General features: G+C 71.3%; 52 protein-coding genes, 1 tRNA gene and 2 pseudogenes (1 of these 55 only partly in view). 31 read left to right on the forward strand and 24 right to left on the reverse strand.

Going from position 1 to position 56081, the window contains the following annotated elements; translation table 11 throughout:
* Positions 1-230: 230 nt before the first annotated feature.
* Positions 231-455: a hypothetical protein gene (locus tag ACWD12_RS24100; protein ID WP_450101265.1), complete on the reverse strand. Its 225-nt coding sequence runs from the start codon at positions 453-455 to the stop codon at positions 231-233.
* An 89-nt stretch (positions 456-544) separates the two neighbouring features.
* On the opposite strand from ACWD12_RS24100, the gene ACWD12_RS24105 reads away from it, so the two are divergent.
* Positions 545-1180, forward strand: coding sequence for a hypothetical protein (locus ACWD12_RS24105; RefSeq protein WP_450101266.1), 636 nt, complete (start codon positions 545-547; stop codon positions 1178-1180).
* Positions 1181-1267: 87 nt separating this feature from the next.
* On the opposite strand, the gene ACWD12_RS24110 is transcribed toward ACWD12_RS24105, so the two are convergent.
* Both ACWD12_RS24110 and ACWD12_RS24115 read right to left on the reverse strand, forming a co-directional pair.
* Positions 1268-1783: a GlcG/HbpS family heme-binding protein gene (locus tag ACWD12_RS24110; RefSeq protein WP_450101326.1), complete on the reverse strand. Its 516-nt coding sequence runs from the start codon at positions 1781-1783 to the stop codon at positions 1268-1270.
* A 416-nt stretch (positions 1784-2199) separates the two neighbouring features.
* The gene (locus ACWD12_RS24115; RefSeq protein WP_450101267.1) at positions 2200-3675 is read right to left on the reverse strand and encodes an MFS transporter; all 1476 of its coding nucleotides are present in this window, start codon (positions 3673-3675) and stop codon (positions 2200-2202) included.
* Positions 3676-3804: 129 nt separating this feature from the next.
* Here ACWD12_RS24115 and ACWD12_RS24120 point away from each other — a divergent pair, with 129 nt between their 5' ends.
* From ACWD12_RS24120 to ACWD12_RS24140, 5 genes are all read left to right on the forward strand, one after another.
* Complete coding sequence (locus ACWD12_RS24120) at positions 3805-4800, forward strand: helix-turn-helix transcriptional regulator (protein WP_450101268.1); 996 nt, start codon at positions 3805-3807, stop codon at positions 4798-4800.
* A 96-nt stretch (positions 4801-4896) separates the two neighbouring features.
* Positions 4897-5808, forward strand: a complete 912-nt coding sequence (locus ACWD12_RS24125; RefSeq protein ID WP_450101269.1) for an SDR family NAD(P)-dependent oxidoreductase — start codon at positions 4897-4899, stop codon at positions 5806-5808.
* A 31-nt stretch (positions 5809-5839) separates the two neighbouring features.
* A complete protein-coding gene (locus ACWD12_RS24130) occupies positions 5840-6487 on the forward strand; it encodes an alpha-ketoglutarate-dependent dioxygenase AlkB family protein (RefSeq protein WP_450101270.1) in 648 nt (215 codons plus the stop codon).
* A gap of 81 nt (positions 6488-6568) precedes the next feature.
* The gene (locus tag ACWD12_RS24135; protein WP_358352235.1) at positions 6569-6859 is read left to right on the forward strand and encodes a YiaA/YiaB family inner membrane protein; all 291 of its coding nucleotides are present in this window, start codon (positions 6569-6571) and stop codon (positions 6857-6859) included.
* Between the two features lie 76 nt (positions 6860-6935).
* Entirely contained in the window at positions 6936-7403 is a 468-nt protein-coding gene (locus ACWD12_RS24140; RefSeq protein ID WP_450101271.1) for a YbaK/EbsC family protein, read from the forward strand.
* An 83-nt stretch (positions 7404-7486) separates the two neighbouring features.
* Here ACWD12_RS24140 and ACWD12_RS24145 read toward each other — a convergent pair whose 3' ends face one another.
* Complete coding sequence (locus tag ACWD12_RS24145; RefSeq protein ID WP_450101272.1) at positions 7487-9025, reverse strand: acyl-CoA synthetase; 1539 nt, start codon at positions 9023-9025, stop codon at positions 7487-7489.
* Between the two features lie 182 nt (positions 9026-9207).
* Between ACWD12_RS24145 and ACWD12_RS24150 the strand changes: the two genes are divergently transcribed.
* A complete protein-coding gene (locus ACWD12_RS24150) occupies positions 9208-9579 on the forward strand; it encodes a hypothetical protein (RefSeq protein WP_450101273.1) in 372 nt (123 codons plus the stop codon).
* Between the two features lie 35 nt (positions 9580-9614).
* Here the strand turns inward: ACWD12_RS24150 and ACWD12_RS24155 are convergent, their stop codons facing one another.
* Both ACWD12_RS24155 and ACWD12_RS24160 read right to left on the reverse strand, forming a co-directional pair.
* On the reverse strand, positions 9615-10343 hold the full coding sequence (locus ACWD12_RS24155) for a nucleoside/nucleotide kinase family protein (protein ID WP_450101274.1): 729 nt from the start codon (positions 10341-10343) through the stop codon (positions 9615-9617).
* Positions 10344-10459: 116 nt separating this feature from the next.
* A complete protein-coding gene (locus ACWD12_RS24160) occupies positions 10460-11092 on the reverse strand; it encodes a hypothetical protein (protein WP_450101275.1) in 633 nt (210 codons plus the stop codon).
* Between the two features lie 543 nt (positions 11093-11635).
* Here ACWD12_RS24160 and ACWD12_RS24165 point away from each other — a divergent pair.
* The 3 genes from ACWD12_RS24165 (at position 11636) to ACWD12_RS24175 (ending at position 14421) form a co-directional block, all read left to right on the forward strand.
* On the forward strand, positions 11636-12235 hold the full coding sequence (locus ACWD12_RS24165; protein ID WP_450101276.1) for an HD domain-containing protein: 600 nt from the start codon (positions 11636-11638) through the stop codon (positions 12233-12235).
* 219 nt (positions 12236-12454) lie between these two features.
* A complete protein-coding gene (locus tag ACWD12_RS24170; protein ID WP_450101277.1) occupies positions 12455-14017 on the forward strand; it encodes a hypothetical protein in 1563 nt (520 codons plus the stop codon).
* A gap of 20 nt (positions 14018-14037) precedes the next feature.
* Positions 14038-14421, forward strand: a complete 384-nt coding sequence (locus ACWD12_RS24175; RefSeq protein ID WP_450101278.1) for a VOC family protein — start codon at positions 14038-14040, stop codon at positions 14419-14421.
* A gap of 297 nt (positions 14422-14718) precedes the next feature.
* Here ACWD12_RS24175 and ACWD12_RS24180 read toward each other — a convergent pair whose 3' ends face one another.
* Together ACWD12_RS24180 and ACWD12_RS24185 are read right to left on the reverse strand one after the other, a co-directional pair.
* On the reverse strand, positions 14719-15747 hold the full coding sequence (locus tag ACWD12_RS24180; protein WP_450101279.1) for an LLM class F420-dependent oxidoreductase: 1029 nt from the start codon (positions 15745-15747) through the stop codon (positions 14719-14721).
* 106 nt (positions 15748-15853) lie between these two features.
* Complete coding sequence (locus ACWD12_RS24185; protein ID WP_358352253.1) at positions 15854-17278, reverse strand: aldehyde dehydrogenase family protein; 1425 nt, start codon at positions 17276-17278, stop codon at positions 15854-15856.
* A 348-nt stretch (positions 17279-17626) separates the two neighbouring features.
* Between ACWD12_RS24185 and ACWD12_RS24190 the strand changes: the two genes are divergently transcribed.
* Positions 17627-18817, forward strand: a complete 1191-nt coding sequence (locus ACWD12_RS24190) for a thiolase family protein (protein ID WP_450101280.1) — start codon at positions 17627-17629, stop codon at positions 18815-18817.
* Between the two features lie 299 nt (positions 18818-19116).
* Positions 19117-20265 carry an NAD(P)H-dependent flavin oxidoreductase gene (locus ACWD12_RS24195; RefSeq protein ID WP_450101281.1) on the forward strand — a complete coding sequence of 383 codons (1149 nt, stop codon included), beginning with the start codon at positions 19117-19119 and terminating at the stop codon, positions 20263-20265.
* Between the two features lie 104 nt (positions 20266-20369).
* Here the strand turns inward: ACWD12_RS24195 and ACWD12_RS24200 are convergent, their stop codons facing one another.
* Positions 20370-21005, reverse strand: coding sequence for a TetR/AcrR family transcriptional regulator (locus ACWD12_RS24200; protein WP_450101282.1), 636 nt, complete (start codon positions 21003-21005; stop codon positions 20370-20372).
* 184 nt (positions 21006-21189) lie between these two features.
* Entirely contained in the window at positions 21190-23994 is a 2805-nt protein-coding gene (locus ACWD12_RS24205) for an AAA family ATPase (protein ID WP_450101283.1), read from the reverse strand.
* 171 nt (positions 23995-24165) lie between these two features.
* Here ACWD12_RS24205 and ACWD12_RS24210 point away from each other — a divergent pair, with 171 nt between their 5' ends.
* From ACWD12_RS24210 to ACWD12_RS24220, 3 genes are all read left to right on the forward strand, one after another.
* Positions 24166-24555: a nuclear transport factor 2 family protein gene (locus ACWD12_RS24210; protein ID WP_450101284.1), complete on the forward strand. Its 390-nt coding sequence runs from the start codon at positions 24166-24168 to the stop codon at positions 24553-24555.
* A 418-nt stretch (positions 24556-24973) separates the two neighbouring features.
* The gene (locus tag ACWD12_RS24215) at positions 24974-26473 is read left to right on the forward strand and encodes an MFS transporter (RefSeq protein WP_450101285.1); all 1500 of its coding nucleotides are present in this window, start codon (positions 24974-24976) and stop codon (positions 26471-26473) included.
* Between the two features lie 289 nt (positions 26474-26762).
* Positions 26763-27719 (forward strand): hypothetical protein, encoded by a 957-nt coding sequence (locus tag ACWD12_RS24220; protein ID WP_450101286.1) that lies wholly within the window; start codon positions 26763-26765, stop codon positions 27717-27719.
* A gap of 94 nt (positions 27720-27813) precedes the next feature.
* Here the strand turns inward: ACWD12_RS24220 and ACWD12_RS24225 are convergent, their stop codons facing one another.
* The 3 genes from ACWD12_RS24225 to ACWD12_RS24235 form a co-directional block, all read right to left on the reverse strand.
* Positions 27814-28992, reverse strand: a complete 1179-nt coding sequence (locus tag ACWD12_RS24225) for a hypothetical protein (protein WP_450101287.1) — start codon at positions 28990-28992, stop codon at positions 27814-27816.
* Between the two features lie 9 nt (positions 28993-29001).
* Entirely contained in the window at positions 29002-29220 is a 219-nt protein-coding gene (locus ACWD12_RS24230; protein WP_450101288.1) for a hypothetical protein, read from the reverse strand.
* A gap of 227 nt (positions 29221-29447) precedes the next feature.
* Entirely contained in the window at positions 29448-30110 is a 663-nt protein-coding gene (locus tag ACWD12_RS24235; protein WP_450101289.1) for a TetR/AcrR family transcriptional regulator, read from the reverse strand.
* Between the two features lie 421 nt (positions 30111-30531).
* On the opposite strand from ACWD12_RS24235, the gene ACWD12_RS24240 reads away from it, so the two are divergent.
* The 3 genes from ACWD12_RS24240 (at position 30532) to ACWD12_RS24250 (ending at position 33700) form a co-directional block, all read left to right on the forward strand.
* The gene (locus ACWD12_RS24240) at positions 30532-31188 is read left to right on the forward strand and encodes a DUF6230 family protein (protein WP_450101290.1); all 657 of its coding nucleotides are present in this window, start codon (positions 30532-30534) and stop codon (positions 31186-31188) included.
* Positions 31189-31249: 61 nt separating this feature from the next.
* On the forward strand, positions 31250-32506 hold the full coding sequence (locus ACWD12_RS24245) for a DUF6114 domain-containing protein (protein WP_450101291.1): 1257 nt from the start codon (positions 31250-31252) through the stop codon (positions 32504-32506).
* A gap of 273 nt (positions 32507-32779) precedes the next feature.
* Positions 32780-33700, forward strand: a complete 921-nt coding sequence (locus tag ACWD12_RS24250; RefSeq protein ID WP_450101292.1) for a hypothetical protein — start codon at positions 32780-32782, stop codon at positions 33698-33700.
* On the opposite strand, the gene lepB is transcribed toward ACWD12_RS24250, so the two are convergent.
* Positions 33581-34336, reverse strand: a complete 756-nt coding sequence (gene lepB / locus ACWD12_RS24255; protein WP_450101293.1) for a signal peptidase I — start codon at positions 34334-34336, stop codon at positions 33581-33583. The genes ACWD12_RS24250 and lepB overlap by 120 nt on opposite strands.
* A gap of 268 nt (positions 34337-34604) precedes the next feature.
* Here lepB and ACWD12_RS24260 point away from each other — a divergent pair, with 268 nt between their 5' ends.
* Entirely contained in the window at positions 34605-35780 is a 1176-nt protein-coding gene (locus ACWD12_RS24260; RefSeq protein WP_450101294.1) for a CAP domain-containing protein, read from the forward strand.
* Positions 35781-35888: 108 nt separating this feature from the next.
* A tRNA-Leu gene (locus ACWD12_RS24265) sits at positions 35889-35972 on the forward strand.
* A gap of 183 nt (positions 35973-36155) precedes the next feature.
* Here the strand turns inward: ACWD12_RS24265 and ACWD12_RS24270 are convergent.
* The 7 genes from ACWD12_RS24270 to ACWD12_RS24300 form a co-directional block, all read right to left on the reverse strand.
* On the reverse strand, positions 36156-36956 hold the full coding sequence (locus ACWD12_RS24270) for a recombinase family protein (protein ID WP_450101327.1): 801 nt from the start codon (positions 36954-36956) through the stop codon (positions 36156-36158).
* Positions 36953-37615: a recombinase family protein gene (locus ACWD12_RS24275; RefSeq protein WP_450101295.1), complete on the reverse strand. Its 663-nt coding sequence runs from the start codon at positions 37613-37615 to the stop codon at positions 36953-36955. Before ACWD12_RS24275 ends, ACWD12_RS24270 begins: the two co-directional genes overlap by 4 nt.
* Complete coding sequence (locus ACWD12_RS24280; RefSeq protein WP_450101296.1) at positions 37612-37848, reverse strand: hypothetical protein; 237 nt, start codon at positions 37846-37848, stop codon at positions 37612-37614. The genes ACWD12_RS24275 and ACWD12_RS24280 overlap by 4 nt, the downstream gene beginning before the upstream one ends.
* Positions 37849-38077: 229 nt before the next feature.
* Positions 38078-38599 carry an XF1762 family protein gene (locus ACWD12_RS24285; RefSeq protein WP_450101297.1) on the reverse strand — a complete coding sequence of 174 codons (522 nt, stop codon included), beginning with the start codon at positions 38597-38599 and terminating at the stop codon, positions 38078-38080.
* Complete coding sequence (locus tag ACWD12_RS24290) at positions 38596-39519, reverse strand: DNA methyltransferase (RefSeq protein WP_450101298.1); 924 nt, start codon at positions 39517-39519, stop codon at positions 38596-38598. The genes ACWD12_RS24285 and ACWD12_RS24290 overlap by 4 nt, the downstream gene beginning before the upstream one ends.
* Positions 39519-39842 carry a hypothetical protein gene (locus ACWD12_RS24295; protein ID WP_450101299.1) on the reverse strand — a complete coding sequence of 108 codons (324 nt, stop codon included), beginning with the start codon at positions 39840-39842 and terminating at the stop codon, positions 39519-39521. Before ACWD12_RS24295 ends, ACWD12_RS24290 begins: the two co-directional genes overlap by 1 nt.
* A 938-nt stretch (positions 39843-40780) precedes the next feature.
* A protein-coding gene (locus tag ACWD12_RS24300) for an IS5 family transposase (RefSeq protein ID WP_450101300.1) occupies positions 40781-41598 on the reverse strand; the annotation gives its coding sequence in 2 pieces (ribosomal slippage) (positions 40781-41256 and positions 41256-41598; 819 coding nt in all).
* A 276-nt stretch (positions 41599-41874) separates the two neighbouring features.
* Between ACWD12_RS24300 and ACWD12_RS24305 the strand changes: the two genes are divergently transcribed.
* The 9 genes and pseudogenes from ACWD12_RS24305 (at position 41875) to ACWD12_RS24345 (ending at position 53202) form a co-directional block, all read left to right on the forward strand.
* A complete protein-coding gene (locus ACWD12_RS24305) occupies positions 41875-42870 on the forward strand; it encodes a hypothetical protein (protein WP_450101301.1) in 996 nt (331 codons plus the stop codon).
* A 131-nt stretch (positions 42871-43001) separates the two neighbouring features.
* A complete protein-coding gene (locus tag ACWD12_RS24310) occupies positions 43002-43322 on the forward strand; it encodes a pilin (RefSeq protein ID WP_450101328.1) in 321 nt (106 codons plus the stop codon).
* Positions 43323-43564: 242 nt separating this feature from the next.
* Entirely contained in the window at positions 43565-45694 is a 2130-nt protein-coding gene (locus ACWD12_RS24315) for a hypothetical protein (protein ID WP_450101302.1), read from the forward strand.
* A gap of 22 nt (positions 45695-45716) precedes the next feature.
* Entirely contained in the window at positions 45717-46922 is a 1206-nt protein-coding gene (locus tag ACWD12_RS24320; protein WP_450101303.1) for a PrgI family protein, read from the forward strand.
* Positions 46919-48808 carry a VirB4 family type IV secretion system protein gene (locus ACWD12_RS24325; protein ID WP_450101304.1) on the forward strand — a complete coding sequence of 630 codons (1890 nt, stop codon included), beginning with the start codon at positions 46919-46921 and terminating at the stop codon, positions 48806-48808. Before ACWD12_RS24320 ends, ACWD12_RS24325 begins: the two co-directional genes overlap by 4 nt.
* Positions 48809-48848: 40 nt before the next feature.
* Positions 48849-49379: pseudogene (locus ACWD12_RS24330) on the forward strand (GP88 family protein); the annotation flags it as partial.
* Positions 49380-49553: 174 nt separating this feature from the next.
* On the forward strand, positions 49554-50582 hold the full coding sequence (locus ACWD12_RS24335; RefSeq protein WP_450101329.1) for a tyrosine-type recombinase/integrase: 1029 nt from the start codon (positions 49554-49556) through the stop codon (positions 50580-50582).
* Complete coding sequence (locus ACWD12_RS24340; protein ID WP_450101305.1) at positions 50579-50911, forward strand: helix-turn-helix domain-containing protein; 333 nt, start codon at positions 50579-50581, stop codon at positions 50909-50911. Before ACWD12_RS24335 ends, ACWD12_RS24340 begins: the two co-directional genes overlap by 4 nt.
* Positions 50908-53202 carry an XRE family transcriptional regulator gene (locus ACWD12_RS24345; RefSeq protein ID WP_450101306.1) on the forward strand — a complete coding sequence of 765 codons (2295 nt, stop codon included), beginning with the start codon at positions 50908-50910 and terminating at the stop codon, positions 53200-53202. The genes ACWD12_RS24340 and ACWD12_RS24345 overlap by 4 nt, the downstream gene beginning before the upstream one ends.
* 9 nt (positions 53203-53211) lie before the next feature.
* Here the strand turns inward: ACWD12_RS24345 and ACWD12_RS24350 are convergent, their stop codons facing one another.
* Positions 53212-53355 (reverse strand): hypothetical protein, encoded by a 144-nt coding sequence (locus ACWD12_RS24350; RefSeq protein WP_450101307.1) that lies wholly within the window; start codon positions 53353-53355, stop codon positions 53212-53214.
* Positions 53352-53921 carry a TetR/AcrR family transcriptional regulator gene (locus tag ACWD12_RS24355; protein WP_450101308.1) on the reverse strand — a complete coding sequence of 190 codons (570 nt, stop codon included), beginning with the start codon at positions 53919-53921 and terminating at the stop codon, positions 53352-53354. The genes ACWD12_RS24350 and ACWD12_RS24355 overlap by 4 nt, the downstream gene beginning before the upstream one ends.
* A gap of 81 nt (positions 53922-54002) precedes the next feature.
* Here ACWD12_RS24355 and ACWD12_RS24360 point away from each other — a divergent pair, with 81 nt between their 5' ends.
* On the forward strand, positions 54003-54881 hold the full coding sequence (locus tag ACWD12_RS24360; protein WP_450101309.1) for an NmrA family NAD(P)-binding protein: 879 nt from the start codon (positions 54003-54005) through the stop codon (positions 54879-54881).
* A 256-nt stretch (positions 54882-55137) separates the two neighbouring features.
* Positions 55138-55212 (forward strand): annotated as a pseudogene (locus ACWD12_RS24365) (GP88 family protein); the annotation flags it as partial.
* 111 nt (positions 55213-55323) lie between these two features.
* On the opposite strand, the gene ACWD12_RS24370 reads toward ACWD12_RS24365, so the two are convergent.
* Positions 55324-56081, reverse strand: partial view of a site-specific integrase gene (locus ACWD12_RS24370; protein ID WP_450101310.1) — the end only. The gene runs 1183 nt beyond the window's last position; 758 of the gene's 1941 nt are visible here — the last part of the coding sequence; its start codon lies off the right edge, out of view; its stop codon occupies positions 55324-55326.

Here is a 56081-nt window from a genome sequence, read left to right on the forward strand (position 1 = left end):
AGCCACGCGGGCGAACAGGGGGACTGTGCGCGGAACGTCGGGCAGCCCGGAGAGCCGTACCACGTGGTGCCTCGTGAACCCCCGTGGTGCGCTCTGCGTCGAGACGTGCCGATAGCCCAACATCCCGGCAACGCGGCACTTCGTGCACGGGCATGGCGGCGCGCGTGCGTACGGTCACCTCCGCGAGGCCGCCGAGCCGCTCTCCCCGCTGCCGTACGATCCCCCGTCACTCACCCGGCCTCCCCAGGGCCGAACCTGACACTGTGCAGAACACCCGCGAACACGTGTGCATAGTCCGGCCCTTCCTCCGCCGACGTGGCCTTGTTCATGATGGCGAGGCCGTCGTCCACGCGCTCGTGGAACTTCCCGCAGGCGTCGCCGAGTTCGTCGAAGCCGGTGCGGATCGGCCCGGTCTCCTCGAGAGCGCCGGGCTGTGGCGGCAATGGGGACGTCACCGGGGCCGTGTAGGTTCTCGCGGTCGGGGGCGGTCGGGGGCGGTCGGGGGCGGTCGGGGAGGGTTGGGGGCAGGGTGTCGGACAGTTTCATGCTGGCTGCGCGCGTACCGATGACGCGTGAGGGGTTCGAGGCGTGGTTGGACGCCCCGGTTCCGGGGGTCGAGGTGGTCGCCAACCCCGGTGAGATGTTCACCGGCTGGTTCTGGGACGGCTCCTCGTCGGCAGACCGGTGGGACCGGCTTGACGCGGACACCACGGCACGGGAGTTCTTTGCCGAGTGTGTCGAGGAGTCGTGCGCGGGGCGGTCGACGACGGTGGTGCTCCTGCACCGCGAAGGTGCCTTGGAGGCGTACCTGTTCGAGGTCGGCTACGACGAATACACCATGCACACGGCGATGTTGCTGTTGGCCGGGGCCGGTCGGTTCAGGTCGGAGCCCGGGGACGACTACGTGCTGTTCTGGGCCGAGACCAGCGGGGCGTTGCTGAAGCCGTCGTCGGACGCCTGGCTGGCGGTGCTCTCGGTGGGGCAGGAAGGTGCGCGATTCGTCGGGCGCGTCGATCTGGCCGAGACGGTCGCGGCGCTGAAGCCGGCCGAGGAGCGGTTCTACGCGTTGATCGAGCGCATGGCGGAGGACGAGGAGGAGTGGGACGCGGACGCCGGGGAGCCGTTCGCCGCCGAGACTCCCCGCGACACGTTGTTCGTGGATGCCGAGGTGTTGCGGTAGCGGGGGGAACTCGGCGGGACCGGGCGGGGTTCGCCGTCCGTGCCCGAAGGCGGCCGCGCGGCGCGGGCACGGACGACGACCGGGACGTCAGTGGCTGATCGCGGCGAGGCCGGCCTGGGCGTACTGCTCGTCGGAGAGTCCGCTCGGGGCACCGGCGACGCCGATACCGGCGATGGGGGCGCCCTGGAACTGGACGGGCACGCCGCCGGCGAGGAACAGCGTGCCGGGGATGTCGGCCAGGGTCGGGTTCTGTTCGAGGCGCCCGACCAGGACCGAGGTGGGGGCGTTGAAGGACGCGGCGGTGTACGCCTTGAGGCGTGCCGACTCGTACGTGTGGGGCCCGGCGCCGTCGCCGCGCAGCTGCACGATGGCGTTGCCGTTGCGGTCCACGACGGCGACGCTGACGCGTTGGCCGTCGGCCTCGGCCGCGTCGAGGGCGGCCTGGGCGGCCCGTACGGCCGCTGCCTCGGTGAGGTGGTGGGTGGTGATGACGTTGTCGCCCCGGACGCCGTCGCCACCCCGGGCCTGGCAACCGGCGTGGCAGTACTCGCCGGAGGCGATGGCGGCGGTGGCGGCGGCGGGTACGGCGGTCGCCACGCCCATGCCCAGCACCACAATGGAGGCGCCGACGGCGAGACGGGTCCGCAGGACGGGGAATCGGTTCACAGTCACTCCTGAGGGAGGTGGCCGCCACGAGCGGGCGTGCCTTCCCGACAGTGCAGCAACCCCCTCCCGCAACCGACCCGGCGCCGCGCGGCGATCCACCGGACCGGGCTACCCGGCCTGCGCCGAATGGTCGAGGACCCGCACGCAACGTCGCGGCGACGCCGGGGGCACGAAGCGCCGGTGGCCCGGTTGCCCCGGCCGGCCCCCGGACGGGACCTTCGCCGAACCCAACCGGGGCGACTTGCCGCCCGCCGCGCCGCCACGCGAACTCGTTTGCCCCGTCCGGAGTTTCATCGTGCGATCCCCGCGGCCGATGCGGGGCACCGGCCCCGGCCGGGGCGTGCCAGGAGCGACTAGGGCTTCCTGGTGACCAGGTGGAGGCGGAGGCACAGGGCGGCGGTGAGCAGGGCGAGGGCGGTGAGGACGGCCGCCACGGCGTAGGTGGCGTTGCGCCAGGCGTCCGGGTCGGGATGGTCGCCTGCCACCGCGAAGAGGGTCGAGCCGAGGATGGAGGCTCCGCTCGCCAGGCCGATTTGCAGCGCGGTGGACAGGACGCCGCCGGCGAGGCCGGCGCGGTCCACGGGGAGCGCGCCGAGGGTCAGGCCGAGCAGGGGAACGAGCACCATGCCCCATCCGACGCCCGCGAGGAAGAGCGGGAGGAGCAGTTCGGGGAGGGTGAGGCTCTCCTCGGTGACGCCTGCCACGGTGGCGAACGCGTCGGTGCCGAGCGCGAATACGAACGCGCCGACCACCAGGACCAGCGCGCCGTGACGCGCCACGAAGCGCTGGGCGAGAAGGGCGACCAGCAGGAAACCGGTGGCGGCGACGGCCATGGCGAGGCCGGAGCGGATCGGCGTGAAGCCGTGGCCGACCTGGAGGATCATCGCGAGGCTGAACATGAAGCCGCCGACGCACGTCCCGAAGACCAGGAGGGCCGAGAGCCCGAGCCGGGCGGCGGGGAGCCGCAGCAGGGACGGCGGGACCAAGGGCGTACGGCCGGAGCGTTCGGCGCGGGACTGCGTCGCGATGAAGAGCGCGGCCAAGGGGATCACGGCCGCGAGCGCGATCCAGGTCCAGACGGGCCAGTTCTCCGCGCGGCCGAGGGTGAGGGGGATCAGGAGCAGGGCGATCGTCGCGGCCAGGAACGTCGCGCCGCGTACGTCGATCGGCGCGGCGACCGGGGCCTTGGTCTCCGGGACCACGCGGCGGGCCAGGGCGAGGGCGAGGACGCCGACGGGGACGTTCACCAGGAAGAGCGGACGCCAGCCCGAGCCGAACAGGTCGGCGTGCAGCAGCAGTCCTCCGACGACCTGTCCGATGGCTCCGGCGGAGCCGACGACCAGGCCGAACACGCCGAGCGCCTTCTGCCGGTCGGCGCCCTCGAAGCCCGCCTGGATGGCGGCGAGGACCTGCGGGAACATCAGGGCCGCGGTCAGGCCTTGGAGTACCCGGAAGACGATGAGCGTTGTCACGTTCGGCGCAAGTCCGCACGCGGCCGACATCACCGTGAAGGAGGCCATGCCGAGAAGGAACAGCCGACGCCGTCCGTAGCGGTCGCCGAGGCGGCCGCCGGCGACCAGGGTGCAGGCGTACGCGACGCCGTACCCGGACACCGTCAGTTCGAGCTGCGCCTCGCTCGCGCCCAGGTCGCGGCCCATGTCGGCGAGCGCGACGTTGACGATGAAGGCGTCCAGGACGGGGAGGAAGGCGCCGAGGAGCAGGATGGGGAGGGCCCGCCACCAGCGGGCCGCGTCGGGTCCGCCGGTCGCCGGCGCGACGGAGGGGGTGGCCGCCGCACCGGCGGCCGAGGTCAGGGTGCTTTGTGGCATGACCCCACCCTGCGGGTGCCGCCACACGGGTACCGAGAGCCTGCTGATGCTGGTACTGACCGCACCTGGATAGCCGGGGCGGCCCGGGTGAGGATGGTGCACATGGACGGGGAGAACGGAGACAGGAGTATGGCGGACGTCGGTTTCGGGCTGGGGGCGCTGGTCGGGGCGCGTGTGCCGTCCTCTTCCGCGCAGGTGGGCCGCGTACGCCTGTCGCGCGAGCAGAACGAGAAGCGTCGGCGCGAGCTCGGCGAGTTCGTCCGCTCGCGGCGCGAACGCACGTCGCCCGAGGCGGTCGGCCTGCCGCCCGGTCCGCGCCGCCGTACGCCCGGGCTGCGCCGCGAGGAGGTCGCGCTGCTCGCCGGTATCGGGGTGACCTGGTACACGTGGCTGGAGCAGGGCCGGCAGATCAACGTCTCGTCGCAGGTGCTGCTGTCGGTCGTGCGCGTGCTCGGCCTCGACGACGTCGAACGCGCGCATGTCTTCCACCTCGCCGACGTCCCGGACCCCGAGCACATGGTCAGCGAGGCGCAGGTGTCCCCGGCGGTGCAGCTCGTGCTCGACCAGCTCAACCCGTACCCGGCCTCGGTGATCGGCCCGCGCTGGACCATCCTGGCGGGCAACCGGGCGTACCGGGCGCTGGTCGGCGACTACCGCGACCTGCCGCCCTGCGCGCGCAACACGTTGTGGATGTTCTTCACCGACCCCGAGTGGCGCACCCTGGCCGCGGACTGGGCCGGTACGAGCAGGCAGCTGGTCGCCAAGCTGCGCGCCGCGGTGGCGGCGGACCCGGGCGATCCGGGGTGGGGGCCGATGGTCGACGCGCTCATCGCCGCGTCCCCGGAGTTCCACGAGCTGTGGCGGCGGCAGGAGGTCGCCGGCATGGACAGCGCGGTCAAGTGCTACTACCACAGCGCCGTCGGGTCGCTCGACTTCGCCGTCACGCACATGGTGACCAGTGACGGCAGGGGCGCGCGCATGTCCGTCTACACGCCGCGCGACGACGAGACCCGCGAGCGGCTGGAGCGGCTGTCGGGGGTCACCCCGAGGCGGCTGACCTACGACGAGGACCACTTCGTCCACGAGGCGGGGAGGACGGGCACGCCGCTCGGTGTGCCGGCCTGAGCCTGCCCTTGACCATGTGAACGAAAACCGGTTTCCTCTCCCGGGAGGGTACGCGGCGACGGGGCGGCGCGCCCCGCGACGTGTGTGGAGGCGACCGTGACGCAGATCCGCTTCGACGGCCAGGCGGTCCTGGTGACCGGCGCGGGACGCGGTCTCGGCCGCGAACACGCGCTCGCGTTCGCCGCGCGCGGTGCGAAGGTCGTGGTCAACGACGTCGCCGACGCCGAGGGCGGCGGCCCGGCGGACGCCGTCGTCGCGGAGATCACCGCCGCGGGCGGCGTGGCGGTGGCCGACACGCACAGCGTCGCCGACGAGCCGGACGGCGTCGTGGGCGCCGCGCTCGACGCGTACGGGCGCCTCGACGTGGTGGTGAACAACGCGGGCATCTCGCACGGCGGCATGTTCGACCAGATCCCGGCCGAGATGTTCGACAAGATGCTCGCGGTCCACCTGACCGGCACCGTCAACGTGACACGTGCCGCATGGCCCCACCTGAAGGCCGCGCGCGGGCGGGTCGTCAACACCACCTCGAACTCGATCTTCGGCATCACCGGGACGAGCCACTACATCACGGCCAAGGGCGGCGTCCTCAGCCTGACGAAGTCACTGGCGATGGACGGCCGCGGCGACGGGATCCGGGTCAACGCGATCATGCCCGTCGCCTACACGCGGATGACCGCCGGCATCCCCGACCCGGTATTCCGCGGGTTCCTGGAGAAGAACTTCACCCCGGACAAGGTCGCCCCGTTCGTCGTCTGGCTGGGCAGCGAAGACGTGCCGGTCAGCGGCGAGATCTTCAGCGTGGGCGGCGGCCGGGCGGCGCGCATCGTGCTGGGCGTCGCGCCGGGCGCGCTCGCGGACACCCCCGAGGCGTACGCCGCACAGGCCGGGCAGCTCCTCGACCTCGACGGCGTGGTCTTCCCCGCGGACGCCACCCGCGAGGTGCTGTTCGCCGCCGCATCACTCGGCCTCGCGCAGGACGAATTGGAAGGCGCCTGGAAGCAGTAACACGTCGGAGCGCCCGTCTAGGCTGGCCCGCATGTCCGCATTGTTCCCCCGGCAACGCCGCGAGGTCGCGCCGGGGGCGGTGCACGTGCCCGGCTGGCTCGACGCGGAGGAGCAAGCCGCGCTGCTCGCCGCCTGCCGCGCGTGGGCCCGGCCGCCTGCCGGACTGGAGACCGTCGTGCTGCCGTCGGGCGGCGTCATGTCCGTGCGGTCGGTGTCGCTGGGCTGGACCTGGCAGCCGTACCGCTACGTGCGCGTGACGCGCGACGGAACACCGGTCAAGCCGTTCCCGGACTGGCTGGGCACGATCGGGCGCCGCGCGGTCGCCGAGGCGTACGGCGCGGGCCCAGGGCCGGACTTCGCTCCCGACCTGGCCCTCGTCAACTTCTACGACGACCGGGCCCGCATGGGCCTGCACCAGGACCGGTACGAGGCGGGCGACGAGCCCGTGGTGTCCCTCAGCCTCGGCGACACCTGCGTCTTCAGACTCGGGAACACCGAGACGCGGACCCGTCCGTGGACCGACGTCGAACTGGAGTCCGGCGACCTGTTCGTGTTCGGCGGCCCGTCGCGCTTCGCCTTCCACGGTGTGCCGAAGACGTACCCGGGGACCGGGCCCGCCGAACTCGGCCTGCGGGGACGCCTCAACGTCACCATCCGAGTATCCGGCCTCGCCGTATAGGGGAGTTGCACAGCGCACGCGGCGGCCAATCTGAGTAGGCGTACTCAGGAATTCCGCTTCGCCCGGCGCCACCATGCCTCTATGACAACGCCCTTGCAGCCCCGCAACACCGCGATGTTCTACTTCCAGGCCTGGATCTCGTTCGCCACGGCGATGACCGCCATGGGGATCGGGATCGCCTACCTGCCCGTCTCCGCGTGGGTGCGCGGATTCATCGGCCTCGGCGCGCTCTTCCTGGTGACGTCGTCCTTCACGCTCGCCAAGGTCATCCGCGACCGGCAGGAGACCGAGACCATGGTCAACCGCGTCGACCAGGCCCGCCTGGAGAAGCTGCTGTCCGACCACGACGTGTTCCGGCCCGAGACGGTGTGACCCGGTGGGCCGCGCGGCTCGGTGGCGGCACCAAATGCGGGAGCGCTCTCCCGGACCACCCAGTAGGGTCCTCGGCATGACCAACGCGCTCGACCGCGTCGTCGCGGACCTCGCCCGGCACGGCGTCACCGGCGCCGTACGCGAACTGCCCGACGACGTGCCCACCGCCGCCGCGGCCGCCGCGCACCTGGGGTGCGACGTCGGCGCGATCGCCAACAGCCTGATCTTCGACGCGGACGGCGCCCCGCTCCTCGTCCTGACCAGCGGCGCCCACCGCGTCGACACCAAGCGCGTCGCGGCCCTGGTCGGAGCGGCCGAAGTGCGGCGCGCCGACGCCGACTTCGTGTACGCAGCCACCGGTCAGCGCATCGGCGGCGTCGCCCCGGTCGGCCACCCCGCGCCGGTACGCACCGTCGTCGACACCTGGCTCGGCAAGCACGACCAGGTCTGGGCGGCCGGCGGCCTCGCGCACACGGTCTTCCCCACGACGATGGAGGAACTCGCCCGTATCACGGGCGGGACGGTCGCCGACGTCGGCGACTGAACGCCGGTCCGGCGACCGTCCGCCGCGCGTCCCCGGGTGTCTCCTCGTGTCCGAGCGCACCCGGGCGGGGTCCGGTGCGGCGCTCAGCCGGCCGTCTCGTACCTCGCCTTCACCACGCGCTTGAGCAGTTTGCCGGTCGGCGTACGCGGCAGCTCCGCCACGAAGTCCACGCTGCGCGGCGCCTTGTAGTGCGCGATGCGCCCGCGTACGAAGTCGATGAGCTCGCGCTCGAGTCCGGGCCCCGTCTCGACCCCGGAGGCGGCCTGCACGACCGCCTTGACCTGCTCGCCGAGGTCCTCGTCCGGCAGACCGATCACCGCGACGTCGTCGACCTTGGGATGCAGCGCGAGCGCGTCCTCGACCTCCTGCGGGTAGATGTTCACCCCACCGGAGATGATCATGTACGCCTTGCGGTCGGTGAGGAACAGGAAGCCGTCCTCGTCGACGTAGCCGACATCGCCGGTCGTGGACCACGTCTCGTGCACGGGGTGCTGCGCCTCGCGCGTCTTGTTCTCGTCGCCGTGGTACCGGAACGGCACCTCCTCGCGCTCGAAGTACACGGTGCCCACCGAGCGCGCCGGCAGTTCGGTGCCCTCGTCGTCGCAGATCCGGATGACCCCGAGGGCCGCCCGCCCGACCGACCCCGGCTTCTCGAGCCACTGTGCCGAGTCGATGAGGGTCACGCCGTTGGCCTCGGTGGCGGCGTAGTACTCGTACAGGATGGGCCCCCACCACTCGATCATCGCGCGCTTCACCTCCACCGGGCACGGCGCCGCCGCGTGGATGGCCACCTTGAGGGAGGTCAGGTCGTAGCGCCCGCGGACCTCCTCCGGGAGCTTGAGAGCACGGACGAACATCGTCGGCACCCACTGGCTGTGCGTGATGCCGTGCTCCTCGACGACCCGGAGCGCCGCCTCCGGGTCGAAGCGCTCCATGATGACCGCGGTGCCTCCGGTGCGGTGCACGAGGCTGATGAACCGCAGCGGCGCCGCGTGGTAGACGGGCGCGGGCGACAGGTAGACCGTGTCCTCGTCGAAACCGTAGATCGCGGCGAATACCGCGACGAGCGTGTCGCCCTCCTCGTTGATCCGGCGGTCCGGCAGCGGTGCGCGAACTCCCTTAGGACGACCGGTCGTTCCCGACGAGTACAGCATGTCCGCACCGGCGGGCTCGTCGTCGAGCGGGTCCGCCGAGACGCCCTTCAGGGCCTCCTCGTAGTCGCCGTGCCCGACCACCGGGCCGTCGAACGCGAGCCGGACCTCGACGCCCGGCGTCGGTGCGACGACCGCCTCCGCGAGGCGGCCTACCGCGGCGGACACGATCAGCGCGCGGGCCCCGCAGTCGTTGACGATGTACGCGATCTCGTCGGCCGACAGGTGGTGGTTGACCGCCGTCACATACAGCCCGGAGCGCAGTGCCGCCCAGTACACCTCCAAGGCGTGCAGGTTGTTGTCGGACAGCAGGGCGATGCCGTCGCCCCGGCGCAGCCCGGCCTCGTGCAGCAGGCGGGCCAGGCGCGTGGAGTTCTCGTCGAGTTCACGGTACGTGAGCGTGCGGCCGGAACCGCTCATGATCACGGCGGGCTTGTCGGGCGTCGTGCGGGCGTACGTTCCGGGGTACATCGGACTCCTCGCCGTCGCAGGGGCAGACGAGGAGACCGTACTAGCGCTCGCTCATGACAAACAGAGGTCGGACGGCGATCGTTTGCGGTCGTACGACCGGGTCGGAAACTGAGGCGGCGTACCCACACTTTGCGGGTACGGGTACTCATGTCCCGCAGCCACCCGCGGAGTTCACTGGCAGCATGCCTCTACCAGCCGCACCTCCCGTGGCCACGCAGATGCAGCGCCGGCCCAGGCGCCTGTGGGCGCTGGCCCCGATCCTGACCACCGTCTTGGCCGTGCCCGCCTCAGTCCTCCTGCTCATCATGTTCGGACTCTCGGCCATGGCCTTTGACTCCTGCGAACCTCCCACAGAGACGACGTGCCCGGCGGCGACCGCCGCCATCGAACGGGCGGTCGAGTTCGCGCTGCTGACGCTCCTGCCGCTGATCCTGGTGTGGGTATGGCCGCGAAGCGCGCGCTTCAACACCGTCCGCTGGATCATGGCGGCGGCCTACGTCGCCGTGGTCATGACCGCCGTGACGATGTTCCTCAACATCCCCGCGGGCCGCTGAGCCGATCGCTCAATTCCCTCGTGCCGCCGAGCTCTTCAGATCGCGGGAAGCTCCGGCGGCACGATGACACGGTCACACGCGTCCCGCGACGGCTTGACCCACTCGCCGTTCGCGCGGTCGCTGCACTCCACCCAGTCCCGGGCCGCCGGTTCGTCCCGGCCGCCGGCGAGCTGGCGGTCGACGAGACGGGCCTCGCGTACGTCGTCCGGCGCCTCGACGTACCAGAGCACGTCGATGTGTTCGCGGGCGGCACGCCACCCCGGGGCGTCCGCGGCAAGGTAGTTGCCCTCGGTGACGACGAGCCGGGCGGCGGGCGTCACGCGGTGCCGGGCGGCCACCGGCTCGTGCAGCGTGCGGTCGTAGTCGGGGACGTACACGTCGTGGTCGCGCTCGGCGGCCAGGCGCGCGAGCAGCGCCGCATAGCCCCACGCGTCGAAGGTGTCCGGTGCGCCCTTGCGGTCGAGGCGCCCGACGCGTTCCAACTGCGCGTTGGAGAGGTGGAAACCGTCGAGCGGAACGTACGCCGCCACGCCCGCGCCCAGCCGCCGCCCGACCTCCCGCACCAGGTGTACGGCGAGCGTCGACTTGCCGGCCCCGGGCGGCCCGGCGAGCCCGAGCACCGTCCGGCGGCCGTCCGCGGCATCCGGGACCAGCACCAGGACGTCCGCCACGAGGGCGGCGAGCGTAGGCACGGGCGCGTGGCGGCCGTCGGGAGCGTCGCGGTGGGACGCCGGCGCCCGGCGCGGGGCGGGGTCGGTGCTCATAGGTCGGCAGGATGCCATCCGCCCGGGCGGTGATGCGGCACCGCCCCGGACGCCCGCGCACGGCGCGGCATCCGGGGAGGCGCGGGTCGCACGCGACCGGCGGTCCGGCAAGCGGATCAGGCCGGCGGGGCGATCTTCGTGACGGCCGCGGTCAGCACGTTCACGATGTCCGTGGCCAGCGCGGTCAGGGCGGTCTTCACCCCGTCGAGGTTCGGCGGGACCTTGGTCGCCGCGGCGACCAGCGCCTCGGCGTTCTTCTTGAGGCTCGCGAGCGCGTCCTCCAGGCTCACGGCCGGCACCGGAAGGGCCTTGCCGGTGCCCGCCTGCACGGCACCGGGCAGCACGCCGCCGGTGTTCGGGACGACGGTGCCGGTGTCGGGCGCCACTGTGCCGCTGTTCGGGACGACGCTTCCGGTATCCGGCACGACCGGCGGCACGGCTCCGCCGCCGAGCGACTTGAGGAGCTTGTCGACCTGGGTGGTGAGCAGTTCGAGGCGGTCACCCAGGACGTCGGCGTCCGGCTTCTCGGCCGACGCCGCCGAGGTCAGCCCGGACACGGTCTTGAGCACCGCACCCAGGTCGCCGACCTGGCCGATCAGCTGCGTGGGATCCGGCGCCGCGGGGACCGCCGGGGCGACACGGGTCTGCGGGCGGTCGTCGACGAATGCCGTTGCGGCACCCGCGCCGACGCCCACCGCGGACACGCTGAGGGCGGTGGCCAGGGCGACGGAAGTCCACGTGCTGCGCATGACGAAGGCGTCCTTCGGAGGGGGTGGGGGGGTTCGGAATGGGGCCGATCGGCCTCAACCCACCCTTGACCGCGATTCACCCGGGCTGCCACCGCGAATAGCCCGATCGAGTCTCCGACTGGCGCGGATGGCCCAACGACACTCGGCCGTCGAACGATTGTGATCGAGAGTGGCGTGCTCCGATGGGATGATGCGTGGTCTTTGCGAGGTTGACTGATCGAATGTGATCGATATCAGGCCCTTGCTGTTCTCTCTCGCAACGCGCGCGTGCATCGCCGCGGCCGCTGTGGAGCAAGATGCCACCGACGATCGCCTGCGGCCACTTCGGTCCGTCGTGCGCCGGGCAGTGGACGCCAACTGGTCGCGTACGCGCGCCTGGTGGCCTCTCTGCTCGGTTGGCGGGACCGCAGGCGGCAAGGTGGCAGGGCGGCAACGTAGCGCATGTCCGGGAGGCTTCGTCCGATACGCGCAGGTGCGGACGAGTTCACCGCGCGGCGAGGAAGTCGTCACGGTGCCGATGCCGACGTGACGTACCGTTAGCTGATGGCTTCCGAAGCGTTGCGCCGGGTCTTGTCCGACACCGGTGACCCGGACCCTCGCCCTCTTCCCGACCGGGTGGTGGAACTGCTCTGCAAGGTCGGGGCTCCACCGCGCCTCGCGGCGCACCTGCGACTTGTGCACGACGTCGCCTGGCGAATCGTCAGATGGGTCGAACGGGAGTTTCCTGACCTGGAGTTCGATGCGGAGTCGGTGCTTTTCGGGGCGGCCGTCCACGACATCGGGAAGGCCGTGCACCGGGAGGAACTGTCCGGTCCCGGCCACGCACACGAGCTCGGCGGCTATGAACTCCTGTGCGATCACGGGGTGGAGGCCGAACTCGCGCGCTTCGCGTGTACGCACGGAACCTGGTCGGAACCTGGCCTGCCGCTCGAGGACCTGGTGGTGTGCCTCGCCGACAAGATCTGGAAGGGCACCCGCATTCCGCTGCTGGAGGACCTGGTCGTCGACCGCCTGGTGTTGTCCGCCGGGGGCCGCGAGCGCTGGGCCGTGTTCGCCGCTCTCGACGACCTGCTCGACGACATCGCGGCGGACGCGGACCTGCGGCTCGCGTTCCAGGCACGGCACCCGGTGACCGTCCGCTGAGGGCCCGTCGGGTGCAACTGACGAGGTGAGTGACGGGGGTGGCTGACGGGGGTGGCGGATCTGGCATAGGGTCGCCGCGCACGGCGCAAGGCGCACGGTCTGGTACGGGTCCGAGCACGTGGGCGACGGCGGGGAGTCGGAATGCGGCGGTTGCGTCGCGGGGCGGAGCGGGCTTCGCAGGAGGCGGTTCCCTCCGGTAGCGCAGATGGCGCAGAGGTCGTGCCCTATGACGCGGGGCCCGGCGGTGACGCGTCCATCGCCAGGTCCCCGGCGACCGGCAGCGTGTTCGGAGCCGGGGTGGTGCTGCCCTCCATAGGTGACCCTGCCGCGGACGCTTCCGGCGACGCGTCCGGCGAGTCCGACGCGGCCCCCGGAGGCGCCTCCGGCGGTGCGGCACGCGGCGCAGCCGGCAGCGGACGGCACGCACGCCCCCGCGGGAACCGCCCGCCGCGATCGTTCCGCACGAGGCTGCGCCGCCGCCGGATGAGGGTGTTCGGCGGCGTCGGCCTCGTCGCTGTCCTACTCGGCGGGCTCCTGGCCGCGAGCGTGGCGCTGGCCCCGGTGTTCGGGGGCGGGGACGACGGGCGCAGGCCGTTCGGTGCCGGGAGCGGCGTACCGGCGGCGGCACCTCCGGACACGGCAGGGTCGGGCTACTTCCGGGTGGAGCAGGGGCAGGACGGCCGTTGGTTGTTCCGCACGCCCGACGGCCGTCCGTTCTACTCGATCGGCGTCAACGCGGTGCGCACCCGGGAGGACCTCGAACGCGGCACCGGACGCTGCCCCTACTGCGAGGCCGTCGCGAACCGGTTTTCCGACCCGGTGGAGTGGGTCGAGACCACCACGCGGCGCCTGGACGAGTGGGGGTTCAACACGTTGGGCGCGTGGTCGGAGAGCGACCTGTTCAGCGCGCGGTTCGCGTACACGCCGGTGCTCGACCTGAGTTCGTCGATTCCCGCCGGATCCGCCGCTCGGGACTGGTTCGACCCGGCGTTCGCCGCGCACGTGGCGGACGTCGTCCGGGTGAAGGCCATGCCGCGCTCGACCGATCCGAACCTGCTCGGCTGGTTCCTGGACGACGAACTGCACTGGGGGCCCGACGGCGTGGCCCCGACGACCCTCCTGGACGAGTACCTGGCACGGCCGGAGGGCACGCCGGGCCGGGCCGCGGCCGAGGCCCGGCGCGGAGATCCCCAGGGCTTCCTGCAGGACGCGGCGAAGCGGTACTTCGAGGTGACGACGGGCGCGTTGCGGGCGGGGGACCCGAACCACCTGATCCTCGGCGTCCGCGCGACGTCGCACACCACACCGCCCGAAGTGGTTCGGACGGCCGGGGCGTTCGTGGACGTGTTCTCGGTCAACGCGTACCGTCCGACCCCCGAAGCCGAGGCGGTGTTCGCGCAGGCGGGCGGCTCGGTGGTGCCGGTGACGCCGGATCTGCGCGACTTCCACACCCTGAGCGGACGCCCGGTGCTGGTCACCGAGTTCTCCTCGCGCGCGGCGGACGCGGGCACGCCCAACACGGTGCCCGACGGGCTGCCGGTGGAGGCGACGCAGGACGCCCGGGCCGAGCGCTACGGCGAGTACGTGGGCCCGTTGTTCGCCGCGCCGTGGGTGGTGGGCCACCACTGGTACCGGTACGCCGACTCGCCGGCGGGCGGCCGGGTGCTGCCCGACGACGGGCAGAACAGCAACTTCGGGCTCGTGTCGGTCGACGACGTGCCCTGGGAGCCGCTGGTCTCGCGCATCGCCGCGACGAACGCCGGGGCCCCGGGCCGCGGGTGACTCGCGGTTAGGATCCCGGTATGACTTCCTTGGTGCGCCATGTGACGTTCGACTGCCGCGATCCTTACGCCCTCGCGGGATTCTGGGCCGAAGCGGTCGGCGGCAAGCGGTCCGACGAGGACGCGCCGGGCGACGACGAGGTCCTGGTCGAGGGCACGTCGGTCGGCCTGCTGTTCATCCGCGTCCCGGAGGGCAAGGAGATCAAGAACCGCCTGCACCTGGACCTCCAGCCGCAGGACCGCAGCCGCGACGAGGAGGTCGACCGGCTGGTCGCGCTCGGAGCGAAGCCGGCCGACGACCGCCGCCGCCCCGACGGGACCGGGTGGGCGGTCCTGGCCGACCCCGAGGGCAACGAGTTCTGTGTCGAGCGCAGCGTGGCCGAGCGGTCCGCGACGGGCGGCTGACCGGCGTCTTCACGCTCCGTCCTGCCCCCGCCACGCCCACGCCCGTGCCCGCTCCGTGCCCCCTCCGTGCCCGCTCCCCGCTCCCCGCTCCCCGCGCCGCGGAGCGTGAAGTCCCGACCTCACGGGTCAGAAGACCTAGTGCTGTGGCCGGGAAGGTTTGCCGGTTCCTGGTGTTCGGTGCCGTGCATCGCAAGGCGCAGGCCCGAAGCTCGTACTCGGTCGTACTCGCGAGGGTCTGCAACGCGGCGAGGTGGGGTGCCGGGCGCCGGGAACCGGTGAACCTTTCCGGTCACAGCACTAGGCCACGATCTCCTTCAACTTCCGTACATCGCCCAGCGGATCGTTGCCGACCGGCGAGATGTTGAGCACCGTCACCCCCGCCTCGCGGTACGCCGCCACCCGGTCCCGTACCCACCCCTCGGGGCCGATCAGGTTGGTCAGCTCGATGAGTTCGTCGGGCAGCGCCGCCATCGCCTCCTGCTTGTGTCCGGCGAGGTACAGCTCCTGCACCCGCTCGGCTTCCGCCTCGAAGCCGTACTTGCGCACCACGTCGTTGTAGAAGTTGCGGCCCTTCGCGCCCATTCCGCCCACGTACAGGGCGGTGTTCGGGCGCGCGAGGTCGCGCAACGCCGCGACGTCGTCGCCGATGGCCAGCAGGCCGCCCGCGACCGTTTCCAGCGGCCCCAGTTCGGGGTCGCGCCGGGCGGTGCCGTCCGCCAGCGCCTTGCCCCAGACCCGGTCCGCGCGGTCCGGCAGGAACAGGAACGGCAGCCAGCCCTCGGCGATTTCGGCGGTCATGCGGACGTTCTTCTCGCCAAGTGCCGCCAGGTACACCGGGATCCGGTCACGTACCGGGCGGGTCAGCATCTTCAGCGGCTTGCCGAGCCCGGTGCCCTGCCCGGCGGGCAGCGGCAGCGGGTACAGGCCCTCGTTCGTGACGACCTCGCGCCGCCAGATGCGGCGGCACAGGTCGACGATCTCGCGGGTGCGTTCGAGCGGCCGGTCGTACGGCACGCCGTGCCACCCCTCGACGACCTGCGGCCCCGACGCGCCGAGGCCGAGCACCGCCCGGCCGCCGGACACCGCGTCGAGCCCGGCGGCGGTCTGCGCGATCAGCGCGGGTGTGCGCGAGTAGATGGGCAGGATTCCGGGCCCGATCGACACGTGTCGGGTGCGGGCCGCGAGGAAGCCGAGGACCGTGGGCGCGTCAAAGCCGTACACCTCGGCCACGAACACCATGTCGATCCCCGCGTCCTCCAGGGCCACCGCCTGATCGACGGTGGCCTGGACGTCGCCCGCGTACTGAAGGAAGGTTGCCAGCCGCACGGATCACTCCTCCTCGGGCCTGCGCCCGTTTTCGTACCGATGGACGGCCGCCCGCGGAGCGCCGGGGTCGGCGTCCAAGGTCGGCGTACCGCGGTCGGCGTGCCGGTCAGCGCGCCCGGTGGATCACGCGCGTCTCGGTGAAGCCGTACAGACCCCACGGTCCGTTCTCCACGCCGATGCCGCTCCACTTTGCCCCGCCGAACGGCTGCGCGGGAGACAGCGACAGGTGCGTGTTGACCCACGCGGTGCCGACGTCGAGGCGGGCGGCGACGTCGGCGGCGCGGTCGCCGTCGCCGGACCACACCGATCCGCCGAGGCCGAAACGCCCGGCGTTGACGCGCTCGACCGTCGCCTCCAGGTCGCGGTACGCCACGACCGGCAGCGCCGGGCCGAACTGCTCCTCGTCGACGATGCGCGCGCCGTCCGACAGGCCCGCGAGGACCGTCGGCTCGAAGAAGTACCCGCCGCCTTCGCCGACGGTGAGCGCGCTGCCGCCCGCCGCGGCCTTGGCGCCGCCCGCGAGCGCGTCGGCGACCAGGCCGCTGACCCGCTCGTACTGCGGCCGGTTGTTGACCGGGCCGAGCTGCACGCCTTCGGTGGTGCCCTCGCCGACCTTGACGGCGCGGGCCTGCGCGGCCAGCGCCTCGACGAGGTCGTCGTGCAGCGCCTCGGGGACGTACACGCGCTTGACCGCGGCGCAGACCTGCCCGTTGTTGGCGAACGCGCTCCAGAAGATCTTCCCGGCGATCGCCGAGACGTCGGCGTCGTCGAGCACGATCGCGGCGTCGTTGCCGCCCAGTTCGAGGGTCACGCGCTTGAGGTCGGGCGCGGCCGACGCGGCCACGTGCTTGCCGGTCTCGACGGACCCGGTGAAGCTGATCTTGCGGGCCAGCGGGTGCGAGGTCATCCAGCGGCCGAGCTCGTCGCCGCCGCTCACCGCGTTGACGACGCCGGCGGGCAGGACGTCGCGCAGGATCTCGCCGATCAGGAGGGTCGACAGCGGCGTGTACGGGGACGGCTTGATCACCACGGTGTTGCCGGCCCGCAGCGCCGGGGCGATCTTCCAGAACGCCATCGTCAGCGGGAAGTTCCACGGGGTGATGGCGGCGACCGGGCCGAGCGGGCGGCGGACCACCTCGACGAGGCTGTTCTCGTCGTCCTTGATGATCTCGCGCGGCAGCTCCAGGTCGGCGTAGTAGTTCAGCCAGGCGGCGCCGGTGTGCACCTCGCGTACCGCGTCGCCGAGGGGCTTGCCCTGCTCGGCGGTGAGGATCGGCGCGATGTCGTTCGCGCGCTCGACTATCGCCTTCGCGCACGCGCGCAGCGCCTCGCGGCGGGCGTCCTCGTCGCGCCGCCAGGTGGTGAAGGCGTTCGCGGCGGCGTCGAACGCGGCGTCGAGCTGCTCGCGCGTGCAGTCCGGGGCCTCGGCGAAGACGGCTCCGGTGGCGGGGTTGACGACACCGATCGTGGCGGAAGCGGTCGCGGCGGCTCCGCCGATGGTCATGCCGGGGGCGGTGAGGGCCTGCGTCATGGGTGTCTCCGTTCGCTGGGTGGTGGTGCGTTCGGCGTGGTCTCCGGGGAGGCCGTGCCGGGTGAGGCAATCGCTGGAGGCGACGATTGCCGCACAGCCGTACGAAGTCCAGAGCGTGCGGTGTGAAGTCCGCCGGGGCCGACGATTCCCCGGTCGGTGGCCGTCGGTGCAGATCCGTGCCGGTCGGCGCTTCCGAACGGCCTTCGTTCGGCCGGGGTTTTGCTCCCGACCGAATGGTCGAATTTCCGTCCTGTCAGTCGGTTCACATCTTGACAGCCCGGACCCCGGGCGGGCTAGGGTGGGTTGAACGATCGTTCAATAACTCTGCGTCGAGGGAGACTCCGCCCCATGGCCACCGCAGTGATCGTCGATGCCGTACGCACCGCCTCCGGCAAAGGCAAGCCCGGGGGAGCACTGTCCGGCACGCACCCCGTCGCCCTCCTCGCGGACGTGCTCCGGCAGCTGGTCGACCGCAACGACCTCGACCCCGCGCTGATCGACGACGTCATCACCGGATGCGTCTCGCAGGGCGGCGACCAGGCACTCAACATCGCCCGCAACGCGGTGCTCGCGGCCGGTTTCCCCGAATCCGTGCCGGGCACCACCGTCGACCGGCAGTGCGGGTCCAGCCAGCAGGCCGCGCACTTCGCCGCGCAGGGCGTGATCGCCGGGGCGTACGACATCGCCATCGCGGCCGGCGTCGAGTCGATGAGCCGGGTGCCCATGGGCTTCACCGCACAGGGCCGCAACCCGTTCGAACCGCTCGCCGCGCGCTACCCGGACGGGCTCGTCCCGCAGGGCTACTCGGCCGAACTGATCGCCGCCCGCTGGAACTTCGACCGGGAGACCCTGGACGCGTTCTCCGCGCGATCGCACCGGCTCGCCGCCGAGGCCGCCGCGTCCGGGGCTTTCGACCGCGAGATCGTGCCGATCCACGTGGTGGGCACGGACGGCACCGACATCGCGTTCACGCGGGACGAGACGGTACGGGCGTCCACCACCACCGAGGGCCTCGCGGGGCTGAAGCCCGCGTTCTACAACGAGGCGATGAGCGCCCGCTTCCCCGAGATCAACTGGCACATCACGCCCGGCAATTCGTCGCCGCTCACGGACGGCGCCTCCGCGGTGCTCATCATGAGCGAGGACATGGCGAACCGGCTCGGCCTGACGCCGCGCGCCCGCTTCCACACCTTCGCGGTGACGGGCGACGACCCGCTACTCATGCTGACCGGCGTCATCCCGGCCACGCGCAAGGTCCTGGAGCGGTCCGGGCTCTCGATCGACGACATCGACGTCTTCGAGGTCAACGAGGCGTTCGCGCCCGTCCCGCTGGCCTGGGCCAAGGACACCGGGGCCGACCTGGAGAAGACCAACATCCGGGGCGGCGCGATCGCGATCGGCCACCCGCTCGGCGCGTCCGGCGGCCGGATCCTGGCCACGATGCTCGGAGTTCTGGAGTCGACCGGCGGTCGCTACGGCCTCCAGACGATGTGCGAAGGCGGCGGCATGGCCAACGCCACCATCATCGAACGCCTCTGATTGGCTTCGGAGTCGCGCCGACCTGTTCCCGAGCGGCTCCGCACCTGGCCGGTTCGCCGGGTCGGGCGGCACGAGCGGCAATGGGAACGTGGCGCCGCCGCCGCCCGCCGGACGGGCATCGCGTGAGGGGACAGGAACGCGGGGGTGCGTGAGGCCGGGGCTCGCGTACCCCCGCTCCCCGTCGGGCCGTTCGGGTACGTGGTGTGGTCGGCCCGGCGATGCTGTCATCGGTGTCGTCACTTGTTGTGTCGCCTTGGTGTTGTCGTCTGTAGGGTCCGGCTCCGGTCGAGGAGGCGCTCGTGCGTACACCGGTCACCGAACTGCTGCGCATCGAACTGCCGTTGCTGGCGTTTAGCCACTGCCGCGATGTCGTCGCCGCGGTCACGAACGCCGGCGGGTTCGGCGTGCTCGGGGCCGCGTCGCACACACCGGAACAACTGGAGCACGAACTCGACTGGATCGACGCCCACGTCGCCGGGCGCCCGTACGGCGTCGACCTCATCGCGCCCGCCACCTACGCAGGCAAGGGCGAGGGCGGCGATCCGGTGGGACTGTGGGAGCGCATCCCGGCCGCACACCGCGAGTTCGTCGACGACCTGCTCACCGCACACGGCGTCGAACCGCCCGAACCACCGCCCGTCGGACGCCGACGCCGCCCGGGACTGACCGAGGAACACGCCCGCGACTGCCTCGACATCGCGTTCGCGCACCCGATCCGGCTGATCGCGAACGCGCTCGGCGTCCCGCCGGACTACATGGTCGCGCGCGGCAAGGCCGAAGGGGTGGCCGTCGCCGCCCTCGTCGGCACCCGCCACCACGCGGTCCGCCAGGTCGAGGCCGGCGTCGACCTCATCGTCGCGCAGGGGACCGAGGCGGGCGGTCATGTCGGCGAAGTGGCGACCATGGTGCTGGTGCCCGAAGTCGTCGACGCCGTGGCCGAGGCCGCGGCGGCGCACGGCGAAGAACCGGTTCCCGTGCTGGCGGCCGGGGGCATCGTCAACGGCGCCCAGATGGCGGCGGCACTGGCTCTCGGTGCGGCAGGTGTGTGGACCGGATCGGTGTGGCTCACCTGCGAGGAGGCCGAGACCGCACCCGCCACCAAGGCCAAGTTCGTCGCCGCGACTTCCGGCGACACCGTGCGCTCGCGCTCGCGTACCGGCAAGCCGTGCCGGCAACTTCGTTCGGCGTGGACCGAGGCGTGGGACGGGCCGGACGCGCCGCCCGCGCTGCCGATGCCGATCCAGTCCCTGATCAGCGAACCCGCGCTGCGCCGCGTGGACCGGCTCGCGGAGGGCGGGCACGAGGGGGCGCGGGAGTTGGCGACGTACTTCGTCGGGCAGGGGGTCGGGATGATGAACCGGGTGCGGCCCGCGCGCGAGGTCGTCTACTCGATGGCCGAGGAGTTCGCCGAGGCCGTCGAGCGCGCGGGGGCGTTCCTGGAGGAGTGAGCGTTCCGGGGGCCACCTGTTGCCGAGGACGGCGATGCCGGTCCGGCGAGGCGGGTGCGGTGCAGGTGCGGGGATGTCGGGAGCGGGTGTCGGCTGCGGCGGAGTCAGCCCTTGGGACGGTGGCCGACGCTCGCGAGTGCGATCTCGACGTACCGGTCCGCGATCTGCTGGGGCGTCAGCGGGCCGTCGAGCCGATACCAGTTGGCCACCGCCTGCGCCATCGTGAGCACGGCGCGCCCCGCATCTATCGGGTACGGCGTGGTGAACTCGCCCATCTCCACCGCGTCGCGGACGCTGGACTGCACCAGCGCTTCCAACTCGTCGCGCAAGCCGATGTAGTGCGCCCGGTTCCCCGGCTCCAGGCTGCGTGTCTCGGTGTCGAGGAACGCCATCGGCGCGCGGTTCGCCATATAGAGCACGATGCACTCGACGAGTGACGAGAAGCGGTCGACCGGGTGGTCGCCGGCCTCGGCCACGGCGGTACGGCAGCGTCCCAGCACCGCGTTCATCGAACCCAGCAGCAATTCGACGAGCAGCGCCTGCTTGTTCTGGTAGTGGTAGTAGAGCGCCGGCACCGTGACGCCGACGCGGCGCGCGATGTCGCGGACCGTCGTGCCGTGGTAGCCGTGTTCGTCGAAGGCGTCCAGGGATGCGGCCAGGATCGGCGGCAGCCTGATCGGCTCGTACGTACGCCAGTCGGTGTGGCCGTCGGCCCGCAGATCCGTCACCAGCTCGGCCATCGCACGTCCTCCGATTCACCGCTGCCCGCCCGCGACGCGGGGGTTCGGTCGAGAGTCTAGCGAGCGTTCGCTACGGGTAGCCGGGGGAGACGGTGTGATCAAGGTGATCTTTGACGCACCGTCAGACCACGCTACGCGCACCGGGGAGGAGGGCCCAGAGGCGGAGGGACCCGCCGTGAACCCGCTACGAGCGCGCCGCGAGGTCCGGGATCCCCGCGAGTTCGGTGCGCGACAGGATGCCCAGCTTCGGATAGGCCTTGTAGAGGTGGTGCCCGACCGTACGCGGGCTGAGGAACAACTGCGCGGCGATGTCGCGGTTCGACATGCCCTGTGCGGCCAGGCGCGTGATCTGCAGTTCCTGCGGTGTCAGCACGGCGGCCGCTCCGTTGGGCGACGCCTGGGCGGCGGCGCTGCCGCGGGCCGCTCCGCCCGCCCCGGTGGCGTCGAGTTCGGTACGTGCCCGGTCCGCCCAGGGGCGGGCGCCGAGGCGTTCGAAGCCCTCCAAGGCGGCGCGCAGGTGCTCGCGCGCATCGGTCTTGCGGCGTACGCGTCGCAGCCACTCGCCGAACAGCAGTGCCGTGCGGGCGCGTTCCATCGCGCGGCGCTCGGGGTCGTGCAGCGCGAGGGCGGCCGTCCACAGTTCCTCGGCGTCGGAGTCGTCGGCGAGGAGGGCTCGGCAGCGCAGCACGAGCGCGTCCGCCCACGGGCGCCGAACGCGTCCGGCCCAGTCCTCGAAGCGTGCGAACTGCTCGGCGGCCCGGCCCGGTTCGCCGATCCGGATGGCGGCCTCGACGAGGTCCGGTGTGCTGCGGGTCGAGCAGATGTGGTGGCGCAGGGGTTCCCGGCTCAGCTGCTCAAGGCGCGTGACGGCGGTGGCGGCCCGGCCGAGTCCGAGGTCCAGGATGCCAAGTGCCCAGTAGGACCAAGGGGTTCCCGGAGCCATGGCCCCACCTGCGCCGGAGGCCAGCGACTCGTCCGCGGCACGGCGGCAGGCGTCTTCGTCGCCTTCGAAGGCGCGTACGACCGCCAGGACGCTGTGGAACTGGCTGACCCACTGCTGCTGTCCGGTGTCCCGGGCGAAGCCGAGTGCCTCGCTGGCGGTGGCCAGCGCGTCGGCGTGCCGGCTGTCGAAGATCTCGGCCTCGACCTGGAAGAAGAGCAGCGTGGGCAGGCGTCCGATGCCGCCCTGACGACGGCTTTCGGTGACGAGTTCGGCGGCGAGGTCGTACGCGTCGGTGTCGTGGCCCTGGGTGAGCGCGACGCCGCAGAGCATCTGGAGGACGCGGGCGTCCACGGTGCCGGCGGCTCGTGCGGTACGTGCGGCGGTGACGGCGTCGGCGAGCGCGGGAGCGGGGGTGGGGGCGGGGTTGGTGGGTTGCTTCTTGTCGGGGTGGTCGTCGTCCGGGTCGAGGTAGAGGCAGTCGATGAGGTAGCGCGCCACCGGGGTGATCGGGTCGTCCTCGGGCAGCGTGAGCGCGTTCAAACGGGCCATTGTGGACTGGAGTTCGTCCTCGTTGATGTACCAGGCCGTGTGCAGGGCCTGGACCAGCAGCCGGGCGGCGGCGCCGGGCTCGACGGCCGCGACGTCCTCGGCTGCGCCGACCAGCGTCTTGTGCGCGCTGGGGAATGCGCCGTGCCAGAAGTCCGCGAGGCCGTGCACGAGGGCCAGCGTCGCGCGTACCTTCGGGTCCTTGGCCTGGGCCGCGCTGCGGGCCGCGAAGTCCCGTGCCCGGTCCAGGTCCCCGGCCTCGGACGCCCACTGGGCGGCGAGTGCGAGCCGGTGCGTACGCCGGTGCTGATCCACCGTCAGGCGGGCGGCGAACTCGTACGCGCGTGCCGCAGCCGCGTACCCGCCGCGCTCTCGCGCCCGGTCGGCGGTCGCGTCCAGGGCGTCGGCGACCGCCTCGTCAGGCCCGGTCGACGCGGCGGCGAGTTGCCAGGCGCGGCGGTCCGCCTGGTCCGGTGCGTCCAACGCGTCGGCGAGTGCCCGGTGCGCCGCCATCCGTCGGTCAAGCGGCGCGCGTTGGTGCACGGCGGCGCGGATCAGCGGGTGGCGGAACCGCGGCGTGCCGTCGACGACGCTGAACAGCCCTGCGGCGTCCGCCGGTTCGAGGTCACCGGGGGAGGCCCCCAGGGGTTCGGCGGCGCGCAGCACCACGCCCACGTCGCCGGAGTCGTCGAGCGCGGCGAGCAGCAGAAGCGTCTGCGTTGCGACCGGCAGCCTGCTCACCTGGCCGTGGAACGCCAGCTGCAGGCGGCTCGTGAGCGGAAGCGCGCCGGGCCGGAAAACCGCTGACGGGTTGTCACCGGCGAGCGCGACAGGCAGCTCGCGCAGAGCGAGAGGATTGCCGCCCGCTTCGGCGAGGACGCGGTAGCGCGCGGTCGGCGACAGGTCGGCCGCGTGTGCGTCGAGCAGTGCCCCGGCGTCGGCGGGCGGCAGGCCGGTGAGCCGCAGCTCGGGCAGTCCGGGCGCGGGGAACGCGCCTTCGCCGTCGCGGGCCCCGAACACCATCACGACGCCCTCGGCGTGCAGACGGCGTGCGGCGAAGACCAAGGCGTCGGACGACACGCGATCCAGCCACTGGGCGTCGTCGACGAGACAGAGGAGCGGGCCGTCGCCGGCGTACTCGGACAGGAGGGTCAGGACGGCGAGGCCGACGAACATCGGCTCGGGGGCCTCGCCCGAGGCCAGTCCGAGCGCGGCGTCGAGCGCGCGGCGCTGCGGTTCGGGGAGCGCGGGGAGGTGGGTGAGGGCGGGGCGGAGGAGGAGGGAGAGCCCGGCGTACGGGAGTTCCGCCTCGAACTCGACCCCGCTGCCGCGTACGACCGGGAAGCCCGCCGCCTCCGCCGCCTCGACGGCGTACGCGAGGAGCGTCGTCTTGCCGATGCCGGGCTCGCCGCGTACGACCAGCACGCCGCTGGTGCCCTCGCGGGCGTCGGCGAGCAGCGCCTCGACGGCGGAGCGTTCCGTGGTCCTCCCGTGCATCATGCCCGGCACGTTACCTGCCGGGCGGAGGGCATACCTATTGGCTTGTCCGTCCTCCGCGGCAAGTACCTATACGCGACCGATTCCCGGCGCGGTCGTCGTCCGTAGCTTCTTGACCTGCGGGAAGCAGGGCCCTGGGACGGGGCCCACGCACCGAACCGAAGGACGGACGCCATGACCACCACCACCAACAACGCCATCGACTACGTCGCCGTCGTCGAGCGCTACCTGGCCGCCTGGAACGAGACGGACGCGGTCAAGCGCCGCGAGCTGCTGGCGGCCGCGTTCACGGAGGACGCCGCGTACACCGACCCGCTGGCCGACGTCGCGAGCCGCGACGCGCTCGACATGGTGATCGGTGCCGTGCAGGGCCAGTTCGCGGGGCTGGTGTTCACGCTGGGCGGCCCGGTGGACGGGCACCACGATGTGGTGCGGTTCACCTGGAACCTCGGCCCCGAGGGCGGCGAGGCGCTCGTCGTCGGGTTCGACGTCGCGCAGATCGCGGCGGACGGGCGCGTACGCAAGGTCAGCGGGTTCCTCGACAAGGTGCCCGCGGGACTGTGAGCTCCCCACGGACCGTGCGCACCGCGGGGTTGAGCTCCCGGGGCTGCGGGCGGTTCGTGGGGCGGGGCCCTGCCGGGTGAACGGGTCGGCGGGGCCTTGGGCACGGGGCGGCCCGCGGGGACCGACGACGCGGTTCGTTGCGGAACCGCCCCGTGTTCGCAGCCGCGCGGATTGATCGGTGCGGCGTGGCGTAGGTGGGGCGCAGGTGGGCGGCTTGTTCCAGCCCGACTTGAAACGTCTTGAAACGTCTTGAACCGACTTGAACCGACTCGATCCGACCCGACTGGGCTCGGCCTGGCTCGATCCGGCCGGGCTCGACTCGATCCGGCCTGACTGGGCTCGGCTCGATCCGACCGGGCTCGACTCGTACGCCCGGATTGACGGCCCGAAAACCTCATGTTCCGAAAGGACTTCCACAGTGTCGACCACCACGACGCCCCGCGGCGCCGCCGGCGCACCCGCCGCCGCGCCGTCCGCAGCCGAACGCGGCCCCTCGTGGGGAACGCTTCTGGTCCTGCTCGCCGGTGTCTTCATCACCACGCTCGACTTCTTCATCGTCAACGTCGCGATACCCGCGACGCAGGCCGACCTCGGCGCGAGCGCGGCGGCCATCCAGTGGGTCGTCGCGGGGTACGGCCTCGCCCTCGCCGCGCTGCTCATTACGGGCGGCCGCCTGGGGGACATGGTCGGGCGGCGCCGGATGTACATGACCGGCATGGCGCTGTTCACCCTCGCCTCGGCGGCGTGCGGCCTGGCCGGGAACCCCGAGGTGCTGATCGCGGCGCGGGTCGCGCAGGGCGCGGCGGCGGCGCTGCTGATGCCGCAGGTGCTCGGCATCGTCAACACCGTCTACACCGGGCAGCACCGGGCGCGGGCGTTCATGGCGTACGGCCTGACCCTCGGCTTCGCGGGTGTCTTCGGCCAGCTCATCGGCGGCGGCCTCATCGAGATCGACCTGTTCGGGCTCGGCTGGCGCAGCATCTACTGGATCAACGTTCCGGTCGGCATCGCGGCACTGCTGGTCACGCCGCGGTTGGTGCCCGAGTCGCGCGGTGCGCGCGGCACCCGGCTCGACTTCGCCGGCGTACTCATCGTGACGTCGGCGATGATCGCGATCGTGCTGCCGCTGGTGCAGGGCCGTGAGCAGGGCTGGCCGCTGTGGACGTGGCTGTCGCTGGCGGCGGCACCGCTGCTGGTCGCGGGGTTCGTCCGGTACCAGCGGCGGCGTGCGGAGCGGGGCGGAACGCCGCTGATCGACATGGTGATGTTCCGCGAGCGGTCGTTCTCCGCGGGGCTGGGCGTGATGCTGGCGTACCAGTTGGCGATGGCGTCGTTCTTCCTGGTGCTCGCGCTGTACCTGCAGATGGGCCACGGCATGAGCGCACTCGACTCCGGCTTGCTGTTCGTGGCGTTGGGTGCGGGCTACTTCCTCGGTGCCACGCAGGCCGAGAAGCTGGCGAAGCGGCTCGGGCGGCAGGTGCTCACTCTCGGTGCGCTGCTGACAGCCTTCGGCTACGGAGTGCTGGCGGAGACCGTCGGGTCGACTGGGGTGACGGGGTCGGTCGGCTGGCTCATCCCGGGCCTGATCGTCTCCGGGTACGGCATGGGGGTCGCGCTCGCGCCGATGTCGGCCATCGTGCTGGCCGGGGTGTCCGAGCGGTACGCGGCATCGGCCGCGGGGGTGCTGAACACCGCCCAGCAGGTCGGCAACGCGCTGGGTGTGGCGCTCGTGGGGATCGTGTTCTACGGGGAGCTGGGCGCGGGGCTCGACGCGAACGACTACGCGCACGCGTTCACGTGGGCGCTGATCCCGCTGGTCGCCTTCTGCGCGGCGACGGCGCTGCTGGTGCAGCTGCTGCCGCGGCGGGCGTCGGGTGGTCAGGCAGGGGAGCAGGAGGTCATGATCCCGGCGGGTTAGGCGAGCGGGCCGACGGTTCGGGCGGACGGTTGGGGTGGGCGGTTCGGGTGGCCGGTTCGGGTGGGCGGGGACAACGCGCGTAGAGCGTGACGGGACAGGCGCAGGGCAGGAATGTGGAGTGCCGGAGGGGTTCGCAGCCCTCCGGCACTTTGCGTTGGGTGGATCACCCTTCGACCCAGTCCGCGGCCGGTCCGCAATCAGTCACCGAGCGGCTACTTAAAAAGACCTATTCAGTGCCAAATGGGCTCGGGTTAGGCTGGATTTGATCGACTGCTCCAGGGAGGCCGGCATGGCGCGCACCGAAGTCCGTCCGCTCACCCCGGTCTCCGGGTTCCCGTTCCCTGTGCACGCGAGTCCGGGCTGCGAGGTTCGAGCCGAGGAACTCGCCGCCCGTACCGAGCGCGTCATCGCCTGGATGACCGACGCGCTGCACGTCGCACCGGAGTTGCGGCTCAACGTCGCTGATGCCGAGGACTGGTCCGGCGTCACGGACATGCAGCTGTACGGCATGCCGCGCACGATTGCGGGCGCGACCACGGTCGCGGTGGGCGAGGCCCCCTTCTACGCCGAGCAGCTCGCATCGTACGAACCGCACCTCAGCCCCGCCACGCGCGCCAACCTGCGCGAGGAGTACGGCGAGCCGGCCTCGCTGGTCCCGTACTACGAGGCCGTCCACGTACACGAGTTGACCCACCTGTACCACCAGCAGGACTGGGCGTCGTACCCCGACCTGTGGCTGGTCGAACTGCACGCCAACATGGGCATGGTCGGCTACATAGCCGAGATGGAGCCGGACATGCTCCCGGCCATGCACGCAATGACCACGGTCGTCTACGACTTGCCTGTCGACGCCCTTCGGTTCCGGGCGCTGCCGGACATGGAACGCGCCCTGGAAGAAGGGTTGTTCAACTACTCGTGGTATTTCTTCCACCTGACGCTCGCCGCCGAGGAGCTGTGGGAGACCGGCGGCACACCGTTGTTCCGGCGCCTGTACGAGTACGTGCGGGCTCGGCAGCACGCCGCCGCACCCGGGCCGGTGACGCGCGACGAGATGTGGGCGGTGCACCCGGCACTCGCACAGATCATGGACGAGTGGCCGGGTGGTTTGGGCGCGGCCGCCTCCGGTGGTGACGTCGGTGTCGGTGTCGGTGTCGGTGTTGGAGTTGGTGCCGGTGCCGAGGGTGGCGAGCGCGAGGGTGTCGCGGATGCCGTCGAGGTTCCCGCGCCGCTCGAACCCACGGACTGACTGACCGGGCCCGGAGGCGGCGGTCGTACCAGCCGCGGTCGGGGTCGCCGTGTCGGGCCGGCGGATGCCGCTCGGGGGTCTGCTGCGGATCCCGCTACGGGCCCTGCTGCGGATCCGGCTGTGGGTTCGGCTCTGGATCCGCCTTTGCACCTTGCTCCTCGTGCTGCACTGAAGCCTCGTCCTGGACCTGGAACGCTTCCAGCGCGAACACGCGTTCTTTTGCCGTGTCGTCCATGAGCTCGACCAGCGGGATCACCGCGTCCCACAAGTCCTGTTCCTGCACGGCCACCGCCATGCGGTCGAGGTCGGTGTCGTCCAACGCCCCGGCGGACTCGGCGACCAACTGCCTCGACTTCTCCGGCAGGACGTCGACCAGCGGAAGGAACTGCGACCACAGCCCGGTCGCGACGACGGCGCGGACGACGTCGGCGAGGATCTCCCGGGCCTGCAGCGAGGGCAGGACGGCGACCGCGCGGCGGTCGGCGTCGTCGAGCAGGGCGACGAGGGGGAGGAGTGCCTCCCACAGATGGTCGCGGTGGACCGCGCGTACCAGGGCGTCGAGTTGCTCGGTGTCCTGGCGCGCGGCAAAGCCGGCCATCTCGGCACGGCGTTGTTCTCCCACGAGGTTGGCCACCGCGAGCGCCTCTGCCCACAGCGCGCCGTCGGAGGCGGCCCGCACGACGTCGGCGAGCTTGTCCGGCGCCATCAAGCCCACGATGTGGTCGAGGCGTTCGGGCATGTCGACGAAGAAGCCGACGTGCAGGACCACGTCGTCGGCCACCTGGTCGAGGATGCGGCGCAGCGCGGGGTCGGACAGGTGGCCGACGAACCGGCCCATGGTGATGTAGTCGCCCTTCTTCGCCAGGACGACACCGATGCGGACGACCGTGTCCTCGTGGAGCCGTTCCACGAGATCGCGTACCCGGCGCGGGTCGAGGTGCGCGCACGAGTCGGCGACGAAGCCGATCGGGAGCTTCTCGATGATGTCGGCCGCGCGCGCCGGTTCGAGGCGCCCCGCGACGCGCGCCGCGAGCTTCGGGCCGAGCGCCTTCTGCGAGATCGTCGCCGCGATGGAAGTGGGGACCAGCTTGGTGGCCTTGGCGATACGGTCGAGCATGTCCGGCTGGTTGTCGAACAGGCCTGCGGTGACCTGCTCGCGGAAGCGGCGTACCTCGGACGCGGGGAGCGCGGCCAGGAAGGCCAGGCGCTCGGTGTCGGCGTCCAGGAAGCGGGCGATCTTCTCGACCTCGGCGCGGGTGCGGAGTGTGTCCATGCCGGTCACCTACCTGAAGAGAATGCGGCGGACGGGTCCGCGCGCGATCGCCGGGACCATCTTCAACGAATCCTCGGCGGCACGGTCGAGGCCTGCCGCCTGTTCCTCGCGGGCATGCCGCAGGGCGTCCGCCAGGAATTCCAGGTCTCGATCGTCGAGTTCGCAGAAGCGTTCCGTGGGTGGTGCGCCGAGTTCCGCCGTGAGTTTGTCCGCGGCTGTTGCAGCCATGATTCCTCCGGGCTTTGGTGGAGGGGGACTTGCGAGCGGTGGACGCGCGACTATGAACCTTGCAAGGACCTATTCCCGGTGTCAACAGTCACGGGGGAATCCGCGGGATTCGATGGGGTTCACCGGGATTCGATGTGCGGGAGAAGCGTTAGGGGTCGCGACTCGGGATCGTGCCTCGGCGCCGCAACTCGGGGGCGCAACTCGGGACGGTGCTTTCGGCGGGTGGCTCAGCCGTCGGCGGGCGGGGCTGGGTGGTCGGGCGCGAATCGCTCGATGGTGCGCAGAGTGTCGAGGAGTGCGGCCGCGAGCATCCTGAGGGCGAAGTCGCGTTCCATGTCGCGATGTTGGATCCAGTCGAGGGTGAAGCCTTCGACGTACGACAGCCAGCCGGTGAGTGCGGCGCGGGCGGGCGGAGCCAGTTCCGTGCGGCCGTACACGCCCTCGGCGATCGTGGACAGCAGGCGTTCGCGTACCCGGTCACGGATGGCCTGGACCTCCGTGTCGAAGCCGACGCCGCCGCTGACGATGGTGCGGTACGCCGCCTCGTGGCCCCAGGCGAAGCGCAGGTATCCGTCCAGGGTGTGCAACAGGCGCTCACGTGGCGGGAGTTGCCGCGCTCCCTCGGCGTTGCCGACCAGCTTGGAGACGGAGTCCTCGACCACGGCCAGGTAGTAGCCGCGCTTGCTGGCAAAGTAGTAGTAGATCAACCCTTTGGCGATGCCGGCGTGGTACGCGATGTCGTCGATCGACAGGGCATCGTAGGAGGTTCGGGCGAAGAGGCGGCGTCCGACGGCGATCAGCTCGGCGCGGCGCTCCTGCGAGCGAGGGGAGTCGCCGGCCCGGCCGGATGCCTTCGGCGACCTGCCCGGCGGCTGTTGACTTTTGTTCAAAACGGGCCCTAGTCTGCGGATACGAGACGACGCCTGCATTGTGCCAGAGGAGTCGCCCCGCGTACGGCGCGAGTTGCGGCTGCCCGGTAATTCCGGCCGACGTCGGACGGGCTGTCGGGCAAGGCCGGGAACGGCAATTCGGTGCGGCCGCGTGCGTCATTCCGCGGTCGAATGCAACGGCGGTCCAATCCTGCCCGGAATTCTCGATATCGGTGAGTTGCGGGCGCCTGCATTCTTCGGTCCGTGGGGTCGAATCCGTGGGGCCCGAGCAACACTCCGTGGATAAAGGCCACTTCGTGGCGCCCGGTTGCCGGCGAGATGCAACTGCGGCACCGCAGCACTCAGTACCCGAGAGCAACCAAGCACCCCTGCGCGACCCGGGATACGGCCAGATCTACGGGAACAACGGGAGGTACCAGACGTGATCGGTTACAGCGGCTCGGTGTTCGACCGAGTCACCGCGAAGTTGAGGATCGACGAGGACGCGGTCGAAGGCGGCACCAGCTGGCGGCGTTCCGTGGCGGTCGGCGTGCCGGCCATCGTCGCGATCGGAGCCATGACGGCGGCGATGGCTCAGGGGGCGCTGGCCGCATCGTTCGCGGTGTCGGGCACGAGTTTCCAGGTGAGTTCGGGGAAGCTGACGAGTGATGGTCTCGCGTCGTACGTGGGAACCGACACCGACATCAGCGGCACCGGGCATCCGGTGTCCCTGCTCGCCATCGGCGACGCGACCCTCAGCGACATCTGCCAGGCTGCGCGCGTCAAGACGCCGCTCGGCGACGTCGTCTTCAAGCTGACGGCGGGCGGACAGGCGGGCGAAGTCACCGCGAAGAACTTGGTGATCGACGCCGAAGACCTCGTCGGAGACGCCGAATTCGGTGTCGTCGAGATCGGGCGCGACGCCTCGACGCTCGACAAGGTGCAAGGCGCCAAGGGTGATCCGGGAGCGTTCGGCCTCCAGGCCGGCCAGGTCACCGTGTCCGGTGTGCAGTCGCACGCCTGGGCGGCCACCGGCGGCGACTTCAAGCTCAAGGGCTTGCGGGTCACGGTGACGCTGGGCGGCAAGGGCTGCTTCTGACGTACGTGCGTTCTTCTTGAGTGTCCGTGTCGGGCCTACGTGTTCGGACGCATGTGTTCGCATGTGCGCGTTCGGCGGGCGACCGACGCGGATCCGGCGTACCCCCATCGAGAAGGAGCGGCTCGCCGTGCAACCGGGACCGTGGCTCGACCGACACCTGCCGTTTCCGAAGGAGCGCCGGGCGCTGCGCCGTTGGCGTCGTACGCGACCGTTCTGGGGCGGTGTCTACCTCATCGCGGGCGGCTTGGAGATCATGCTGATCCCGATGTCGCCGTTGTCGATCCTCATCACGTTGGGCGTGGGCGGACTTGCGGCGCTGGCCATCGGGTCCGTGCTTGTCTTCGCCGGCCTGTGCTTGTGGTTCCTTCCCGCGCAGAGGCACTTCGTGTCGCTGGTGGCATTGGTGGCCTCCGTCGTGTCGTTCGCCGCGACCAACCTGGGCGGCTTCCTGGTGGGCATGGCCCTTGGGGTGCTGGGGAGTTCGATGGGGTTTGGATGGCGTAACAAGAAGCATCACGGTGGTTCGGCGGGGCTGGGCGAGTACGCGTCGGGTCCGGATGATGCTGCGTCAGGTGATGGGCCTGGCACGGGTGATCGCGCTGCGGGGGCGGGTGCGGCGGGTGCGGCGGGTGACGGTGGCGTCGCGAATGGCGGTGATGGCGCGGCCGGTGTGGGCGGTGCCGGGGCGGGCGGCGCGTCGGACGGATCGCTGCCGGGCGAGCGTACGTCCAAGCGGCGTGGCGGGCCGGGGGAGGGGCGCGCCGGTGCCGCGGGGGTGGCATTAGCCGTACCGCTGCTGCTGGTTGCCGCGAGCCTGGGGCCGGGGGCGGGGAAGGCGGTCGCGTCCGACACGGGGTGCGGGCGGGGTGGGGAGTGCGTACGGCCGACCTTGGCCGCGGTGTCGGAGGCGGTGACCGTCGGGTCGAACCCCCCTACGGTGACGTCGAGTTTCTTCGCGCCGATCGGGTTCGCCTTCGCCGGTGTGACCGAGGTGCCGACCGTGGGCGGGGCGCGGCGGGTGCTGGTGCTGCGGATGAACGCGGCGAGTTTGCGGGACTACCGGCTGCGGACGCGTGACGGGGGACCGGTGTATGCGATCGACGCGGACCAGCTTGACCTGAACGGCGATGTGACGATCTATGTCACGCGGCTGTACGGGTGTATCGAGGGGCTGATCTGCCTCACGTTCTCGGCGGAGGGGTTGCCGCTGCCGCCGATCATTCCGCCGTTCGTGTTCATGACGCGGGTGGAGGCGGAGCAGGCGTTGGTGACGGCGGATCGGATCGGCACGGACAATCTGGCGATTCGCGCGGGCTGAGGGTGGTCCCGGTGCCATCCGCGCGCACGCACACGCCCACAGCCGGGCGCACGCTCACGCCCATCGCGACCCGCGCGCCCGTCCCCACCCCACCGCACGTCCGCCGTTCGCCCCCACCCCCACCCCCCACCCCCACCCCTCCCCACCGCACACACGTAGGCATGTGACCCCGGTGATTTGGAGTTCCGGCCTCACCCCGCGTGTGGCTCGAGCCGCGAACGCTCTCGCGTACCCGATCCGACCACCAGACAGCCCCGAGCACGGGAGCCACCGATGATCCCGATCCAGGCGGTCCTCTTCTTCTCCTACGCGCTCGGGGCGACGTTCGCGCTCGCCGCCGCTCGGCAGTTGCAGGCGTGGGAACGCCGTCCACTGCCGGACTCCGAACAGGAGCCGGTCATCGCGGTGCGCGCCCGCGCGATGACCGCCAACCCGTACTTCGTCTCCACCGTGCTCTTCGCCGCGATACTCGTTGCGCCGCCTGGTCTGTTCCTACTGTGGCAGAACCCGGCGTGGGGCACGATGCACGTCACTCCGGAGCATGACGGGCTCTGGGCGGGATTCGTACTGATGTTCTCCGGGGGCGTCCCCGTCGCCGCGATCCTGGGCTTCTGGGCCTCCCGCGCGCTCGCCCTCATCGGTGCCGGCTACTGGGCGTTCCTGCAGGTCGTGGCCGCGTACTTCCTGCTCTTCGGCACGCTGATCCACGGCTGGGACGGCCGCGGCTACCAGCGTGTCCTGAGCACCAACCCCGGAGAGTTCAACGGCTGGCCGTCCGACCAAGTGGCCAATAACGTCTCGCACTTCGCGACGTCCGGGACGTTCCTGGCCCTCCTCTTCCTCGGCGGCCCGGTGATCATGCTGATGCTCATGACCGAGATCAGCTGGCTCTACGAGGGCTGGCGGCTCCCCGGCGCCGACGCCGACCGCAAAGTGCCGCGCATCGTCGCCCTCGCCATCGCGGCCGCCGGCGTACACGCCATGCCGTTTCTCGGAGCCCTGTACGCGAGCCTGCTCGTCCACGCGACCGGCTGGTGGATCGGTCTCGCCGTCTTCACCGCGACCGTCGGGCCGCTACTCCTCTGGAAACGCTCGCCCGTGCGGTGGCTGTACGGCCTGGTCGGCATCCCCACCCGCCACTGGCGCGACCCCGTCCTGTCGCCAACTCCCGCGATTGCCAGGCCGATTCGCTAGAACATGCGTGATGACCCCGACCGTACCGGCTGCCAGATTCAGCATCAGCCCCGCCGCGGCCACCACCGCCAGCGCCACCGCAAGCCCGGTCGACGAGCCGCCGCCAGGCAGGCCCGCCGCCGCGAACACCGCGGCACCCTCGACCGGTCCTTGGTGCGAGAGCGGCAATATGACGCGTTCGACCCGCCCCACGACGTCCTCACGCGCGATGGTGCCCCCGAAGGCGTCGCCCACGTGCGCGCGGGAGTCGTACGACGTCGTCCTGGCGTCGCCCAGCACGAACAGCCGCCCGTTCGGCACCTTCACCTCGAACGCGACCCGCGAGGGGCTCATCCCATCCGCGAGGTAACTCTCGTACACCGAAAACCCGTTCACGCTCACGCGCCCCGCGCCGTCGCAGCACGCGACGACGTCCCCGCCGACCCCGACCACGCGCTTCACGAAGTCCTCGCCGCCGGCGCCGCGCGACCAGCCGTCGGCCGAGAACACCACGACGTCCCCGCGCGTGACGTCGTCGCCGCCCCCCTCGCGTACCAGGAGCCGGTCGCCCTCCCGCAGCGTCGGCTCCATCGACCCGGACGGGACCGCGTACGTGCGGTACATAAAGAACGCCAGTACCAATGGGACGACCACCATTACCGCCCCGAGCCCGTGGGCAACCCCAAGCCACCGCCGGCGCGCGGCCCCCCGTACCGTCACGCCGCCCCCACCTCCGCGTCGCGGCCCGTAGTGAAGACGCTACCGACCACACCCGCTGCTGAACAGGGGTCAACAGCCGCCCGCGGCACACCGCACCGACGCGGCCGCGTGAACGTCCCGAGCCTTTCGAACGTTGTCCCCTTCGTGGCCGACCGCTCATCGGCTACAACACAGGTGTGACTTCTCGGAACGGAGTGGGCGGACGATGACCAACCTGGCCCCGGGTGCCAACCTCGCACTGCCGGACGGCGCACTGACACTCCGTGTGCCCGGCCCGTACGACCTGTCCCTCCTGATCACCGACGACTCCGGCCGCGTCCGCGACGACGCCGACTTCGTCTTCTTCAACCAGACGACCGCGCCCGGCGTACGCCTCCAAGGCGACACCGCCTCCGTGACCCCCCGCTCCCTCCGCCCCGGGGCCACCCGCGTCACCCTCGTCGTCAGCCCGGCCGACCCCGCGACCCGCCTCGGCAACCTCCCGACGCCGAACCTCACCGTCACCGACACGCGCGGCACCCCGGTCGCCCGCTTCACGCCGCACCCCGTCAACCACGAGACGGTCCTGCTCCTGGCCGAGCTGTACGCCCGCAACAACGCGTGGAAGATCCGCGCCCTCGGCCAGGGCTACGCCGACGGCCTCGCCGGGATCGCGCGCGACTTCGGCGTGGACGTCATCGACGAGCCGGCGCCCGCCGCCGCGCCCGCGCGTACGCCGCCCCCGCCCCGCCCGCACACCCCCGCCCCGCCTCGCCCGCAAACCCCGGCCCCGGCCCGCGCGGCCGCCCATCCCTCCGCCCCGCCCCTGGCCCCCATGCCACCCGCCGACGGCAGCAACCCCTTCGGCCCCCGCCCCACCCCCGCCGCAGCCCCGCCGCCGGGCTTCCCCACAACCTCCGCCCCGTTCCCCTCCCAACCCACATCCCCCGCTCCGCCCCCACCCTTCCCTCCCGCCTCAGCCGACATCACCCGCTTCCGCTCCGAAGTGATCGCCCTCACCAACGCCGAACGCGCCAACCACGGCATGGGCTCCCTCTCCGCCGAGCCTCACCTCACCCAGGCGGCCCAGGCCCACAGCGACGACATGGCCGCCCGCGACTACTTCGACCACGCAAGCCTCGACGGCCGCCAGCCCGCCGACCGCGTACGCGCCACCGGCTACGACTACAGCCGCGTCGCCGAGAACATCGCCGCAGGTCAGCCCACCCCCGCCGAGGTCGTCCAGGGCTGGATGAACAGCCCGGGCCACCGCGCCAACATCCTGACCCCGGAACTCACCCAGATCGGCATCGGCATCGCCCACGGCGGCTCGTACCGCATCTACTGGACCCAGGTCTTCGGCACCCCCCTCGTCCGCCTCCCCGGCGTCGCCTACCGCTGACCCCGCGAACCACCCACCCCCCACCCGCCCCGAATACCGCGTCGCAGGCACCGTCCGAATCTTGGTATCGTTACTCCAGACAACGCGGCCCCAGGCCGCAGCAGTCACGTCCGGGTGGCGGAAATGGCAGACGCGCTAGCTTGAGGTGCTAGTGCCCGAAAGGGCATGGGGGTTCAAGTCCCCCCTCGGACACTTTCACTACGCACATAGTTGGTGCTGGCCGGGTCTCGGCCAGCACCTTTCGCGTTTCGTGCTCGTAGGTGAGGCGCAGTCCGAGGGTCTTGTAGATCTCGGCTTTGCCGGTGGGGTCGGCGTGGCGGATCACGGTGAGCATGCCGCCGAGGATGTCGATCAGGGCGCGGATCTCGTCGCGGCTCATACGCCCGTGGTTCCGGTGCTCCCCGGTGATCCGGGCCAGTTCGTATTCGGCTGCTGCGCGTTCCTTCTGGACGTCGCGGCTCCATGTGGTGACGAGGTGGGGGTAGGCGCCGCTTCTAGGGCGGCGCGGTGGCGGGAGAGTTTGCGGTCGCAGTCGGCGAGGGTCTGGCGGGCGGCTTCGACGCGGAGGTCCCGGTCGGGTTGGGCGGCTTCGAGCGCGGTCAGGACGTGCCGGATCCGGTCGGGCGCGAACGCGGTCGCGAGCCAGGCGTCCAGCGGCGGGAGGACGGCGTCCTCGCGGACGTAGACGGTGCGGGGGTGGTCGATCGTGTTGGCCAGGGCGTATTCGCTGGGGAAGCGGCAGCGGTAGTGGGCGGTGCCGTTGTTCCAGTTGCCCTGCATGCGCCGTCCGCACGAGGAGTGGAACATCCTTCCTTTGAGCGCGTAGGGGTGCCGGGTGCGCACGGCGCGGCCGGTGGAGGCGGCGTTGCGGGCGTGGAGGCGCTGTTGGACCTGTCGGAAGAGGTCTTGGCTGACGAGTGCGGGGTGGGCCGGGGTGTCGGAGTACACCCAGGCTTCTTGGGGGTTCCAGGCGAGTTTGGTCTCGTGGCCGAGGGCGACGTCTTCGACGTCGAGGAGGCGTTCGTGTTTGCGTTGCTTGTTCCAGACTTCGTGGCCGGTGTAGCGGGGGTTGGTGAGGATCGCTCGGACCGCGCCTTTGGCCCAGGCGACGCCGCTGCGGTGCGGGTTGCGGGCGCGGTCGTAGGCGGACGGTGAGGGGACGCCGTCGCGGGTCAGGCGCTCGGCGAGGCGTGGATCCCGGTGCCGGAGAGGTAGTCGGCGAAGATCTGGGCCACCACAGGGGCGGTGACGGGGTCGGGTTCGAGGCGGTGCAGGCGGCGGCCGTCGGCGGCCTTGGCGGGGTTGGGGTGCGGTCCGGCGTCGGCGAGGCGGTAGCCGTAGGGCGGGCGCCCGCCGAGGTAGCGGCCCTCGATCTTGGCTTGGGCGGTCATGGCGGCGCGGACGCGGACCTTGATGCGTTGGCGTTCGGCTTTGCTCATGCCTCCGAACACGGACATCACCAGGTCGTGGGCTTCGGACTCGGGGTCGATCGCGCCGCCGACCTCGGGGACCCACATCTCGACGCCGTAGTGCACGAACACCGGGTAGGTCAGGCCGAACTGGTTGCCGTAGAACGCGCGTTGCGGTTCGCCGATCACGACCGCGTCGAACCCGCGGTTCGGGTCCTTGAGCGCGTCCAGCAGCGCCGCCGAGCGCGGGCGCCGCTTCCACGGGAGGGCTCGGGTCTGGGCGATGTCGAAGTACTCGGCGACGATCACCCCGCCGACCGGTTCGATGAGCGCCTGCGCCCGGTTCAGTTGCCAGTTCCGTGACGCGACGGGGTCCTGCTGGTCTTCGGTGGAGACCCTGCCGGCGAACGCGAATGGCTTCGTCATGCCGCCTTCCTTTCGGGGGAATCGGTGGCGTCTTGGTCGCCGGCCCGCTGCTGCGCGTCGAGGAGTATCCGCAGCAGCGCTGCGGCGACCGGGGGTGTGATCACGGGTGGCTGGTCGGGAGGGATGACGGTGACCTGGTGCTCACCGGGTGGCGTGGTGGCGCTTGCGTTGCGGAGAGCAGAGTCCGGGGGAATTGCCGGGTCGGGGTCCGGTGCGGGAACAGACGGGGTCATGGGATCCTCCGGGCGAGGCGAACCTGACGTGCGGGGCGCCGCCTGCCGCTCGGTCAGCGGGTCCCGGCCAGCGCGTCACAGGACGCGCGGAGCCGGGAAAAGAGCTGGTCACGGCCCTGAAACCGCCGGTCGAGCTGCGAGTGTAGCGACGTGGGGGCTGAACTCAAGCGGATTGGGGCTGCGGGTGCGTGCCGGGGCTGAACAAGCCCGGCGGGGCTGGCAATTGCCGTCACGCGGCCCGCAACTCGGGCCCGTCGAGGACCGGTTCCGGGCGCGGTTCGGCATCGGCGGCCCGGTCGGGGTGTCGGGTGATCTCCCAGCGGGTGCGAGCCACGGCCCGCTCCTGCGGTCGGCGGGGGCGTCCGGTCCGGGTCCACCCGTGGTGCGGGGCGAGTTCGGCAACGGCGACGAAGCCCGCCGCGCGCAGGCCCGCCCCGGACTCGCCGGCTTCCGTATAGCTGATCAGCCGGCGGTAGCCCAGCGCACGCGCAGCACGCCACGCGGCCCCGTACAGCTTCGAGTTGGCGTTGCGCGTGCCGTCCGTACACGTGCGGGTGACCTCCAGCGTGAGGCCGTCGTCCAGCAGCCGGGCCACCGGACGACCGACCACCGCCACCCCGACCACCCCATCGGGTGCGGCCACCCCGAGCGCGAACTTCATGCCCTGGGGCGGCCGGTGGTGCCGGTGGTGCGCGGTGATGAACGCGCACGCGTCACGGAAATGCATCGGCACGATCGTCAAAGAACTCATGCTGCCGCCAGCTCCCTCGCGTCCGCCGCGGACCACACGACACCGCGACCAGTGACCGGTGGCCAGAACGGGAACAGCACCCGGCCTTCCGCGCCGGCGGTGTCCGCATGACGGAAGACGAACACGTCGCAGTGGGCGGCAACGGCCACCGGATACCCGGTCACGCGCTCCCGCACTGCGGCGAATCGGCGCGGTGCCAGGGAATGGTCGACGGCGCGGCGTCGGCCGTGCGGCTTTGCGGTGAGCGCGACGATTTGCCGGTCCGGGCGGAATCCGGCGGCGCGGCCCGCACTCAGCACGCATCCGGGAAGGTCCAGGAACTCGAAGCGGTGCCGCAGGGGTTGCGCGGCGACGACCACGTAACCGCCGGGCCGCACCAGGGGTTGGCACCACGTCAACAGCCGGGTGAGATCGTCGCGAATCCGCTCCTCGGCCGACCCGCCGGGGGACGGATCCGGCGCATTCGTTCCTGCCGGGCCCGGTTCATCACCTGCCCCCGTTGGTGGCGACGGGGCGGGGCGTACGACGGTCAGGACCAGCGCGGCACGCCCGGCCAAACCCTCAGTCGCGGTGTCGGCGACGTTGCGAGGTCCGGCGTCGAGGACCATGCCGTCGCCGTCGGCCGCGGCGCGCTTCGCGCCGGTCACGTTGGCGCGGGCGATCCTCCACCATCGGGGGTCGGTGGTCGCGCCCACCGCATGACGTCCGGCATGCAACGCCTCGACCAGGACGGTCCCGGCGCCGCAGTCCGGGTCCAGCACGGTGCTACCGGGCCGGGTGTACCGGGCGATTACGCGGGCAGCGACCGCCGATGGGATCCCTGCCGTGTCGTCGCCTGCCCCGGCGAAACAGCCTCGTTCCGTGAACAGGCGGGACCGGTCCCGCCTACCGGTCGCCCAGACCTCCAAATTCAGGGACATCACGCCACCCCGCAGTCGGTAGGTCGCCACGCCGCCGCAGTGGCGAACAGCAGGAGTTCAGCCCGGACGCGCAACCTGGACTCGTCGGAGCCTCGCTTCGCGGCGTTGGTCGATGCCGGGCCGGACACCACGATCAGGCGATCGTGATACGCGAGCCCGATGCCGCGCAGCTCGACGATCAGGCGTCCGAGGGGATCCGGCGATGCCCCGGCACGGTCACTGTGGGTGATGAGTATGAGGAGGCCGGGCTGCGCGATCAGGCGGTCCCAGGACACCGCTGCGAACCATGCGGTCGGGTCGGGGTCCACCGCGGCGATCACCACATCGAACCGGTCCGGACCGCTCGGAAACCGGGCCGAGTCCGGACCGACCGCTGGGTCGGGACGCTGACTCGGCCCGGTCTGTCGACGGACCGGCCGAAGTCCGGGAACGGACTCCGGCACCGGAACTGACGGTGCGTCGGCGGGAGCCTCGGCCGCAGTGTTGGGGTCGAGGATCCACATGCGGACTGCGCGGTGGAGTCCGGGTACGGTCCCGGCCTCCTGGTGCAGTCCGCCGACCATGGCCGGCGCGGGGTGCGGAGAAATCACGAGAACGCGATCATCGGAACGCGTGTACATCGTCGCGATGTTCGCAAGCGTCGTGTGGAGCCATTCGGAGCCTGGGCGGGCGGTGTCGTGGTGGCGAGGTTCGGCGGTCCACCACACGGTGCCCGGGCGGGGCGGGCGTCCGGAGCCCCGGCGGGTGCGCGGGGGCCGGGCGTGTCGCGGACGGGGCGGGGCCGGGTCGTCCGCGCCGGAATCGTCGGGGCTGGAACGCCGGTGCAGTGGCGGTGTCATGCGTTGCTCCGAGGTCTCGGCACGAGAAGGTCGGACACAACAGAAGGCGGGCTGTGGGCTCAAGTTGGACACACGAGTCCGCGGGGTCGGCCCGGCACACCGGCCGCAGTCGCCGTATGGGGAGCAGCGTTTTCGCTGTTCACGCGCTCGCCCCGCGGTGGTGGCGAATGAAGTCCGGGGGTCAGCGCGAAGAATCCAACGCGCGGACGCTGCTCCACCTACTAAAAACTTCTCTAGCCGTTATCGGAATCTCGTCCGGCTGGTCGTCGGAAGAATCTCGGGAACGGCGGGCAGGCACGACGGTCGGCCTGCTGCGGGTCACGTGCCGACCCGTTTTTGGATTATCGCGGGTTCTCTGCGCGGCTGCGGAACATGCGGATCCTGACGCTTCTCTGCCCCGGTTCGGCTACTAAGACCATGTCCTACGTGGTGTGGCGGCGGAGTCGTTTGAAGCAGATGAGTGCTGCCGCGAGGGTGAGGAACGCGAGGAACAGGTCGGATTTGCTTTCGTAGCGGATGGTCAGGCGGCGGTAGCCGGTCAGCCAGGAAACGGTGCGTTCGACGGCCCAACGGTGGCGACCCAAGCGCTGGGAGGTGTCGACACCTTTGCGGGCGATCCGCACGCCGATCCGCCGGCCGCGCAGCCACTTCCGCAGCGGCGGGTTGTCATACGCCTTGTCCGCGTGCAGTTTGCCCGGTTTCCACGGTCGGCCGCGGTGCGGGTCGTGCTTGGCCAGGAGTGCTTCGACCAGGGGCTTCAAACCGTTGCTGTCATGGCAGTTGCCCGCCGAGACCCCAATGACGAGGGGCAGCCCGGCCCGGTCGGACAGGACATGCAGCTTGGAACCAGGCTCGCCCCGGTCCACGGGACTCGGGCCTGTGAGTTCGCCCCCTTTTTCGCGCGGACATGCGCGGTGTCCACCAGGACCCGGGACAGATCCACCAACCCGGCGTCCGCAAGGAGTTCACGCAGCCTGCGGTGCAGCCGACCCCACAGTCCGGACTCGGACCAGATCGTGAAGCGCCGGTGCACCGTCGACTTCGACGCCCCGAAACACGGCGGCAGATGCCGCCACGCACACCCCGACGTCAGCACGTACACAACTGCCGCGAACACCGCCTCGTCATCGATGTTCGCCGTCCCGCCACCCTGCGGACGCACCCGCGCCGGCGGCAACAACGGCTCCACGACCTCCCACAACCCGTCAGGAACGATCCAGCCCCACCCCGAACTCCCCATGACACATCAACGAGCTCGCAGCCACATAGGACACGGTCTAAGAAGCACTCAAGGAACGACTAAAAATGCAGGTCGGAGCCTGATCTCCAGCCTCGACAAGCTACGCAGCAGGTGGGGTGGGCCGTGCCTGCTGGCTTCACTTCCGCAGAACTGGCGATCGTTCTCGGATTCCCCCTCGGCGCCTTGAGGTTTCTTTGTTTCCTTCTTGTCTTTTTCTTGTGGCAGCCCTGCATTCCTGGGTGGGTCGTTTTCCCGAAGCCGAGGAGCTGCCTCCCGATGACCACACAAAACCCCCGCCCTACGGCGTATCCGCCGGGCGAACCCCAATCCCCGCTGGACATGGCCCGCACCGCTTTCGCACTGCTGGTCACCGGGCCTGCGCCGCTCGCGGTGGACGGACGGGCCTTCCCCCACCTGCCGGGCCGGAAGATTCCCCTGGACGAGCTTCGGGACCGGCTGCTGTTGCGCCGCTGCCCGCTGGAGACCCGCGACGCGGCGTGGGCGCACCTGGTCACGCGGTCTCGGACGGAGGGCGCGGCGTGGACGGTGGCGTGCGTCGGGATGGCGCTGCCGGCGCTGATACCGCTGGGCCGGTGGATGGCCGACCGCTACCCCGGTGAGCCGTGGGACGTCCACGCCGAAGTGCTCACCGGGTTCCTGCGCGGCCTCGCGTGGGTGGATCTGGACCGTCCCGGGATCATGGTGCGGCTGCGCTGGGCGGCGTTCCGCGCCGGGCACAGCGCGTTGTACGAGGCGTTGGACGCGCCGACGCCGATCGCGCCCGGCTTCCGGTCGTTGCCGCCGCCCCCGCCGTGGGGGCACCCGGATCTTGTGCTGGCGCGCGCGGTCCGCTGGGGAGTCGTGACCCGGACCGAGGCGGACCTGATCGGGACCACCCGTCTGGACCAGGTCCCGATCACGGACTGGGCAGCGACCCAGCACACCACCACCGCCGCGGCGTACAAGGCACGCAGTCGCGCCGAACGCCGGTTGGTCGCGTTCCTGCGCGACGAGGTCCGCGACGCGGACGCGGACGACCCGGTCGCCTCCCGCGTCCAGGCGGACCTCGCCCCCAACGGGGAGTCCGCAACGCGCATCAGCGTGGCGCACGCGGCGCGGTCACGGTCTGTGACCCCCGGGCGGGCGTCGGGGCTCGCGGCGACGGCAGGTCGTGTGTCGAACGGAGCCCTCGAACGGGGCCTTTCTCTTCGCGGAGGATCCACAACCTCCGCACGGCCCACACCTGTTCCGGAGGCCCGCCGATGCGCGTGACACGTATCCGCCCCCTCGACCGCCTGCGGCGCCGCGCCGCCGAGAGGACCACCAGCCGCGGCCGTTGGGAAAGGCGCCGCCGCGGGGCTGGTTCCCGTCGGGGAGCCGTGGCCCGCGTCGCGGTCTTGACTGTGCTGCTGGTGTTCGCGAGTGCTGCTCCGGCGTTCCCCGCGAACGACATCCCGACCGTGATCAACAACACGAGGAACTGGATCGTCGGGATCCTCGCGGGCCTCGCCACGTTGTTCCTGACGATCGGCGGCTTGCGCTACGTCATGGCCGGCGGCGACCCCGGGGAGGTCGAGAAGGCCAAGGCCGCGCTGCGCGCCGCGGCGATCGGCTACGCCCTGGCGATCCTCGCGCCGGTGCTGCTGGAGATCCTTCAGGGCATCGTCGGCACCGACCCGGCGCAAACCCCCGCGCCGCCACCGCAAGAAGCCCGGGACGCATGATGCGAGGCGGGCCGAGGAAGCACCGCGCACAGTCGGTCGTGCGGTGCCGGATCCTGGTGCTGCTGGTCGCGGCCGTGGCGGCGGGTACGGTCGCAGCGGCGCCGTCGGCTGCCGCCATGCCGATCACGTCCGGGCCCACCGTGGTGGCTGCGCCACAGGAACCGACCCCCGGCCCGCCCACACCGTCCCCGTCCGGCGAGGCGCCGCCGGATCCGGGGGCATCCCCGCCCGTGCCCGTGCCCGTGCCTGCGACTGTGCCGCCGGGCGGTACGCCGCAGGTCCCGCCCGGGGTGTCGCCGTATGGTCCGGCGGCGTGGTGGAACCCGGCTGACTGGGACTGGAGTTGGGCCGACGACGCGTTCGGGTGGATTCCCGGGGTGCCGGGCGGCCCGGACATCCCCAACCCGCTGGATCTGCCGAAGCTGCTGTGGAACGCGCTGGGCATGATCCTGGGGATGCTGCTGCGGCAGATGACGCAGCCGCTGTTCGACATCCTCGGCAAGACCCTCCTCGCGACCCCGGATGTCGCGGCCAATGGCCCGGTCCACGACCTGTGGCAGCGCAACCTCGTTCTGGCGGTGAGCGTCTACGGCCTGCTGATCGTCGGTGGCGGGGTGCTGGTGATGACGCATCAGACCGTCCAGACCCGGTATGCCGCCAAGGACATCGCCCCGCGGATCGCCCTCGGTCTGATCGCCGCTGCGACCTCGTTGGAGGTGATGTCACGCCTGATCGCGTTGGCGAACGCGTTGAGCCAGGAGATCGTCGGCTCGGGTCTGGACGCCGCGGGGCTGGCGCAGGCGCTGATGGCGTCCATGATCAGGGTGGCTGGCGGGCCGCTGTACCTGGTGGTCATGGGCCTGGTCGGGCTCGTCCTGCTCGTCGGGGTGCTGCTCGGGTTCGTGGTCCGTGTGGCGTTGGTGATGCTGCTGGCCGCGAGCGCTCCGCTGGCGCTGGCGTGCCACGCAACTCCGCTCACGGACCCGCTGGCGCGATTGTGGTGGCGGGCGTTCATCGGTGCGCTGGCCATTCAGGTCGCGCAGTCGATCACGTTGATCACCGCGCTGCGTGCGTTCTACGCGCAGGGGAACACGGTGTTCGGTTTCCCCACCACGGACGGCCTTGGGGCAATGCTCACTGGTCTGGCGCTCTTCTGGATCCTGCTGAAGATCCCCGGGTGGGCCGGGCGCATCATCCTCCAGGGGACGCCCATCCAAGGTCCGCGGCTCGGTGGCTTTATGCTGCCGTTCCTCCTTGGACGCCGCCTCGGGCCTGGCTTCCGGCCTCGCGGCGGGGGCCTGGGTGCGTTGCGCAGGTTTGCCTGGGGCGGGCCCCGCGGAGGCGGCGGCCCGCAACCCCGGCGAGGCGGAAATCCCCGCCGCGGGCCAGGCGGTGGTGGCCGCAACCCCGGCGGGGGCGGAGGTCCGCGCCGCAGGCCCGGTGGTGGCGGTAACCCCGGTGGCGGTGGTCCGCGCCGCGGGCCGGGGCCACAACCGGGTCAGGGCGCGAACGGCCCCGTGCCGCAGCGACGTTGGCACCAACTGTGGGGCGGTGGAGGACAACACCGGCGACCTGGACCCGGCGAGTGGGGGCACGGTGACCAGCGCCCGTGGGACCGCCCCAGCCGGCGCACGCTGCGCACCGGCGGTGCAGGCCCGGCCCACCGGCGTACGCCCAACGGACCGGCCACACCGCCACAACCGCCACCACCCGTCCCCCCAGCGCCACCGCTCCCGCCCTCTACCGGCAACGGACCGCGACGGACCGGCTCCGGTCCTGCCGCCGGTCCGCCCTCCCGGGTCGGCAGCGGCGGCGCCGCGACCACCAGCGCCGGACACGTCCGCACGCCGACAGGCAACCCGCAGGGCAGGAAAGGCGCGCAGCCTAACCAGCAAGGAACTCACGGGCCGCACAGGACGCGCACGCCACGGACCGGCGCCTCCAGTCCGGGCGCTCCGGCAACCCGTGCACCGAATCCGCAGCCGGGGCAGTCTCTTTCCGCGAGGGCCCGTGGACAGGGCGCGGGGACCCCGCCGCCTCCGACATCTGCGAGGAGGCCGGGGCAGCGCAGCACCCCCGGGCAACCGCGAACGGGCCCGGCTCGGCCCCCGCGGGCGCAGCGCCCCATCCCGCCTGTGGCGAACACGGCTCAAAGCGGCACCAGTTCGCCACCATCACCGCCCCCACCGCAGTGGCGTTCGCTGCCACCAGCGCAGCGCCAGATCCTGCGGCGCCTGCGCTACACCCCGGCCGGGGTGCCGCTGTCGCCGCCGCCGAACTACCCGCTGCGCGGCCCGGTCCCGCGGGCGTGGCTGTCGCCCGCCGCCGGCGGCCCGTCGATGCGGATCCGCCCCTCACTCGACAACGAGTGAGACCCCTGAACGGAGGTGAAAGATGTCCCAGTCCTGGAGCGGCGACGCCGCCGACGAATACATGCCCGTACGCATCCCGGCCGACATCGACCGCGAGGACCGCGTCCTGCTGGGGCTCACAGCCCGCCAGTTGCTCATCCTCACGGTCACCGCCCTGCTCCTGTACGGGAGCTGGTTGCTCGGCCGCCCGCTGATCCCCATGCTTGTCTGGGCGGCGGTAGCGTTCCCGGTCGCGGTGATCGGCGCTGCTTTGGCCCTAGGGCAGCGTGACGGGCTGCCTCTGGACCGGCTGATCGCGGCGGCGGTGCGCCAGCGTTTGAGCCCCCGGCGCCGGGTCACCGCCCCGGAGGGCGTGACCCCGGTCCCGTCCTGGCTCAGCCGCCGCGGTGTCGCAGCGCCTGCCGACGGTGGTGCTAATTCAGTGCCCCCGGCTGAGCTGCATCTTCCGGCCGAAGACGTCCGCGACACCGGCGTCGTCGACCTCGGAGCGGACGGCCTCGCCGTGGTCGCGGCATGCGGCACGGTGAACTTCGCGCTGCGGACCGTCACCGAGCAGGAATCCCTCATCGCGTCGTTCGGCCGGTACCTGCACTCGCTGACCGCGTCGGTCCAGGTGCTGGTGCGGGCCGAACGCGTCGACGTGTCCGCGCAGATCGCCGAACTCCGCGAGCAGGCCCAGGATCTGCCGCACCCGGCGCTGGCGGACGCCGCGCGCGAGCACGCCGATTTCCTGGCCCAGCTCGGCGACGACAACGACCTGCTGCGGCGGCAGGTTCTTCTCGTCCTGCGCGAACCGCTGCATCCGACCCGTCCGGCAGACGGAACCGGCGGAGCGTCCGTATTCGCGGCGCTGCGCCGCCGCCGGCCCCGGCGGACCCGTCGGGCGCGGCGCGGTGACGCCGTCGAACGCGCCGCCGAAGCGCGTTTGCGGCGCCGGGTCGCCGAGGCGCGGGAACTGCTGCATCCCGTCGGGATCGCGGTCACCGCTCTGGACGCGGGGCAGGCGACGGCTGTGCTGGCGTCGGCGTGCAACCCCGACAGTGTCCTGCTGCCGTCCGCGGACATCGCCGGTGCGGGCGACATCATCACCCGTCCCCATCCCGAAGGCGCCGACACCGGCGAGGAGTTCTGGGCCGAGCGCGACGCCGGCGACTGGCCTCCGCCGCAGACCGACGCCTTCAGCTACTACCCGGACCCCGACACGTGGGAACAGGAGCCGTACTCGTGAAGCCACGGCGAAGCGACACACGACATGAACCGTTCGGTACGGCCGGGGCGTTCGCGCCCGATTCCCTGGTCGTCGGCCCGCGGCACGTCGAGGTCGGCGGCGAGTGGGTGGCCTCCTTCGCGGTCACCGGATACCCGCGCGAGGTCCACCCCGGATGGTTGCAGCCGCTGCTGACGTACCCGGGTCGCGTGGACGTCTCCCTCCACATCGAACCGATCGACCCCGCGACCGCGGCGCACCGGCTGAAGAAGCAGTTGGCCAAGCTCGAATCCGGGCGCCGCCACACCTATGAGCGCGGCCAGCTCCTCGACCCCCAGGTCGAGGCCGCCACCGAGGACGCCTACGACCTGTCCTCCCGGGTCGCGCGCGGCGAAGGCAAGCTCTACCGGCTCGGCCTCTACCTGACCGTCCGCGCCGCCACCGAAGAAGCCCTCGCGGACGAGGTCGGCGCGGTCCGCGCGCTCGCGGCGAGCCTGCTCATGGACTGCAAACCGACCACCTACCGCAGCCTCCAGGGCTGGATCACCTGCCTGCCCATGGGCCTGGACCTCGTCCGGATGCGCCGCACCTTCGACACCAGCGCACTCGCCTCAGCGTTTCCGTTCACAAGCCCGGACCTGGCCCCGCCGGACCCTGCGTCGGCGACGGCCCCGAGCGGCGTGCTGTACGGGTACAACCTCGGCTCGCAGGGTCTGGTGCACTGGGACCGGTTCGCGCTCGACAACCACAACAGCGCCGTCCTCGGCAGGTCCGGCGCTGGGAAGTCCTACCTGGTCAAACTCGAACTCCTGCGGTCGCTGTACCGCGGCGTCCACGCCCACGTCATCGACCCGGAAGACGAATACACACGCCTCGCCGCGGCAGTGGGCGGGGCCCATGTCAGCCTCGGCGCCGAAGGCGTTCGGCTCAACCCGTTCGACCTGCCGATCCAGACCGGGCCCGACGGTCGTCGCCTCGCCACCCGCGACGCCCTGGTGCGGCGCTCGCTCTTCCTCCACACGTTCCTCGCGGTACTCCTGGGAGAGCCGCCGGACCCGGCCGAGCGCGCCGCGCTCGACGAAGCCATCACCGCCACGTACCGGCACGCGGGGATCACGAACGATCCGCGCACCTGGAAGCGCCCCGCGCCCCAGCTCGCCGATCTGGCAACGACGTTGGACAACGCCAGGAGCCCGGTGTCCGAGAGCCTGGCCGCGCGGCTGCACCCGTTCGTCCACGGTACGTTCGCCGACCTGTTCGACGGCCCGACCACCACCCACCCCGACAGCCACCTCGTAGTTTTCTCGCTGCGCGACCTCGCGGACGAACTCAAATCCGTGGGCACGCTGCTGGTGCTGGACACCATCTGGCGGCAGGTCTCCAACCCGCGGGCCCGCCGACCCCGGCTCGTTGTCGTCGACGAAGCGTGGCTGCTCATGCAGCAGACCGCGGGCGCCGACTTCCTGTTCCGCATGGCGAAGGCATCCCGCAAGCACTGGGCCGGCCTCACCGTCGCGACGCAGGACACCGCCGACGTCCTCGCCACCAACCTCGGCCGAGCCGTCATCGCCAACGCCGCAACACAGATCCTCCTCCGGCAGGCCACCCAGGCGATCGACGAGGTCACCCACGTCTTCGACCTCTCCGACGGCGAACGGCAGTTCCTGCTCTCCGCCGACCGCGGCCAGGGCCTGCTGTCCACCGGCACCCAACGCGTCGCCTTCCACGCGATCGCTTCACCCGCCGAACACGCCCTGGTCACCAGCGACCCCGCCGAACTCTCCGCCTACGCCGGGCCTCCCTACGAGGTCAACGGCGGTGCGTACGTCGACTTCGACGACCTCGGCCCGCTCCACGACGACCTGGGCGACGACCCCGACGAGCACATCGACCTCGGCGCGGCGTGACCCGACATCGGTTGCGAACGCCGACCGAGACGAAGGGGAAATGATGGTTCAGCCTGACCCCGCCGCCGGCACTGCGCCGCGGCCTGCGCGGCTGCTGCGGCAGAACCGGGAGCTGCGCGCGATCGGAGTGTGGAACTGGACGCTTCCCGCGTGGGCAGGACGCTTCCCCGCCCCCGACAGCCGCACCTACAACACCTGCCCGTCCGCAGGCGTCTGCCGCCACGTCTGCTACGCCCGCCACGGCACCTACACGTGGCCGGTGGTCCGGGCCCGCCACCAGGCCAACCTGCGGTTCGTCCTCGACGACCTGCCCGGCTGGCAACAGGCCATGACCGCCTAACTGGGGGCGGCCCGGTTCCGCGGCGCGTGGGTGCGCATCCACGACAGCGGAGACTTCTTCTCCGACCGGTACCTGCGCGCCTGGCTCGACGTGATCCGGACGCGGCCGTCGGTGAACTTCTACGCGTACACCAAGGAAGTCCGCCGGTTCCGCGCCAACCGGGCGATATTGCAGTCGATGCAACATACCGCCAGCATCCGCAGCCACCGGACGTGCAGGTCGGAGGGCGGCTCCAGGTACCGCAGAGTACGCGAACTACGGGCGTGAACATGAGGGGTGACTCAGACTCAACATTGTTGTGTCTGATACAACGTTCATGTGGGGAGTCAGCCGCCTGGCGCGGCACATCTGGTTCTGGCCGCGAACGTCGTGCACCTCGACGCGGAAGCGGCGGTGTTCAGCGCGATGGTGGACGGGTGGTCCCGGCAGCAGTCGGCCCGTTTCCTGCAGTTCGCGACGATTTCCGGGCGTGCTCGGATGATCCGGCGGTTCGGGGAGTTCTCCGACCAGTACCCGTGGCAGTGGACCCCGGTGGAGGGCGAGGAGTTCATCGCCCATCTGCGAAGTGGGGCTTCGCCGATCGCGGTGAGCACAGCACGTGGCTACGAAATCTGTATCAGCCTGTTCACCGAGTACCTGCGCGATTCCCGCTATGGCTGGCTGGAGGTGTGTCGGGGGCGGTTCGGCGCGGTCCCGCAGGAGGTCTTCCACGAGGGCAACTCGGTCGTCCACAAGCTCGACTACGAGGGAGAGCCGAGTCGGCGGCCGCTGACGTATGACGAGGTCCAGGCGCTGTTCGACGCGGCCGACGCGCGTCCGTCGCAAATCCGGAGCCGGGGCCGCAAAGGGGCGTTGGCCGCGGTCCGCGACGCGGCGATCCTCAAGACCGTGTACGCCTACGGCCTGCGGCGCACGGAGACCTCCTTGCTGGACCTGGTGGACCTTCGGAGGAACGCCAAGATGCCGCAACTGGGCCGCTTCGGCAGCCTCATGGTGCGCTTCGGGAAGTCCTCGAAGGGCACCGCCCCCAAGCGGCGGACGGTGCTGCTGGTCCCGGAGATGGACTGGCTGTGTGACGTGCTCGAGCACTGGATCACCGAGGTGAGACCGCAGTTCGCGCCGGGTCGGCACCCGGCGCTGTGGATGACGGAGCGCGCGGGGCGGATCAAGCCGCGTTCGATCAACGAGGCGTTCGCGGCCGCGCGCGAGGCGGCGGGCCTGGACCCGGCCCTCGATTTGCACTGCCTGCGCCACTCGTTCGCGACGCACCTGGCCGAGTTCGGCTACCCCGCCCGCTTCGTCCAAGAGCAGATGGGCCATTCCCACGCCTCCACCACGGCCATCTACACGAGCATGTCGAACGAGTTCCGGAACCAGCTCATGGAGGCGGCGATGCGCAGGCAGCTCGGTGCGGACTGGGAGGCTGGAGCATGAACAAGAAAATGGGCTACCAGTGGAACCTGCGGCTGCTGATGGCCTCCCGGGACATGTTCGCCACCTCCGACCTGGTCCCGCTGCTGGCCGAGCGGGGGGTCAACTTGTCCCGCGAGCAGGTCTACCGGATGGTGACCCAGCCTCCGCAGCGGCTGAGCATGGACACCCTCGTCGCGCTCTGCGACATCCTGGGGTGCACGCCGAACGACCTCATCGAGGTCACGGTCGTCAACGCCCAGGTCCGCAAGACGGCCGGCGGCGACGCCGGCCCGGCCGCGGCGGTGGACGCCCCGCGGAGCCGGATCCGCAGACCCGGGACCAGCGGATGAGGCGCCGCGACCCCGGGCTCGCGGCGGCCCGCGCCGTCGTCGCCGACCGGCTGCGCGAGGTACTCGGGGCCGACGCGTCCCAGGCGGAGGTCGAAGCGGTGCTGCACCAGGCGCGCGCGTGGGAACCGGCGCCCCTCTACTCGCTGTTCGACTACCTCGCTCGCCACCCCGACGGATTGACCGCGCCGTCGGCCACCGGCCCGGCCGTGCTGCCCCGGCTGCTGGACGCTCTGACCGCGGCCGGTCACGGCCGTCGGGTCGGCTCGATCGCCTGCGCGATCTGCAGCCGCACCGCTCGGCCGCTGCGGCGCCGCACGGCGGACGGGCGCCTGGCCTGCGGTTGGTGCATCACCCGCGGGGACAAGTTGCCGTGCGTGCGCTGCGGCCGGGACGGCTACATCGCCACCACCACGGACGAGGGCCGGATCTGCCGGAGCTGCTACCGCGCGGATCCGAGTCGCCGGGAGGAATGCGCGCGGTGCGGCCGCCACCAGCTCCCCTACCAGCGACTGCCCGACGGCCGGGCCGCTTGCCAGGCATGTCACGACCGGCCCAAGAAGACCTGCATCCGCTGCGGAACCGTGGCCCCCGTGGGCGCGAGGAGCGCCGACGGCGCGATCTGCACCCGCTGCTACACCAGGCCCGACCGGCTCTGCGGCGTCTGCAGGGAACTCGGCCAACTGGTCCGCAAGGCAACCGATGACCAGCCGGCCATCTGCAAGCGCTGCTACCGCAACCCGACCGGCGAATGCTCCCGTTGCGGACGTGTCCGCCCCGTGACGCGGTTCCGCCGCGGCGACCTGATCTGCCAGTCCTGCCGGCCCCGGCCGCGCGGAACCTGCGGGGACTGCGGCAGACCCGACCAGGTGATCCAGGCCCGCTGGCCGATCGGGCCGGTCTGCCCCGCCTGCTACCTGCGACGACGCAGCCATCCGGCCCCCTGCACCGCCTGCGGGACAACCCGGGTCCTGGTCGGACGCGCGCCCGACGGCACCGACATCTGTGGGCCCTGCTCCGGCGTCGCCGTCGACTTCTCGTGCAAACGCTGCGGATTCCCCGGCGACATCTACGCCGACGGGACGTGCCTTCGCTGCATCGTCACCGACAACGTCGAGGACCTCCTCAGCCCCGTCGCCGGCCAAGGCATCGCGCCGCACCTGGCTCCGGTCGCCGCGGCCCTTCGCACGGCGGAACACCCGGACTCGGTGCATGCCTGGCTCGGCAGCTCCGGCGCGCGCATCCTCGCGTCCCTGGTCGAGCAACGAACCGAAATCAGCCATGCGGCCCTCGACGAACTGCCCCAGGGGCAAGACGTCGCCCTCCTTCGCGGCATGCTCGTCCTCACCGGAGTCCTGCCCGCACGCAACGAGCCGCTCGGGCAACTCAGCGTCTGGGCACGCCGGCACCTCGACGCCCTACCTCCGCACCAGGCCGCGGTGGTCCGGTCCTTCACCGAGTGGGACGTCATCCGCACCGCCCGCCGCGACGCCGAGAAGCGCTTCACCGGCAACCAGGCCAAAGGCGCCCGTGAACGGATCCGCGCGGCCGGCAACTTCCTCTCCTGGCTCGACGAACACGGCATACCGCTGGCCGACGTTCGTCAGGACCACGTCGACGCCTGGACCAGCGGCAGTTCGGCTCGGAAAGCGGCACTTAAGCGGTTCCTCAGATGGACCCACGCTCGGAGAATCACCGGCGAACTGTCGATCGCCCGTCAAGTTTCCAACATGACACCGGCGTTCATCACGGATCAGGAGTTGACCGACCAGCTCCGCCGCTGTCTCCACGATCGTTCGCTGCCGCTCGAAGTCCGCATCGTCGGCGCGCTGACATGCCTCTACGGCCAGCCGATCTGGCGCCTGGTCGAACTCACCACCGACCGATTCCACGCCGATCCGCAGGGGTCCCATCTCGTTCTCGACCAGAGCCCTGTCCTCCTGCCACCACGGCTGGCCGAACTTATCGAGGAACAGATCAAGAACCCTCGCCGCGTCGGCATGCTCGACCAACCGGCCGACGGCGGCTGCAGATTCCTCTTCCCGGGCAGATCACCACACCAGCCTCGCTCAGAAGCAGGCATCCGCCGCCTGCTCAAAGAGCACGGCCTCGCCACATCAGAGGCACGCCACACCGCCATGCTCAGGCTCGTCAGCGAACTGCCCACCAGCGTGCTCCGCGACCTCCTCGGCATCCACATCAACACCGCGACCCGATGGGCCGACTACGCACAAACCTCGTGGAGCGAGTTCCTCCAAGCCCAAACCCCACTGGGTGCGGATCCTCTGGAATGAAGGTTCCGATCAGGCGGTGATGTGGTGGGCGGCCCAGGCTTCGGCCGCGCAGCTGCCGGGTGCGTGGAACGCGTGGGTGGCCATCGAAACGTGTTCGGCGACGTGGACGAAGTCCAGCAGTGCGAGGACGCGCCGCGGGATCGAGGGTTTCACCTGCGCAGACCGTTGACGAGCAACTCGTCGAGATGGTCGGCCTGTTCGGCCGGAACCTGTTCGCGCATCCACGCCGCCGCGTTCATCAGCGCGTGGACGTCGGCGGCCGTGACGTCGGTGCGGACCTCGCCCTGCGCGGCGGCAGCGGCGAGCAGGTTATTGGTGGTCGCGGCCATCCGGGCGCAGGCCTCGTGGAGTTCGGAGGCCTCGTCGTCGAGGCTTTCCATGAGCAGGGCGGCCAGGCCGCGGTAGAGCGCCGCGTGTGCTGCGACGGCGCGCATCCAGGCGGCCAGGGCCTCCAACGCAGGCTTGCCGTCTGCGAGGTCGTCGCCGTACTCGAACAGCGCCGCGTGGCGTTCGCGCAGCAGGCCGGCGGCCAGCGCGCGCCGGTTGGGGAAGTGCCGATACAGCGTGCCGATGGCCACGCCGGCTCCGCGTGCGACGCCTTCGAGCGACGCGCCGGTGCCCTGTTCGAGGAACGCCCTGTCGGCGGCCGCGAGGACGAGTTCGCGGTTGCGCAGCGCGTCGGCGCGCGGTCGGCCCGCGCGGCCGCCGGTTTCGGTCATCTTCACGTGCCCCTTGCCAAAGTGAGGAGTCCTCGACTTATTATTCGGAGGACCACTCACTTTAACCGAACGAGGCTGCGCATGATCCTGGTCACCGGCGCCACCGGTTCCATCGGCTCCCATCTCGTCCGCCAACTCACCAAATTGGGGGCGCCTTTCACGGCCCTGGTGCGCGACGCCGACAAGGGGCGGGCCCTCGGCTGCCGCTACGCGGTCGGCGACTTCGACGACCCCGACTCGATCGCCGCCGCCTTGGCGGGCGCCGACCGGCTGCTGCTCAACGGCGCGGGCGCGACGCCCGTGCCGGACGGGATACCGCAGCCGATGGTCGCCCAGCAGAAGACGGTGATAGACGCCGCGATCCGGGCCGGCGTACGGAAGATCGTCAAAGTGTCGGTCTGGCATGCCCAACCCGGCGGCCGGCTCGCCCAGGGCGCGCACTGGGAGATCGAGCAACACCTGAAGACGGCCTGCGAACCGGCCGACGTCGCCTGGTCGTTGCTGCATCCGAGCGGCTTCATGCAGAACTTCTTCACCGGCGCGGGCACCTTCAGCACCGACGGCAGCCTCATCGCACCGGCCACCGACGCGCCGGTCTCCTATGTCGACTGCGCCGACATCGCGGCGTGCGCCGCCGTCCTGTTGACGCAGTCGCGCGGCGCGGGCGAGACGTTCGTGCTCACCGGCCCCGAGGCGCTGACGATGGCCGAGGTCGCCAAGCACCTGGCCGACACCATCGGCAAACCGGTCGACATCGTCGGCCTGGGGCCGGACGAGATGGCGGCACGGCTCAAAGGGCAGGGCGTCCCGCACGGGTTCGCCGACGACATCGCGTTCCTGTGGGCCGAGGTCGGCACCGGCAACCTGGCGGCGACGACCTCGACCGTCGAGGACCTGACCGGCCGCGCGCCACGCGGTTTCGGCACGTTCCTGGCCGCCAATCGGGCAGCAATCCAGTAGGCCATCCTTCTTCCGGATCGTGCCGGGCCCGCGACACCCGGCCCGGCACCTCGCCGCGTTGCAGGACCTCGCGAGGCTGACCGTCCGCGCGTCCTCCGGGAGGGCGTGCTCCAGGCTCGGGGTCACTCCAGGTCGGGGATGAGGCCGAACTGCGCGAGGGGTTCGTCGATCTCGGCGGATTCGAGTCGGGTGAGGACGAACTACACCCAACCCCACTCGAATACCGCACGGACTGAATACCGTCACTCCACCAGTCCTGGTCGAGCCGGCCCCGCCGCCGAACTTCAAATGGGTCTACAGCCTCGGCGGCACCGAAGACCACCTCGTCGACCAATGCGACGGGTTCGCAGAATCTGGGTGGGGTTTTGCTCGGAACCCGAGTGTGGATTGGGCTGTTCGGTGGTGGAGGCTATCGGGTTCGCAGGTTTTCGGAGAGTGGGGGTCACGCCTGGGTCGGATCGATGGCGAAGCGTTCGGGATGGGCGGCTCTGACGTACTGCAGTGCGGTTTCGGAGCCGATGCCGAAGACCCGCATGAGGTGGACGGGGTCGGCGGAGTGGACTGCTTCGTCCAGGATCCGGTCGCGCCGCAATTGGCTGGCGTTCAGGCCGATCGCCTTGAAGAGGCGCCGGAAGGCGACGTAGGTCATGGGCGGATGGTCGGCGTGCATGGCGGTCGCGGCCGTGACGAGCAGATGCGGGTTGGTGCTCATCGGCCAGCGTTGGTGACGCTCGCGGAACCACTGGCCGATCAGGTCCAAGGCGAACTCGTCGAGGTGAAGTGTGCGGGGAACTCCGTTCCTTCGAAGGGTGATTCGCCCTGCGGCCCGATCGACATCGCGCGTCTGGAGGTTGCAGATCGCTTTGGGGCCGACGCCGTAGACCGCCATGAGCAGGAGGGCGACCTTGTCCTTCACCGAGGGTGCCCGGTCGAGGATGCCCTTGAGCCGATCCGAGGGGATCGGTCGCGGGATGCTCACGGACGAGGTCCGTCGGATGCTGCGGGCCGGGTCGTGGAAGATCAGCCGTTCCCGCCGCAGCGCGCGGAAGAACGAACGAGCGGCGACGTGGATCGTGGAAGTCCCGAGGCCGCGCGTCGCGATGGCCTTCTCGATGTCCTCGGTGGTGATCTCCCGCAGGGATTCGACCTGTTCGGACCAACCGTCGAGCAACCAGACGACGTGGCTCGCGTAGTTGCGGA

Source organism: Streptodolium elevatio (assembly GCF_053592165.1).

Bases quoted from the DNA above. Each gene is read 5' to 3' on its own strand.
- ACWD12_RS24105 (WP_450101266.1), top strand. From the start codon at position 545: ATGCTGGCTGCGCGCGTACCGATGACGCGTGAGGGGTTCGAGGCGTGG.
- ACWD12_RS24110 (WP_450101326.1), bottom strand. From the start codon at position 1,783: ATGGGCGTGGCGACCGCCGTACCCGCCGCCGCCACCGCCGCCATCGCC.
- ACWD12_RS24115 (WP_450101267.1), bottom strand. From the start codon at position 3,675: ATGCCACAAAGCACCCTGACCTCGGCCGCCGGTGCGGCGGCCACCCCC.
- ACWD12_RS24120 (WP_450101268.1), top strand. From the start codon at position 3,805: ATGGCGGACGTCGGTTTCGGGCTGGGGGCGCTGGTCGGGGCGCGTGTG.
- ACWD12_RS24130 (WP_450101270.1), top strand. From the start codon at position 5,840: ATGTCCGCATTGTTCCCCCGGCAACGCCGCGAGGTCGCGCCGGGGGCG.
- ACWD12_RS24135 (WP_358352235.1), top strand. From the start codon at position 6,569: ATGACAACGCCCTTGCAGCCCCGCAACACCGCGATGTTCTACTTCCAG.
- ACWD12_RS24140 (WP_450101271.1), top strand. From the start codon at position 6,936: ATGACCAACGCGCTCGACCGCGTCGTCGCGGACCTCGCCCGGCACGGC.
- ACWD12_RS24145 (WP_450101272.1), bottom strand. From the start codon at position 9,025: ATGTACCCCGGAACGTACGCCCGCACGACGCCCGACAAGCCCGCCGTG.
- ACWD12_RS24150 (WP_450101273.1), top strand. From the start codon at position 9,208: ATGCCTCTACCAGCCGCACCTCCCGTGGCCACGCAGATGCAGCGCCGG.
- ACWD12_RS24155 (WP_450101274.1), bottom strand. From the start codon at position 10,343: ATGAGCACCGACCCCGCCCCGCGCCGGGCGCCGGCGTCCCACCGCGAC.
- ACWD12_RS24160 (WP_450101275.1), bottom strand. From the start codon at position 11,092: ATGCGCAGCACGTGGACTTCCGTCGCCCTGGCCACCGCCCTCAGCGTG.
- ACWD12_RS24165 (WP_450101276.1), top strand. From the start codon at position 11,636: ATGGCTTCCGAAGCGTTGCGCCGGGTCTTGTCCGACACCGGTGACCCG.
- ACWD12_RS24175 (WP_450101278.1), top strand. From the start codon at position 14,038: ATGACTTCCTTGGTGCGCCATGTGACGTTCGACTGCCGCGATCCTTAC.
- ACWD12_RS24185 (WP_358352253.1), bottom strand. From the start codon at position 17,278: ATGACGCAGGCCCTCACCGCCCCCGGCATGACCATCGGCGGAGCCGCC.
- ACWD12_RS24190 (WP_450101280.1), top strand. From the start codon at position 17,627: ATGGCCACCGCAGTGATCGTCGATGCCGTACGCACCGCCTCCGGCAAA.
- ACWD12_RS24200 (WP_450101282.1), bottom strand. From the start codon at position 21,005: ATGGCCGAGCTGGTGACGGATCTGCGGGCCGACGGCCACACCGACTGG.
- ACWD12_RS24205 (WP_450101283.1), bottom strand. From the start codon at position 23,994: ATGATGCACGGGAGGACCACGGAACGCTCCGCCGTCGAGGCGCTGCTC.
- ACWD12_RS24210 (WP_450101284.1), top strand. From the start codon at position 24,166: ATGACCACCACCACCAACAACGCCATCGACTACGTCGCCGTCGTCGAG.
- ACWD12_RS24220 (WP_450101286.1), top strand. From the start codon at position 26,763: ATGGCGCGCACCGAAGTCCGTCCGCTCACCCCGGTCTCCGGGTTCCCG.
- ACWD12_RS24225 (WP_450101287.1), bottom strand. From the start codon at position 28,992: ATGGACACACTCCGCACCCGCGCCGAGGTCGAGAAGATCGCCCGCTTC.
- ACWD12_RS24230 (WP_450101288.1), bottom strand. From the start codon at position 29,220: ATGGCTGCAACAGCCGCGGACAAACTCACGGCGGAACTCGGCGCACCA.
- ACWD12_RS24245 (WP_450101291.1), top strand. From the start codon at position 31,250: ATGTGCGCGTTCGGCGGGCGACCGACGCGGATCCGGCGTACCCCCATC.
- ACWD12_RS24250 (WP_450101292.1), top strand. From the start codon at position 32,780: ATGATCCCGATCCAGGCGGTCCTCTTCTTCTCCTACGCGCTCGGGGCG.
- lepB (WP_450101293.1), bottom strand. From the start codon at position 34,336: ATGGTGGTCGTCCCATTGGTACTGGCGTTCTTTATGTACCGCACGTAC.
- ACWD12_RS24260 (WP_450101294.1), top strand. From the start codon at position 34,605: ATGACCAACCTGGCCCCGGGTGCCAACCTCGCACTGCCGGACGGCGCA.
- ACWD12_RS24275 (WP_450101295.1), bottom strand. From the start codon at position 37,615: ATGACGAAGCCATTCGCGTTCGCCGGCAGGGTCTCCACCGAAGACCAG.
- ACWD12_RS24280 (WP_450101296.1), bottom strand. From the start codon at position 37,848: ATGACCCCGTCTGTTCCCGCACCGGACCCCGACCCGGCAATTCCCCCG.
- ACWD12_RS24285 (WP_450101297.1), bottom strand. From the start codon at position 38,599: ATGAGTTCTTTGACGATCGTGCCGATGCATTTCCGTGACGCGTGCGCG.
- ACWD12_RS24290 (WP_450101298.1), bottom strand. From the start codon at position 39,519: ATGTCCCTGAATTTGGAGGTCTGGGCGACCGGTAGGCGGGACCGGTCC.
- ACWD12_RS24305 (WP_450101301.1), top strand. From the start codon at position 41,875: ATGACCACACAAAACCCCCGCCCTACGGCGTATCCGCCGGGCGAACCC.
- ACWD12_RS24320 (WP_450101303.1), top strand. From the start codon at position 45,717: ATGTCCCAGTCCTGGAGCGGCGACGCCGCCGACGAATACATGCCCGTA.
- ACWD12_RS24335 (WP_450101329.1), top strand. From the start codon at position 49,554: ATGGTGGACGGGTGGTCCCGGCAGCAGTCGGCCCGTTTCCTGCAGTTC.
- ACWD12_RS24340 (WP_450101305.1), top strand. From the start codon at position 50,579: ATGAACAAGAAAATGGGCTACCAGTGGAACCTGCGGCTGCTGATGGCC.
- ACWD12_RS24345 (WP_450101306.1), top strand. From the start codon at position 50,908: ATGAGGCGCCGCGACCCCGGGCTCGCGGCGGCCCGCGCCGTCGTCGCC.
- ACWD12_RS24355 (WP_450101308.1), bottom strand. From the start codon at position 53,921: ATGACCGAAACCGGCGGCCGCGCGGGCCGACCGCGCGCCGACGCGCTG.
- ACWD12_RS24360 (WP_450101309.1), top strand. From the start codon at position 54,003: ATGATCCTGGTCACCGGCGCCACCGGTTCCATCGGCTCCCATCTCGTC.